Source organism: Providencia sp. 2024EL-00732 (assembly GCF_044006275.1).
GTDB lineage: Bacteria > Pseudomonadota > Gammaproteobacteria > Enterobacterales > Enterobacteriaceae > Providencia > Providencia huashanensis.
In genome coordinates this window covers 1-57671 of record NZ_JBIPDG010000018.1, presented here as the reverse complement: position 1 = coordinate 57671, position 57671 = coordinate 1, and the positions used below count along the sequence as shown (strand labels likewise).

At 40.2% G+C, this 57671-nt stretch carries 48 protein-coding genes (1 of these 48 running past the window's edge); 17 read left to right on the top strand and 31 right to left on the bottom strand.

Annotation, left to right across the window (positions count from 1 at the left end; all coding sequences use genetic code 11):
• Positions 1 to 339: the 5' end (the start) of a phosphoserine phosphatase gene (gene serB / locus ACHB7C_RS19435; protein ID WP_042847010.1), read on the bottom strand. The gene continues 639 nt to the left of window position 1, outside the view; the window shows 339 of its 978 coding nt (coding positions 1-339); it begins with the start codon at positions 337 to 339; its stop codon lies beyond the left edge, outside the window.
• A gap of 245 nt (positions 340 to 584) precedes the next feature.
• On the opposite strand from serB, the gene ACHB7C_RS19430 reads away from it, so the two are divergent.
• Positions 585 to 1340, top strand: coding sequence for an AhpA/YtjB family protein (locus ACHB7C_RS19430; protein WP_042847011.1), 756 nt, complete (start codon positions 585 to 587; stop codon positions 1338 to 1340).
• Between the two features lie 9 nt (positions 1341 to 1349).
• On the opposite strand, the gene ACHB7C_RS19425 is transcribed toward ACHB7C_RS19430, so the two are convergent.
• Positions 1350 to 2132, bottom strand: coding sequence for a TonB family protein (locus tag ACHB7C_RS19425; protein ID WP_395348251.1), 783 nt, complete (start codon positions 2130 to 2132; stop codon positions 1350 to 1352).
• A gap of 200 nt (positions 2133 to 2332) precedes the next feature.
• Between ACHB7C_RS19425 and ACHB7C_RS19420 the strand changes: the two genes are divergently transcribed.
• The 5 genes from ACHB7C_RS19420 to ACHB7C_RS19400 all read left to right on the top strand — a co-directional run bounded on the left by ACHB7C_RS19420 (position 2333) and on the right by ACHB7C_RS19400 (position 11293).
• Complete coding sequence (locus ACHB7C_RS19420; RefSeq protein ID WP_048608459.1) at positions 2333 to 2869, top strand: RNA polymerase sigma factor; 537 nt, start codon at positions 2333 to 2335, stop codon at positions 2867 to 2869.
• Positions 2869 to 3855: a FecR family protein gene (locus ACHB7C_RS19415; protein ID WP_395348249.1), complete on the top strand. Its 987-nt coding sequence runs from the start codon at positions 2869 to 2871 to the stop codon at positions 3853 to 3855. The genes ACHB7C_RS19420 and ACHB7C_RS19415 overlap by 1 nt, the downstream gene beginning before the upstream one ends.
• Positions 3856 to 3973: 118 nt before the next feature.
• A complete protein-coding gene (locus tag ACHB7C_RS19410; protein ID WP_395348247.1) occupies positions 3974 to 6745 on the top strand; it encodes a secretin and TonB N-terminal domain-containing protein in 2772 nt (923 codons plus the stop codon).
• A gap of 71 nt (positions 6746 to 6816) precedes the next feature.
• Complete coding sequence (locus tag ACHB7C_RS19405; RefSeq protein ID WP_129466882.1) at positions 6817 to 8523, top strand: ABC transporter ATP-binding protein/permease; 1707 nt, start codon at positions 6817 to 6819, stop codon at positions 8521 to 8523.
• Positions 8513 to 11293, top strand: coding sequence for a pitrilysin family protein (locus ACHB7C_RS19400; protein ID WP_221078704.1), 2781 nt, complete (start codon positions 8513 to 8515; stop codon positions 11291 to 11293). Before ACHB7C_RS19405 ends, ACHB7C_RS19400 begins: the two co-directional genes overlap by 11 nt.
• Positions 11294 to 11364: 71 nt before the next feature.
• On the opposite strand, the gene ACHB7C_RS19395 is transcribed toward ACHB7C_RS19400, so the two are convergent.
• On the bottom strand, positions 11365 to 12381 hold the full coding sequence (locus tag ACHB7C_RS19395; RefSeq protein ID WP_349483845.1) for a hypothetical protein: 1017 nt from the start codon (positions 12379 to 12381) through the stop codon (positions 11365 to 11367).
• A 205-nt stretch (positions 12382 to 12586) separates the two neighbouring features.
• Here ACHB7C_RS19395 and ACHB7C_RS19390 point away from each other — a divergent pair, with 205 nt between their 5' ends.
• Positions 12587 to 13081 (top strand): GNAT family N-acetyltransferase, encoded by a 495-nt coding sequence (locus ACHB7C_RS19390; RefSeq protein ID WP_166686103.1) that lies wholly within the window; start codon positions 12587 to 12589, stop codon positions 13079 to 13081.
• 58 nt (positions 13082 to 13139) lie between these two features.
• Here the strand turns inward: ACHB7C_RS19390 and deoD are convergent, their stop codons facing one another.
• The 10 genes from deoD to ACHB7C_RS19340 all read right to left on the bottom strand — a co-directional run bounded on the left by deoD (position 13140) and on the right by ACHB7C_RS19340 (position 25395).
• Positions 13140 to 13856, bottom strand: coding sequence for a purine-nucleoside phosphorylase (deoD, locus tag ACHB7C_RS19385; protein ID WP_004914779.1), 717 nt, complete (start codon positions 13854 to 13856; stop codon positions 13140 to 13142).
• A 551-nt stretch (positions 13857 to 14407) separates the two neighbouring features.
• Positions 14408 to 15631, bottom strand: a complete 1224-nt coding sequence (deoB, locus tag ACHB7C_RS19380; protein WP_272678378.1) for a phosphopentomutase — start codon at positions 15629 to 15631, stop codon at positions 14408 to 14410.
• Positions 15632 to 15684: 53 nt separating this feature from the next.
• Positions 15685 to 17007 (bottom strand): thymidine phosphorylase, encoded by a 1323-nt coding sequence (deoA, locus tag ACHB7C_RS19375; protein WP_071547692.1) that lies wholly within the window; start codon positions 17005 to 17007, stop codon positions 15685 to 15687.
• A 48-nt stretch (positions 17008 to 17055) separates the two neighbouring features.
• Positions 17056 to 17835, bottom strand: coding sequence for a deoxyribose-phosphate aldolase (deoC, locus tag ACHB7C_RS19370; protein WP_048608471.1), 780 nt, complete (start codon positions 17833 to 17835; stop codon positions 17056 to 17058).
• A 488-nt stretch (positions 17836 to 18323) separates the two neighbouring features.
• Positions 18324 to 19607 carry a NupC/NupG family nucleoside CNT transporter gene (locus tag ACHB7C_RS19365; RefSeq protein ID WP_173424848.1) on the bottom strand — a complete coding sequence of 428 codons (1284 nt, stop codon included), beginning with the start codon at positions 19605 to 19607 and terminating at the stop codon, positions 18324 to 18326.
• Positions 19608 to 19911: 304 nt separating this feature from the next.
• On the bottom strand, positions 19912 to 20697 hold the full coding sequence (locus ACHB7C_RS19360; RefSeq protein ID WP_129466885.1) for a TatD family hydrolase: 786 nt from the start codon (positions 20695 to 20697) through the stop codon (positions 19912 to 19914).
• Complete coding sequence (locus tag ACHB7C_RS19355; RefSeq protein ID WP_129466886.1) at positions 20690 to 21772, bottom strand: patatin family protein; 1083 nt, start codon at positions 21770 to 21772, stop codon at positions 20690 to 20692. The genes ACHB7C_RS19360 and ACHB7C_RS19355 overlap by 8 nt, the downstream gene beginning before the upstream one ends.
• Positions 21773 to 21922: 150 nt before the next feature.
• Positions 21923 to 22333, bottom strand: a complete 411-nt coding sequence (locus ACHB7C_RS19350; RefSeq protein ID WP_042849062.1) for a BON domain-containing protein — start codon at positions 22331 to 22333, stop codon at positions 21923 to 21925.
• A gap of 195 nt (positions 22334 to 22528) precedes the next feature.
• Positions 22529 to 24118, bottom strand: coding sequence for a peptide chain release factor 3 (gene prfC / locus ACHB7C_RS19345; protein ID WP_042849063.1), 1590 nt, complete (start codon positions 24116 to 24118; stop codon positions 22529 to 22531).
• 212 nt (positions 24119 to 24330) lie between these two features.
• Positions 24331 to 25395 carry a tartrate dehydrogenase gene (locus ACHB7C_RS19340; protein ID WP_042849064.1) on the bottom strand — a complete coding sequence of 355 codons (1065 nt, stop codon included), beginning with the start codon at positions 25393 to 25395 and terminating at the stop codon, positions 24331 to 24333.
• A gap of 102 nt (positions 25396 to 25497) precedes the next feature.
• Here ACHB7C_RS19340 and ACHB7C_RS19335 point away from each other — a divergent pair, with 102 nt between their 5' ends.
• The gene (locus ACHB7C_RS19335; RefSeq protein WP_042849065.1) at positions 25498 to 26415 is read left to right on the top strand and encodes a LysR substrate-binding domain-containing protein; all 918 of its coding nucleotides are present in this window, start codon (positions 25498 to 25500) and stop codon (positions 26413 to 26415) included.
• Between the two features lie 34 nt (positions 26416 to 26449).
• Positions 26450 to 27355: a helix-turn-helix transcriptional regulator gene (locus ACHB7C_RS19330; protein WP_042849066.1), complete on the top strand. Its 906-nt coding sequence runs from the start codon at positions 26450 to 26452 to the stop codon at positions 27353 to 27355.
• Between the two features lie 43 nt (positions 27356 to 27398).
• Here ACHB7C_RS19330 and ACHB7C_RS19325 read toward each other — a convergent pair whose 3' ends face one another.
• Genes ACHB7C_RS19325 through ACHB7C_RS19315 form a run of 3 tightly spaced genes read right to left on the bottom strand, consistent with a single transcriptional unit; the run spans position 27399 to position 30983 of the window.
• Positions 27399 to 28352 carry a PDR/VanB family oxidoreductase gene (locus ACHB7C_RS19325; protein ID WP_166686038.1) on the bottom strand — a complete coding sequence of 318 codons (954 nt, stop codon included), beginning with the start codon at positions 28350 to 28352 and terminating at the stop codon, positions 27399 to 27401.
• 15 nt (positions 28353 to 28367) lie between these two features.
• Positions 28368 to 29816, bottom strand: coding sequence for an NAD-dependent succinate-semialdehyde dehydrogenase (locus tag ACHB7C_RS19320; RefSeq protein ID WP_042849068.1), 1449 nt, complete (start codon positions 29814 to 29816; stop codon positions 28368 to 28370).
• Between the two features lie 39 nt (positions 29817 to 29855).
• Positions 29856 to 30983 carry an aromatic ring-hydroxylating dioxygenase subunit alpha gene (locus ACHB7C_RS19315; protein WP_042849069.1) on the bottom strand — a complete coding sequence of 376 codons (1128 nt, stop codon included), beginning with the start codon at positions 30981 to 30983 and terminating at the stop codon, positions 29856 to 29858.
• Between the two features lie 318 nt (positions 30984 to 31301).
• Between ACHB7C_RS19315 and ACHB7C_RS19310 the strand changes: the two genes are divergently transcribed.
• Entirely contained in the window at positions 31302 to 32861 is a 1560-nt protein-coding gene (locus ACHB7C_RS19310; RefSeq protein WP_395348240.1) for a BCCT family transporter, read from the top strand.
• Positions 32862 to 32936: 75 nt separating this feature from the next.
• On the opposite strand, the gene rimI is transcribed toward ACHB7C_RS19310, so the two are convergent.
• Both rimI and ACHB7C_RS19300 read right to left on the bottom strand, forming a co-directional pair.
• On the bottom strand, positions 32937 to 33389 hold the full coding sequence (gene rimI / locus ACHB7C_RS19305; protein ID WP_042849070.1) for a ribosomal protein S18-alanine N-acetyltransferase: 453 nt from the start codon (positions 33387 to 33389) through the stop codon (positions 32937 to 32939).
• On the bottom strand, positions 33358 to 33768 hold the full coding sequence (locus ACHB7C_RS19300) for a DNA polymerase III subunit psi (protein WP_042849071.1): 411 nt from the start codon (positions 33766 to 33768) through the stop codon (positions 33358 to 33360). The genes rimI and ACHB7C_RS19300 overlap by 32 nt, the downstream gene beginning before the upstream one ends.
• Before the next feature lie 132 nt (positions 33769 to 33900).
• On the opposite strand from ACHB7C_RS19300, the gene rsmC reads away from it, so the two are divergent.
• A complete protein-coding gene (gene rsmC, locus ACHB7C_RS19295; protein WP_048608598.1) occupies positions 33901 to 34914 on the top strand; it encodes a 16S rRNA (guanine(1207)-N(2))-methyltransferase RsmC in 1014 nt (337 codons plus the stop codon).
• A 337-nt stretch (positions 34915 to 35251) separates the two neighbouring features.
• Here the strand turns inward: rsmC and ACHB7C_RS19290 are convergent, their stop codons facing one another.
• From ACHB7C_RS19290 to ACHB7C_RS19265, 6 genes are all read right to left on the bottom strand, one after another.
• Positions 35252 to 35506 carry a DUF1435 family protein gene (locus ACHB7C_RS19290; RefSeq protein WP_042849073.1) on the bottom strand — a complete coding sequence of 85 codons (255 nt, stop codon included), beginning with the start codon at positions 35504 to 35506 and terminating at the stop codon, positions 35252 to 35254.
• Between the two features lie 127 nt (positions 35507 to 35633).
• The gene (locus tag ACHB7C_RS19285) at positions 35634 to 36164 is read right to left on the bottom strand and encodes a GNAT family N-acetyltransferase (protein ID WP_042849074.1); all 531 of its coding nucleotides are present in this window, start codon (positions 36162 to 36164) and stop codon (positions 35634 to 35636) included.
• A 206-nt stretch (positions 36165 to 36370) separates the two neighbouring features.
• Positions 36371 to 37810: an alkaline phosphatase gene (gene phoA, locus ACHB7C_RS19280; RefSeq protein ID WP_042849075.1), complete on the bottom strand. Its 1440-nt coding sequence runs from the start codon at positions 37808 to 37810 to the stop codon at positions 36371 to 36373.
• 179 nt (positions 37811 to 37989) lie between these two features.
• A complete protein-coding gene (locus tag ACHB7C_RS19275) occupies positions 37990 to 39558 on the bottom strand; it encodes an alpha/beta hydrolase-fold protein (RefSeq protein ID WP_395348236.1) in 1569 nt (522 codons plus the stop codon).
• A 61-nt stretch (positions 39559 to 39619) separates the two neighbouring features.
• Complete coding sequence (locus tag ACHB7C_RS19270; protein ID WP_042849077.1) at positions 39620 to 40237, bottom strand: DUF3156 family protein; 618 nt, start codon at positions 40235 to 40237, stop codon at positions 39620 to 39622.
• On the bottom strand, positions 40212 to 41702 hold the full coding sequence (locus tag ACHB7C_RS19265) for an APC family permease (RefSeq protein ID WP_042849078.1): 1491 nt from the start codon (positions 41700 to 41702) through the stop codon (positions 40212 to 40214). The genes ACHB7C_RS19270 and ACHB7C_RS19265 overlap by 26 nt, the downstream gene beginning before the upstream one ends.
• 397 nt (positions 41703 to 42099) lie before the next feature.
• On the opposite strand from ACHB7C_RS19265, the gene ACHB7C_RS19260 reads away from it, so the two are divergent.
• Positions 42100 to 42768: a LuxR C-terminal-related transcriptional regulator gene (locus ACHB7C_RS19260; protein WP_094301196.1), complete on the top strand. Its 669-nt coding sequence runs from the start codon at positions 42100 to 42102 to the stop codon at positions 42766 to 42768.
• A 2-nt stretch (positions 42769 to 42770) separates the two neighbouring features.
• On the opposite strand, the gene ACHB7C_RS19255 is transcribed toward ACHB7C_RS19260, so the two are convergent.
• The 5 genes from ACHB7C_RS19255 to ACHB7C_RS19235 all read right to left on the bottom strand — a co-directional run bounded on the left by ACHB7C_RS19255 (position 42771) and on the right by ACHB7C_RS19235 (position 47950).
• The gene (locus ACHB7C_RS19255) at positions 42771 to 43514 is read right to left on the bottom strand and encodes an SDR family oxidoreductase (protein ID WP_042849080.1); all 744 of its coding nucleotides are present in this window, start codon (positions 43512 to 43514) and stop codon (positions 42771 to 42773) included.
• A gap of 125 nt (positions 43515 to 43639) precedes the next feature.
• Entirely contained in the window at positions 43640 to 45133 is a 1494-nt protein-coding gene (locus ACHB7C_RS19250) for an aldehyde dehydrogenase family protein (protein WP_042849081.1), read from the bottom strand.
• A gap of 28 nt (positions 45134 to 45161) precedes the next feature.
• Positions 45162 to 45530, bottom strand: a complete 369-nt coding sequence (locus ACHB7C_RS19245) for a cupin domain-containing protein (protein WP_042849082.1) — start codon at positions 45528 to 45530, stop codon at positions 45162 to 45164.
• Positions 45531 to 45579: 49 nt separating this feature from the next.
• Positions 45580 to 46884 (bottom strand): FAD-binding oxidoreductase, encoded by a 1305-nt coding sequence (locus ACHB7C_RS19240; RefSeq protein ID WP_042849083.1) that lies wholly within the window; start codon positions 46882 to 46884, stop codon positions 45580 to 45582.
• A gap of 319 nt (positions 46885 to 47203) precedes the next feature.
• A complete protein-coding gene (locus ACHB7C_RS19235) occupies positions 47204 to 47950 on the bottom strand; it encodes a helix-turn-helix transcriptional regulator (protein ID WP_042849084.1) in 747 nt (248 codons plus the stop codon).
• A 254-nt stretch (positions 47951 to 48204) separates the two neighbouring features.
• Here ACHB7C_RS19235 and ACHB7C_RS19230 point away from each other — a divergent pair, with 254 nt between their 5' ends.
• Positions 48205 to 49149, top strand: a complete 945-nt coding sequence (locus tag ACHB7C_RS19230; RefSeq protein ID WP_042849085.1) for a nucleoside hydrolase — start codon at positions 48205 to 48207, stop codon at positions 49147 to 49149.
• Positions 49150 to 49190: 41 nt separating this feature from the next.
• On the opposite strand, the gene ACHB7C_RS19225 is transcribed toward ACHB7C_RS19230, so the two are convergent.
• Positions 49191 to 50177, bottom strand: a complete 987-nt coding sequence (locus ACHB7C_RS19225; protein ID WP_042849087.1) for a glycosyltransferase — start codon at positions 50175 to 50177, stop codon at positions 49191 to 49193.
• Positions 50178 to 50470: 293 nt separating this feature from the next.
• Here ACHB7C_RS19225 and ACHB7C_RS19220 point away from each other — a divergent pair, with 293 nt between their 5' ends.
• The 4 genes from ACHB7C_RS19220 (at position 50471) to idi (ending at position 54893) form a co-directional block, all read left to right on the top strand.
• Positions 50471 to 51382 carry a DUF808 domain-containing protein gene (locus ACHB7C_RS19220; RefSeq protein ID WP_042849088.1) on the top strand — a complete coding sequence of 304 codons (912 nt, stop codon included), beginning with the start codon at positions 50471 to 50473 and terminating at the stop codon, positions 51380 to 51382.
• 384 nt (positions 51383 to 51766) lie between these two features.
• Positions 51767 to 53527, top strand: a complete 1761-nt coding sequence (gene narX, locus ACHB7C_RS19215) for a nitrate/nitrite two-component system sensor histidine kinase NarX (RefSeq protein WP_048608607.1) — start codon at positions 51767 to 51769, stop codon at positions 53525 to 53527.
• Between the two features lie 19 nt (positions 53528 to 53546).
• Positions 53547 to 54203 carry a two-component system response regulator NarL gene (gene narL, locus ACHB7C_RS19210; protein ID WP_042849091.1) on the top strand — a complete coding sequence of 219 codons (657 nt, stop codon included), beginning with the start codon at positions 53547 to 53549 and terminating at the stop codon, positions 54201 to 54203.
• A 168-nt stretch (positions 54204 to 54371) separates the two neighbouring features.
• Complete coding sequence (idi, locus tag ACHB7C_RS19205) at positions 54372 to 54893, top strand: isopentenyl-diphosphate Delta-isomerase (RefSeq protein ID WP_071547687.1); 522 nt, start codon at positions 54372 to 54374, stop codon at positions 54891 to 54893.
• Between the two features lie 15 nt (positions 54894 to 54908).
• On the opposite strand, the gene ACHB7C_RS19200 is transcribed toward idi, so the two are convergent.
• On the bottom strand, positions 54909 to 56459 hold the full coding sequence (locus ACHB7C_RS19200; protein ID WP_166686035.1) for an aromatic amino acid ammonia-lyase: 1551 nt from the start codon (positions 56457 to 56459) through the stop codon (positions 54909 to 54911).
• Positions 56460 to 57671: the final 1212 nt, after the last annotated feature.

Here is a 57671-nt window from a genome sequence, read left to right as displayed (position 1 = left end):
CAGACCTGGTGAACGCAAACGTGGAATTTGCCCTAGCGGTACCACATCTAATAAACATTCATCAGCGAGCTTTTTAATCCTAGGGGTAATACTCCCAGCGATTCTGACAACTTGGTAATCATCAATACGCCATGATGACACAATCACAATCGCGATCCCTAATCGCTGTTGGAAATTACTGATCCTAGCTTTATCTAATCCACGGCCATATAGTAGCCACCCACTGTCACCTGCACGGTAATCCAGAGGCATCACTTCTTCACCACTCAAAGAAAGTGGCAAACCGGGCCATTTTTGGATCTCGTCGGGTAAATAACAATAGGTCAAACTCGTTGACATGAAAATTAGCTCCTGTAATCGATGTAATCTTTATTTTAATGATGAGTTGCGAGTAGCCGAACGAAGCCACTATACTTAACGCCAACGCCTTAGTTTTTGCGCCGATTAACTATGTATACTATTTAAATCTTATATACCGCTGCAATTTATACCTTAAATCACTCATTTTAGGTAGTGAAGTGCCGCTAACAATACGATAACCTGAAGTATGACGGATATACTGACAAAGAGCATCAACTAACCAAATGAAACAAACTTTTAGGCTACATAAAACAGTCATTATTGTTATCTGCATTGCGCTGGTAACCTTACTTATGCATGGTGTTTCATATTTGGGTAATAGCCAAAACCAAAACCGAATTGAACAGTTTAAACAATTGACCTACGTGCTCGCAGAACAAGTCGCTTTCAGCTTATCCGATTATATTGTCCCCGGCAGCAAAGATTTTAATTTAGACCGAATTAATGCCAATTTAAATAACATTGCAAAAGATAAGTATATTTTAGATGCCAGCATCTACACTGCCAATGGCGTTCTTGTGACACAAGTCGGCGAACCTGCCACCGTAAAAGAACGGCTAGCTATCGATGGCAATTCATCACTACAAAACTTTCAATATCAATTAGTTGTACCAATCCAAGGGGCAAAAGAGCCAAAGGGCTATTTGCGTTTAACTATCGATACCGAGTTACTTTCTGCTGAAATTCAGCAAGCAGATAACAGTACGAATGTATTAAGGATTTTTATTCTGTTCGCTTTATGTATCGGTTTTGTTTTAGCCAATACATTATTGCGTTTAAAGAAAAAGAAAGGCCACAAACAGCCACCGCCATTAGTGGTAAATACTGAAGATAACCCTGAAGAAAACGAACCTGATGACCTTACTAGCAAAACAACAATAAAACCTAAACCAGCCCGTCTGAGACGAAAAAAAGAACCTAGGCCTTACCGTCCAAAGCGGCCTGCCCCCAAAAGCAAGCCTCCTCAGGCCGATAAATAACTGTTAATTTTAAATCGAAGTAGTATCAAACACGATTGGTGCAACAAATTCGACTCGCCCATCCACCAACAGTGTTTCTGGTGGCATAGGGAAAGGTGCTGCACGTGAAATTGTGGCTAAGGCTTCTTTGTCCAATATTTTAGTTCCCGATGAATTAAATAAACTGGCAGTAATAACCTCACCTTTACTGTCCACAACCACTTTTACCTGAGAAACCCCAGTTGAACGGAAACGCAGGGCCGCACGTGGGTAACGTTTTGACTTTGCAATACGCTGATGGACTTCACTCTGCCAGCCTTGGTGACCGCTTAGTGCAGCAGAGGCATTACTGGAAAAATTTGCCCGACTACTCGCTTCACTCCCCGACGCGGGAGCAGAGGTTACTGTGGACTCTTGATCTGCAGTAGGAACCTCTTCAAGCACTTTTTTCTCTTGTACTGTTTTCTTTTTCGGTGGGCGCTTTTTCTCACTAACTTTGGTTAACGTCCCATTATCTACGATGGCAGTTTCTGATAATTTTTCCGTTTTTTCAACTACCTCTGGCAAAACTTCTTCATGCGTTGTGACTTGCTGCTTTGGCGCATGGTTAACCTCAGGCTCAGCCTGCTGCTCTAACTGGTATACCCCGAGTTGTAGTGAAATTGCAGGTGGCAATACCCCTGTTTTCGGGATTGAAGTAGTAAACCATCCGATGAAAATGACTGCCAGTGTTCCATGGAAAAGACAACTTAAAAACAAACCGCCCAGTGGACGGAAAATCGGGCGCTCGAACTTGCCCGTCATACTGCTCATATTCTGCCTCACGACTTTATTTTTTGTTAATTATAGGCATAATACAAACAAAAATGATATTCATTATTATTAGTAAAAACACAGTCTGAAAAATAACCCATTGATTTAATTACAAAAGTAATCTGAGCAGATTATTAATCAGCACAATTCATCGGTCCCCACTCCTTGTTTGTGCATTTTATGATATTAACACCAGCAAAATGACTATTGATAAATCCCTTGCCCGCAAAATTAGCGGAGCATATCAGTCAACATATAGCCAGCTTGTGCGCTTTTTCCGCAATCGGCTAGATAACAGCAATGATGCTGATGATTTATCACAGGATGTGTTTACACTATGGCTTAATCGCAAAGAAAAAACACCAGTAAAAGAGAGCCGAGCTTACCTGTTTAAAATTGCTAATCATGTTTTAATTGATCACTGGCGACGCAACCAACGTCAAACGACATCAGAAACCCCCATTGATGAAGTCATACATGAATTCAATCTTGAACAAAGGCAAGCTGATCCCAGTGAAATTCTGGAACATCAGCAACGTATCCAGCTGTTAAGTGACGCTCTCGAAACATTACCCCCTCGCCGACGAGAAGCTTTTTTACTTTATCGTTTTGATGGGTTATCTCAAAGTGAGATTGCTGAGCGAATGGAAATTTCAATCAGTATGGTGGAAAAACATATTGCGGCAGCACTAGTTCATTGTAAAAAACACCTTGATAATCAGGGCAATAACCCGTAATGACACATAATTCTTTGCAAACATCAGATGATGCAAACCGTATTGATGAGGAAGCGGCGCTGTGGTTTACTCGCATGCACAGCCAACGCATCAGCGCACTTGAAACCGAGCAATTTAAGCAATGGCTCGCGGCTTCGTCTGAACATGCCAAAGCTTATGATGCGATTGCCGCTGTTTGGCGGGAGTTTGACATGCTCCCCCGCCCTGACAGTGTCGAATTTACAGAGAAAAAACGCCCTTTTTTTCGCCTTTGGCGCCCTTTGGGGAATACCTTAGCGGCTGTTTTTATTGCTGCTGTTCTATTCTTACCCTACAGCCACCTGCCTTCAATGTTACTTAATAACATGACTTTAGTCGCTACAGACTCCCCTAAAGAAGTCACATTACCAGATGGCTCCCAGTTATTTCTTAACCGTAATACCCGTATTCATGTGGCCTACGAAACCCCAGTCCGTAATATTTCACTTGAAAAGGGAAACGTTTATTTTAAAGTAAAATCAAACCCTTACCGACCATTTATTATCCAAGCGGATAAAAGACGCATTCAAGTCGTTGGCACTGAATTTGAAGTCAATAAAGTCGCACAGCAAGTTTCAGTGAATGTTAGCCAAGGCATTGTCAGCTTTGAAAATACTGACAATGGCCAGCCTATTTTTTTACTGGCGGGGGATAGCGCCGTTAGCCCTACGCCAAATAGCCAAATTACGCGCCAACATATTGACGCGTTAGAAGTGGCCCGCTGGCGTTTTGGTGAATTAGTATTTGTCGATAAACCGCTATCTGAGGTACTTGATGAATTAAGTGGCTATTCGTCAGCCCATGTCGAGCTTTCGCCAGCAAGTTTAGCCAAGAGTAAAATCTCTGGTCGTATTAATTTGCGCCACCCTGAACAGTTCTTTCAAGCTCTCCCATCATTATTACCCGTACAAGTCGTGTATCAAGATAAAAATAACATATTGATTATTCAGAATAAAAAAAACAAATGAAAAATATTTTCATTTGCAGGTGAGGATAATTCTCATTTCACCCTCTTCTTAAGTAGTCATTCTTTTAATGACGCATTTTTCGCACACTTTTTGTGCAGCTTAAGAATAAGGGATATCTATGTCAATTCAGTTTACTCAAAGCCGGTTAAGGCCGCTCGCTCTTGCTGTCGCAGTGAGTAGTGCCATTGTTTGTCAATCAGCTTCTGCGCAAGAACTTACCTTCTCTTTGCCAGAGCAACCCCTTGCTAAGTCTGTTGCTGAAATTAGCCGCCAAGGGCAAATCCAGTTGCTATATGATAAGAGCCAACTTAATGGCCTACGAGCACCTGCATTATCGGGCAACTACTCCGCACAAACCGCATTACAAAAAATACTTATCGGTAGCGGCTTAGAACTTGTCAATGAAAATGGTGTTTTTGTTATCCACCAGCAGAATTTAAACCAAGGCACATTGGTTTTACCGGAAACCCAAGTGTCTGGTGTGATACAAAACCACCCTGCGACCGATGTTATGTCAGCACCGCAATATGTGACTTCTGAAGAAATTAGCCAAAAAAATACGGGCGATGGCAATATCACCGATTTAATGAAGACTAATCCAGCAGTGCAATTTGCCAACAATGACAGTAATTCAATGAACCAAGGGGAAATCAAACCTTCCCGTATCTCAATCCACGGCTCAAGCAGCTACCAAAACGCCTATCGCCTTGATGGAGTAAGCTTTAACAACGATTTTGACCCCGCGGACAATGGTCTTGGTGAAACCTCAACCCGTTTGAGCAGTAGCGACCAAGGGATCTACATCGATAGCCGTCTTATCGACAGTATGACGGTGTATGACAATAACATTCCTGTCGAATTTGGTGGATTTACGGGGGGAACGGTAGAAGTAAATAGCCGCCGCTGGCAAGGGGAAAATAGCGCTCACGCGTATTATCGCTTAACCCGCTCCGGTTGGAACAACCTTTTCCACGATTCCACTCAAGGTATTGATACATCAAAAAATGACACATCCAATCCTGCTCGTTTCCAAAATCGCTATGATAAAAGTGACTTTGGTGGCTGGTTTGAAGCGGGTGTAACCGATAATTCAGGTATCGTATTTTCTGCCTCTCGCCGTAGTTCTACTATTCCAATGACTGTCGTTGGTGGTGAAGCTTATGTGCTTGAAAATAACCAAATCGTACCTTTTGACGGTTTTTACGGTAAAAAAAACCAGCGCCGTATCTCTGATAACTACTTTTTAAAATATTCGATAGATTTATCAGAGAAGAGTTCATTAGATTTGTCTGCCAATTATGCTAATTACGATAGCCGCCTCTTTTCATCAACGATTGCCAATTCAGGATATGACTCAACCCATGATGGGCTTGGCTTCACTGCTGTGTACAAACAAAAATTTGACCTCGGCCAGCTTGAAGTTACCGCAAGTACACAAGACCTGAAAGATGATCGTAAAAATGATCAAAAATACTCTCTAACAATACGTGCATTCGATGACAACTGGAACATGGTTGAACAAAACAGTGGCGGTTTAGGAGACTTGGAATCAAAACAAAAAACTCACGGCTTAAAAACCGTGATGCGCTTTGATCCTAAAGAAGATGCTTTAGGTTTAACTCATACTTCCACTTTAGGGGCTGAGGCGAATTATACCAAAGGGACTTATGTCCGAGATCGTGATTATTTCCGTTATACCTATACCGGAGAGATTGGGCTAGACAACATGTACTCAGGGTACCTTAGCAACATAACGCGTTTCCGCCAAGGCTCATATTCTGCAGATTATACCAACTATGCCATTTTTCTTGATGACAGTATTCAATATGGCAAATTAACGCTACGTCCTGGAGTTCGTCTCGATCGTGATGATTTTGTAAACCGTACCAATATTGCTCCTCGTTTAAGTGGGATCTACGATGTCTTTGGGGATGGCAAAACCCAAATTATTGCGGGGGCTAACCGTTATTATGGCCGCTCAATGCTGACTTATGCGCTATATGGTGCACAGAATGACGGTATGCAAAACTGTATGGCATATAGCGAATCAATGGCTTGTTCTCTAAATCCAAACAAAAATGATTGGGATAACCAAAAAGATTATGAGGGGCTGGAGTCATTAAAAACACCGTATAACGATGAACTTACTCTTGCATTACAACAAGATATTTTATCCACCACATGGCGTTTACAATATGTGCATCGTGAAGGTTATGATGAAGTCAGGAACCGTACCAAGTATGACAATCCCCGAGATCCAAATACACGCAGTATCCGTACTTTTGATAATGGCGGTCGCAGCTCACACGACACCGTAACCCTTTCCGTTAATAATAGCCAACCTTGGGAATGGGCTGATGCGTCTCATGTTATGACAGCGTCTTTCACATGGCAGCAAACAGAAAGTAATACGCCAAAAGATGCGGGTTACAGCTCATATGACCCTAGCAATCGCGTTAACCTCGATAAAGTCTCTTACAACGGCAAAATTATCGATGCATCAAAATTACCGTCTACCAGTTTTAACTCACCAATTAAACTTAATCTAGAGATGACCAGTGTTTGGGATGACTACGACGTCACTTGGTACAACCGGCTGCAATGGTGGGGATCTCGCTCTCAAGCCGTTCGCTATGACAATGCGTACGATTTTGACCCTGAATATGGTCAAGTTCGTAAATACACCAAACAACACTTCGCAAGTAAATACACATGGGATACTCGTCTAGGCTGGAAACCTGACTTCGCTTACGGTTTTGGCATTTCAGTTGAAGTCAACAACGTATTGAATAATAGAAATATATCAGATCGTTTTACATACGATAACCGTGTCATTAAAGCCTATGAGCCGGGTCGTCAATTCTGGTTACAAGTGAATTATGATTTTTAAGTCATAGCTGCAATGTGAGCAATTAACACAATATTAATCATTAAATTAAAACAACAAATGAATAAAACGTCATGAAGACACTGAAACAATTTTTCTATTTAGTTAAACCTTTTTGGGGGCAGCGTGCTGCCCTTTTGTGCTGGATACTCCTGTTTGCCTCACTTGGGCTCACACTGTCCTCAGTTTGGTTCAACGTCAAAATGAATATGTGGAATGGGGACTTTTATAACGCCCTACAAAAACTCGACGGCCAAGCGCTGTATGGTTTATTGCAATACTTCGTGATCTTAGTCAGTGGGCTAATTTTTGTCGTCGTGATGGGTAACTACCTAAAGCAAATGTTAATTATCCGTTGGCGCAAAGGCATGACCGAGCAAGTACTTAGCCGTTGGTTGTCACCGAACAGTAAACACTACCTACTAAGACTAACATCCCAAGAGCCCGATAACCCAGACCAACGTATCGCCGAAGATATTCGTTTACTGATTGAATCAACATTAAATTTAGTGGTGACATTCCTCCACTCAATGTTAACGCTGATTTCATTTGCTGCGATTCTTTGGACATTGTCTGGCAGCCTATCGTTTAATTTTGCCGATAGCGACTGGACCCTACCCGGCTATATGTTCTGGGCATGTATTATTTATACCCTAATTGGTATCGCGCTTACTCAATGGATTGGTTTTCCACTACGCCGTTTACATATGGATAAACAACGCCGTGAAGCCGATTACCGTAGTGCATTAATTAATTGTCGCCAACATGGCGATGCCATCGCAGGGCAACGTGGTGAGACCCAAGATAGAAAAGAACTGATGGGGCGCTTTGGTGAAATTATTAGTAACTGGAACCGCCTGATCCGCTGCGAACGAAACTTATCTTTCTACACTGTTGGTTACCAACAAGTCACCGCTTTAGCACCTGTATTACTCGCTCTTCCTAAATTCCTTGCGGGTGAAATTATGTTGGGTGGCTTAATGCAGCTACGCCAAGCGTTTACCAGTGTTGCCACTTCACTCGGTTGGTTTATTTTTGCCTATAAAGAAATCGCAGCATGGCAGGCAACAGTCTCCCGTTTATATAATTTTGTTGTTTTATTGGAAAACGATAACAAGGCTATAGTGACTCTCGACGAAAAATCGCCACCACTGCAGGCTAAATTATCAGTTTCTACCGCAGACAACCGCTGCTTAATTAATTCTGTGAATATAACTGCCAAGCAAGGCGAATTAACCTTGATTAGTGGCCGTTCCGGTATTGGTAAATCGACTTTATTACGTACACTTAGCGGACATTGGCCATTTTTTAACGGTACCATTACCCGAACAGAGCAAGTTATGTGGGTTCCACAGCGCCTTTATCTGCCCATAAGTCGTTTGGATAACCTACTGGCTTACCCTAAAACGACATCTCAATTCAGTCAGCAAGATTTTCAATATGCGTTAACTTTAGTTGGCTTAGAAAAACTGCATCATCAACTAGCACTCGAAACCGATTGGAATAACCGTTTATCTGGTGGGGAACAACAGCGGATTATGTTTGCGCGTTTATTGCTCAACCGACCAAAACTACTTTTATTAGATGAAACAACCTCGGCCCTTGATGACAACAGTGCTTTAGAGCTAATCGCCCTATTAAAAGCAGAGTTGCATGACAGTGCCATTGTCTTAGTAAGCCATCAAAGCTTTGTTGCTCAGTTTGCAGAACAACAACTGCATCTCACCGAACCTGTGAGTAAAGACCTTTTGAATACAGGAACACCTGAATATGCTTCATAAAATAGCCCTCACCATAATAGCCAGCCTAACGGTTATCGGTTGTGTATCCACCAACCCAACTTCAAACAACCGCTTACCAGTGCGCAATGACCTTCAGCACTATCAGCTTGAGAATGGACTGCAAGTTTACCTTCTACAACGTAATCAACCGGGCGTTGAGCTGCGTTTATTAGTCGGCAGTGGCTCATTACAAGAAAATGAACAGCAGCTTGGCCTTGCGCACTTTACTGAACATATGGCCTTTAAAGGCACCAAACACTTCCCGGGCACGACCGGTTTCAAGCAGCTTGAGCACCAAGGGTTAAAACTTGGTAGTCATGTTAATGCGATCACCAGTTTAAATTCCACGCTATATAAATTATCACTACCAGAAGCCTCGACAGCACAAGTTGCCATTGGCTTACAAGTAATGGCAGATTGGGCGTCAAATATGACATTTGACCAAGATGCTTTTGAAAAAGAACGTCCAGTGATTATCGAAGAATGGCGTTTACGTCAAGGAATGGGCTATCGCATCAACGATAGTTTAGAAAAATTACGTTACCACGGTAGCCGTTACGCTGAACGCAACCCCATTGGTTCATTAGATATCGTACGCAATGCCCCGATTGAGCAAGCGAAAAACTATTATCAAACATGGTATCAACCTCAACGAATGTCGCTATTAATTATTGGTGATTTTAATAGTTCATCAATACGCAATCAGGTTGATAATTTATTTGCACTCCCTAAACCCGAAAAAGTGGCAGAAGATAACCCACAATGGAAACAATTCGCCCATTCAACCAATATGTTAGTGCAAGGGGTGTTTGATAAAGAGCAAGGGGCGCGTTATGTGCAATTTGCGTTACAAAAGGATGTCAGCGCACCGCTAAATACGCGCTTAGGACAATCCGAAGATTTACTAGATAACCTCTGGTTAGCCATTTTAAATCAACGCTTTTCCGTCATAGTCGATAATGGCATCTTGCCCTCCATTAGTATCAATGAGCAAGGGTCGATGCTGGATAACCGACGCCTTCAACAGTTGATGATTATTCATCCAAAGGGTAACGATTACATCGGGGCAACCCAACTGTTATTCACTGAATTGCAGCGCTTAGCCACAGAGCCTGTAACTCCTGAAGAACTGGAAACGGCCAAACAAGCCATGCTGAAAAAATTCAGCCTGCAAGCGGCTTCAGAGCAACGTTATAGCAATGAATATATAGCAGGGCAACTGACAACGGCACTTGAATACGACATGCCAATGTGGAATAAACGCCAGCAGTTAGATAACAGCTACCAGTTGATAAAATCTGTCAAACCGCAGGACTTACAACAACATGTCGCTAAGTTCCTACAAACTGCCTCCCCGCGTTTAGCATTAATTGGCCCCGATACTGATGCCACGACAATGGACAAATCGGCATTTAATCAGCAATGGGTTAAAATACGCCAAAGCACACCAGGACCATTTACGTTGCGCTCCAAAGCGATTCAATTACAGCTACCTCAAGTTCCCAAAGGTGATATTGTTGAGCAATCTAAGCTGCCCGTTGAAAAAACAGAACATTGGACATTAAGCAATGGCATTCAGGTAATTGTTAAGGCAGATAAAAACCTGAAAGATGATATTCAGTTTAATTTGCAGCTTCCGGGAGGGCGTTCTTTAGAAACGGCTCAAACTTCGGGGTTAACTGATTGGGCGTTGAAGCTGCCAGAAAGCAGTGGCTACGGTAACTACAGTGCTCGTGATTTGGCTTTATTTGCTAAACAAAACCAAATTTCTCTGCGCCCTTATAGTGAATTACTGACTCACGGTTTTCGTGGTAAAGCGCCAGCTGATAACTTAGAAACCGCATTGCAATTGTTGCATTTAAAATTAACCGCACCGCAATTTAGCGGTGAGAAATTAGAACAACAAAAACAATCCTTAATATTGAACCTATCCAAAACCCCCGTAGAACGTACTTTCCTCGATAATATTAATCAAGAAAGCTATCACCACGGCGAACTATTAGTCATCAAACCACAAGGAAGCTGGCAACAATTTACGGCGCAACAGTTGCAAAAAACCAACCGCCAACTAGTGACCTCTACAGCAGATATGACGTTGGTTATCTCAGGGGCCATAAACAGTCGTGACCTCAAACCAATATTAGAAAAGTGGTTAGCGTCTCTCCCTGCGAGCGACCAAAAACTAAAATCTCGTGACCAAGGCATCATGCCAAAAATGGCCAGTTTTAATAAAACTTATCCCATCAGTAGTAGTGATAAAAGCATGGTCAGCATTCAATTCGCCTCACCTGCGATGTGGTCACAGCAAGACCAACTTGCAATACAACTGATTGATACGATTGTTAGTCAGCGTTTACGTGGTGAGTTAAGAGAAAAAGCCAGTGGTATCTATGCGCTCGGTTTTTCACAAATGTTAGCGAAAAAACCACAGCCTTATTACCTTGCTCGCTTGAATTTCACCACCTCTCCAGAACGTGCTGAGGAAATGACGCAAATTGCCCAAAAAACGATTGGGCAAATTCGTCAAACCGGTGTGAGTGAAAAAGAGTTAACCGAAGCAAAAAATATTTGGCTGACAGAAAATGCACAAGTCACTGATAGTTCAAGTTATTGGACCGAAGCTCTGGCACAGATTGCCGCTGATGATGGGCAATACCAGCGTTTAAACCAACAGCAAAGTATTATTCATCAACTCACGGTTAAGGATATTAATCGTTTATCTCATCAATATTTAGGGCAGAATTCAAAAGTGTTTATGATGACGCCTTAATTCAGTCATTAAGGTTAGAAAGCCAACAATATATTGTTGGCTTTTTTATCCAGCACTATCATTATTGCTATTCAAAAACAAAAGATTTTTTTTACCTCTAAATAAGCTTTTTTTATTTTTTTTATGAGAAAAAATAATTTACATTCAATAGTATTTAATAATCGCTCCCGTAAGCTTTTAGGTTTCTTCTTGAGATCATCGAATATACGGACAGGCTTGACTATTGCAGTCTTTATTTTTATATAATCACCAAGATTACTCTCAATTCTATTCAGCGTTGCCTGCGGTAAGATCTCAAATGCATATTCGTATAACTCATTTAGTTTCTTAATAAATACTTCTGGTTTCTCTTCTCTCTTCAAACTCAAAACATTCTCTCTAAAGTGAATAAATAGCTTATCGGGAACATCTTTTATTCTACTCATTTCAGAAATTTTTTTAGTTAATTTATTATATAACTGATTAGCAACATCAATCGGTTCTGGTATTTTTATAGTTTCTTTTGGTAGCGGAGGAAGAGGTTTTAAATAAATACATTGTGTATTTTTAGCTATCTCCATTGGTTCTTTTAAATAGCTAACAATGAATTCATTTGTAACATATTCTTTATCTATAAAAAGCTCATAAAAGTCATAAATTTTAATAACAACGTCATCCGAAGATTTCGTTTTTTTCATTTCTCTAATTATTTCTTTAATGAGATCAATGCTTTTATTGTCTACTTTATTATTTTTCAATAAGCTATAGAAATTTTCTTCTATTTCATTTGGAATGGTAATCGCTTCCATCAATGGCGGCCATTCCGTCCTCTTAATGACTCTTATTCTATATTCATTTCTTTCAAGTCCAACTTGAGTTAGATTATTACCTTTCAATACACCGTGAAGAGGAGGCTCTGCATATTTAATATCATCAATATTATTTTTATTCTTTTCTCTTAGATTTATGGGCGATAATGTTGGAGTCTGTTTAATATTTTTAATTTGTTTAGTAACATATTTTTTAACTTTTTTTGGAGCACTCTTTATGTGAACTTTTTTCATTGTTAAACTAGTGAAAAAATTTTTTTTACTCATTGATTCAAGCATGATAATTCCTCTGAATAAATTACTGAACGCTATATAGCCAAAATCGTATATCTATTTATTATGTTGTGATATCAGATAGCGATTTTGTTTATTTTTAGTCACTCAATTTGTAATGCCTTTCATGACGTTGATGACTATCGATTGACAGATTATCGTTTTAATGTGATTAATATTCTTATAATAAATAACGATAAAGAGATTCTATATGAATAATGTAACCATCCGCAGAGCAACACTGGACGATGTCCCTGCAATCACCCAAATGCACGCTGACTATTCGGCATATGCCAACACATTGCAACTTCCTTATCCAAGCGAAAAAATATGGGAAGCCCGGCTAGGCACGAGTGATCCGTTGATAACACAATTTGTTGCCACTATTGATAAGGAAGTTGTAGGTTTGCTAGTCATTAGTCAGCCTAACCAAGTGCGCCGTCGCCATGTCGCCACTTTCGGTATTACCGTCAGTGAAGCTCACCAAGGCAAAGGTATTGGCTCACAACTGATGCAAGTGATGGTGGATTATTGCGATAACTGGTTGAATGTGCGCCGTATTGAGTTAGAAGTATTTGCGGCAAATGGCAGTGGTGTTGGGCTATATGAAAAGTTTGGCTTTGAACTCGAAGGCCGCATGAGAGACTATGCGTTTCGTGATGGGCAATATGTCGATGCCGTGATGATGAGTAGAATCAAAAAATAGCGATAAAAAATGCCACACAATAGGTGGCATTTTAGTGCATAATGAAAACATCTAACGACTATTTATCGCCTAATAGCACTGAATCTAATGCAATTTCAATCATCTCATTGAACGTAGTTTGACGCTCTTCTGACGTGGTTTGTTCACCCGTTTTGATGTGGTCAGAAACGGTACAAATCGTTAATGCGCGCGCACCAAACTCAGCCGCCACACCATAGATACCTGCAGCTTCCATTTCAACCCCCAGAATGCCGTACTTTTCCATCACTTTAAACATATCAGGGTCTGGTGAATAGAACAGATCCGCAGAGAACAAATTACCAACGCGCACATTCACGTTTCTTGCTTTTGCTGCTTCAACCGCATTGTGGACTAAGTCATAGTCTGCAATCGCTGCAAAATCATTTTCTTTAAAACGTTGGCGGTTAACACGCGAATCCGTACAAGCGCCCATACCTATTACAACATCACGCAGTTTTACATCATCCATCACTGCGCCACATGAGCCCACACGAATAATCACTTTTACACCGAAATCGGTGATCAGCTCTTTTGCATAGATAGAGCATGAAGGGATCCCCATGCCGTGACCCATAACAGAGATTTTGCGACCTTTATAAGTCCCTGTAAAACCTAACATGCCACGCACATTATTGACTTGGCGAACATCCTGAAGGAAAGTTTCAGCGATGTATTTTGCACGTAATGGGTCGCCTGGCATCAAAACGACATCAGCGAAATCACCCATTTCTGCATTAATATGTGGAGTTGCCATGATTATTTCCCTTTAAACGATTAAATATTGTTAAATTAATAAGGTGGTCTCCCACCTTATTATTAAAAAAGATGACAGCAAAGCCTTGCCCATTACCTTTAATTCCCCGCCATTACCCTAAATAATTTGAGTTGTAGCAAGGCGGCAAGCTAAACCATCCCTATGAGCATACACAAGTATGTGATTAGGGTGTTTTTGTACAGCCAACGAACTACAGCTAAAAGCATGACGACAAAACTCGCCCATCGCCCTTTAATTGCTCGAAATTACCCTAAATAATTTGAGTTGTAGCAAGGCGGCAAACAAAACCATCCCTATGAGCATACACAAGTATGTGATTAGGGTGGTTTTGTACAGCCAACGAACTACAGCTAAAAGCATGACGACAAAACTCGCCCATCGCCCTTTAATTGCTCGAAATTACCCTAAATAATTTGAGTTGTAGCAAGGCGGCAAACAAAACCATCCCTATGAGCATACACAAGTATGTGATTAGGGTGGTTTTGTGCAGCCAACACCGCTACAGCTCAAAGTATGACGGGTAATGGGTATTAGAGCATTGGCTTACCATACTCCATCGGAGACAAATCAAAGTATTTTGCAACTGTTTGCCCTATGTCCGCGAACGTTTCACGGTGGCCTAATGAGCCTGGTTTAACTTTCGGGCCATAAATCAGCACTGGGATATGCTCACGTGTATGGTCAGTACCTGGCCAGGTTGGGTCACAACCATGGTCTGCGGTTAAAATCAGAATGTCGTCTTCTTTAACCAGTTTCATTAACTCAGGTAAACGACGGTCAAATAGTTCTAATGCAGCGGCGTAACCTGCTACATCACGGCGATGGCCATATGCGGAGTCAAAATCAACAAAGTTGGTGAATACAATAGTGTTATCACCCGCCAGCTTCATTTCTTCAACGGTCGCATCGAACAGTGCATCAATACCTGTTGCTTTGATTTTCTTAGTGATACCAACGTGCGCATAAATATCGGCAATTTTACCAATAGAAACGACTTCACCTTGTTTTTCATCAACTAATTTTTTTAATACTGTTGGAGCTGGTGGCTCAACTGCTAGGTCATGACGGTTACCAGTACGTGTGAAGTTACCTGCTTTATCGCCAACGAATGGGCGAGCGATAACACGACCTATATTGTAACCACCTTTAGTTAGCTCTTCGCGAGCAATTTCGCACAGCTCATACAGTTTGTCTAAGCCATAGGTTTCTTCGTGACAAGCAATTTGGAATACAGAGTCTGCTGAAGTATAGAAAATCGGTTTCCCCGTTTTCATATGTTCTTCACCCAGTTGGTCAAGGATGACCGTACCTGATGAGTGGCAGTTACCCAAATAACCCGGTAAGTTGGCTTTTTTAACTAAGATATCCAGCAATTCTTGTGGAAAACTATTTTCTTCATCAGAGAAATATCCCCAATCGAAAAGCACAGGCACACCTGCTATTTCCCAGTGACCTGATGGCGTATCTTTACCTGAAGAAATTTCGCTTGCATAACCGTATGCACCAATAATTTCTGCATTAGGATCTAACCCCGCAGGGAATGAACCGCTTGATTCTTCTCCTGCTTTACCTAAACCTAATTTAGTTAAGTTAGGTAAATGAAGAGGGCCTTTACGACCAATATCTGCTTCACCACGAGCACATGCATCTGCAATGTGGCCCAATGTGTTTGAACCTTCATCACCGAATTTATGCGCATCATGCGCTGCACCAATCCCAAAGGAATCTAAAACCATAATAAATGTGCGTTTCATATTTTTTCTCCCGCGGTACATTCAAGTCAACATACCACTATAATCTCTGTTTATTACTCGCTGATTTGGCGATATACCATCGGTGTTTCTTGTGGAGCTTTATCTCCAATCACCATTGCATCCCGCACTTCTTTCGCAGCGTCTTCCCATGCTTTTTCACTGTTCGCATGGATAATAGCTAATGGCGTTTGTGTATCTACTTTAGAACCTAACGCCGCGATATCACTCAAACCAACACTGTAGTCAATTGGGTCTGACGCTTTACGGCGTCCCCCACCTAACGTCACGACTGACATACCTAATGCACGGGTATCCATATGTGTGACAATACCGTCTTTTGGTGCATAGACCGCTTTGCTTAATACTGCGGTTGGTAGGTATTTATTGTAATTTTCAACAAAATCAACTGGCCCTTTTTGAGCCGCAACCATGCGCCCAAAGACTTCAGCTGCTTTGCCGTTATCCAATACCGCTTGTAACTTCTGGCGTGCTTCATCACGATTAGCCGCTAATGATCCAGACACTAACATTTCAACACACAGTGCCATAGTCACTTCATACAAACGTGGGTTACGGTATTCACCTGTTAAAAATTGTACGGCTTCACGCACTTCAACCGCATTACCTGCACTTGATGCCAATACTTCATTCATATCAGTCAATAGCGCGGTTGTTTTGCAACCAGCGCCATTTGCGACTTTAACGATCGATTCTGCAAGTTGCTCGGATTTTTCATAAGTCGGCATAAATGCTCCGGAACCAACTTTGACGTCCATAACAAGAGCATCAAGGCCTTCCGCCAGCTTTTTACCTAAAATTGATGCGGTGATCAGCGGAATTGAATCAACTGTTGCCGTAATATCACGGGTGGCATAGAAGCGTTTATCTGCAGGTGCTAATGAGTTTGTTTGGCCAATAATGGCAACACCTACGTCTTTGATAATGTCACGAAAACGGGAATCATCAGGGAAAATATCGAAATTTGGAATTGCTTCGAGTTTATCTAATGTACCACCAGTATGACCTAAACCACGGCCTGAAATCATCGGAACATAACCACCACACGCTGCAACCATAGGGCCAAGCATCAGTGAAGTCACGTCGCCTACTCCACCAGTCGAATGTTTATCGACTAATGGGCCATTCAGGTTAAGTGATTTCCAATTAAGAACTGTCCCTGAGTCACGCATTGCCAATGTCAGAGCAACGCGTTCAGGCATCGTCATATCATTAAAATAGATAGTCATTGCTAATGCCGCAATTTGACCTTCTGATACTGAATTATCACGAACACCATTGATAAAGAAACGAATTTCTTCTTCACTTAGTGGTTTACCATCGCGTTTTTTACGAATAATTTCTTGTGCCAGAAACACGATATACTCCTTTAAAGTCGAATTTATCGGTTAACAATATTGCGAAAATTAATAATTGCTGCTTGATTTTTTAACGTCAAAACCTAGCGTATTTAATAAATTTGCTAATAAGCTTGATGCGCCAAAACGGAAATGGCGGCTATCAGCCCAATCGTCACCTAAAATTCTTCCTGCTAATGCTAAGTAATCTGCTGCTTCTTCTGCAGTACGAACGCCACCAGCCGGTTTAAAACCAACCGTTTTGGCTACGCCCATATCGTGGATCACTTGCATCATGATTTCTGCACTTTCTAATGTTGCATTAACAGGCACTTTACCTGTTGATGTTTTAATAAAATCAGCGCCAGCTTTAATTGAAATTTCAGAAGCTTTGCGGATCAATGCCGCCTCTTTTAATTCACCGGTTTCAATAATCACTTTCAGCAACACATTTGCCGCAGCACAAGCCTCTTTACAGGCTTTCACTAAATCAAAACCAATTTTTTCATTCCCCGCGATCAGCGCACGATATGGGAAAACCACGTCAACTTCATCTGCACCATAAGCAATCGCCGCTTTAGTTTCAGCTAATGCGATTTCGATGTCATCATTACCATGAGGGAAGTTCGTTACTGTCGCGATACGGACGTCTGGAGTACCTTGTTCACGTAATGTTTTACGTGCAATAGGGATAAAGCGAGGATAAATACAGATTGCAGCTGTATTACCTGCTGGGCTTTTCGCCTGATGGCATAATGCGATCACTTTTGCATCAGTATCGTCATCATTTAAAGTGGTTAAATCCATCAGGGTCAGCGCGCGTTGTGCGGCTGCTTTTAAATCAGTCATATAACTCTCCAACGTTGTTAATTCTTCAGAACGACACGTTCTTTGTTGGCGAGCGGGCTTGGTTCCTTAAAGATGCTAGTCGGATACTTTCCGAACTGAGCAGCTGAGATCCTTCTCACCGCATCATGCCCTAGAGTAACTTTACTCTGAGAACTAGCAGTTCCATAGCAGCTTACTAATGATAGTAGACCATGGAATAGCGTTATTTTATGTGCTACAAATCACATTAATCGACTGAATGTTACATTATTAAAATAATAAATGTGATACAGATTACAATTATACCTAATCTGACGGCCATTTTATTCTCTCAAATGGCTTTTCGATACATGCTTTATCATTAATTTACTACGTTAAGAGTAGTTGAAAATTTTCGATTGATATAAAAATTCACAAAAGAATATAACGCATCAAATTAAAAACGGAAGGACAAGAGCCCTTCCGTTATATTTGTTTAAGAGAGCCAGCTTTTGCCCCTCGAAACAACATCAAGCAACTGCCGCTGCACCTAAAGTCAGGAAGAAGCCTGCAATTGTTGCACTCATTAAGTTAGACAGTGTACCTGCCATAACCGCTTTCATGCCTAAGCGTGCGACATCACCGCGGCGACTTGGCGCCATTCCGCCCAAACCACCTAATAAGATAGCGACAGATGATAAGTTAGCAAACCCACACAGCGCAAAAGAAATAATCGCTTTTGTATGGTCAGATAACACTTGTTTACCCGCGGCTAAAACCTCAGCATCTGCCTTCATGTACTCACCAAAGTTCATGAATGCAACAAACTCATTCACAACAATTTTTTGGCCAATGAAAGACCCTGCGACTGTCGCTTCGCTCCATGGCACCCCAATGAGAAATGCAATCGGTGCGAACAACCAACCGAGTAATAGCTCCAGTGATAATTGAGGATAATCAAACCAGCCACCAATTCCACCTAAAATACCATTAATTAACGCGATCAACGCGATAAAAGCCAATAACATTGCACCCACGTTCAGCGCAAGTTGCATCCCTGATGAAGCCCCTGAAGCGGCTGCATCAATAATGTTAGCAGGACGCTCGTCTTCAGCAACTAAATCCGTCGCATCAACTCTGTCTTTAACATCTTCTGTTTCTGGTACCATCAGCTTGGCAAATAATAGCCCACCCGGCGCTGCCATAAAGGATGCAGCTATCAGGTATTCCATTGGGACGCCCATTTGAGCATAACCCGCCAATACTGACCCTGCAACAGATGCCAAACCACCACACATGATGGCGAATAGCTCAGATGTTGTCATTGTTGCGATATATGGACGTACCACCAGTGGCGCTTCTGTTTGACCAACAAAAATATTCGCTGTGGCTGATAACGATTCTGTTCTGGAGGTTCCTAAGACTTTTTGCAGACCACCGCCTAATACCTTAATCACTAACTGCATGATGCCTAAGTAATAAAGAACCGCAATCAGTGATGAGAAAAAGACGATGATAGGCAGCACGCGAAAAGCAAAAATAAAGCCGCCGCCACCAAATAATTCAAACATTTTATCGGAAACAAGGCCCCCAAAGATGAAACTCATCCCATCTTGACCATAACCAATAACTTTAGAAACAGCGTCAGACATTCCTTGGAGCACACTACGCCCCGCGGGAACATAAAGGACAAATGCGCCAATAACAAGTTGGATTAAAAATGCACCACCGACTGTGCGGAGTCGAATAGCCCGGCGATTGCTAGAAAATAGGACGGCTATCGCGATAAGCACCGCCATTCCTATAATACTCATAATGAGCTGCATGGAAGGATCCCTGTTCACTTGATTTTAAATTGATATATAAGGAAACGTGTACGTCACCTTGTCTCTTAGTTTGATGATTATACCTAGTCATCATGAATAACCCGCAATACTCATCACAAATACGTGGTGCAATAAACAATAAAAATTCAAATAATGTGACAAAAATCACAAACAAGACTCGGTTTAGTCTGGAAAGGCACTAAACATCTCATCAACCAAAGCAAAATATGAATGGAGCAAAATAGATAGGTAGCAAGCTTACATAAATATTATTTATCGTTTATTTGCGGTTTTACTCCGTTAGATTAAATAACGACAAACTATTGTTGTAAAGTTGTTGGGCAATTTCTGCGGGGGATTCGTGGCGAAGTTCACATAATGCACGAAAAACCCATTGAATACGTTCTGGCCGATTTGGCTCGCCTTGAAAACCTGACACTGGCATGTCCGGTGCATCCGTTTCTAGCAGTAACGAGGAAAGGGGTAAATTAGATATCACATTACGTGTTTTATTGGCTCTTTCATAAGTAATCGTCCCACCAACACCAATATAATAGCCAAGTTTAACAAAAGCTTGTGCTTGAGATAAGCTCCCTGCAAAGCCATGAATAACACCACGAGCAGGGACATCCATACGGCGCAATATCGCCGCTAGCTGATCGTGGCTTTTTCGTGAATGCAAAATAACAGGTAAATCGAATTGTTTTGCCAGCCTTAATTGTGCAGAAAGTATTTTTTGTTGATGCTCGAACTGTGGATTTTGCATGTAAAGGTCTAACCCTATCTCCCCTATCGCCACACAGTTTTTATCTTTTTTATTAAGGTAATCGACTAAAATATCAATGTGTTGATCTTGATACTGGCTTAAGTACAACGGGTGAAAGCCCATCGCGGCATACAACGATGAGTGCTGCTGTGCGAGTTGCCACACGCGTGCAAAATTATCGACACTGACAGTTGGAATAATAATCTTACTCACCCCATTTTGCTTAGCAAGCGCTAAACTGTCAGTAAATGCATCACTGAAAGGTGGGAAATCAAAATGGCAATGGGTGTCAATAAACCGCAGATTATCCATCTAGCTTCTCACTAGCTTGCATCCCTTTTAGGGGCTGTACAGCCATTGTAGGGACTAAATCTCGATGTTCTTCTGGCTCGATTTGTATATCAATCGGGTTTAATTCTATTTTTTGCTCTAAGGTACGGCTAAATCTACGCCTATTTTCAATAAACGCATCCCCAAGTGCCGCCATAAAATAGCGGCCGCATCGTCTACCCGTATGATAATCTTGGTTCAATGAAGAAACTTTACTTCCCAGCGCACTGCTCTTGAGTGGAACCGGTGGGTAAATTTCAAAGATCTGTACATCCTTAGGTGGATTTTCAATAAATTCCTGCGTCTTACGGTAGCTTTTAAGGTGAATTTTTAACATTGCAGCCATGCGCTGCAAGCCATTACTATCCCCCTCTAACCAGCGAGTCATTCTTTTCACCCATTCAGGCGTAAAATACATTTGTGATGGCACTGTACGGATCACAACAATCGTCTCAGCACCACGATGATAAGCCTCTTCAACAGGAACCGCCGCGCTGATCCCACCATCGAGGTACAAAGTCCCACCAAGCTCAACACCTGTTCGATAAAAACCAGGAATAGCGCTCGAAGCACGGATAATATCTAACCAAGAATCTGCTGTAGGTTGTAAGAACTCAGCCATAAAGTCATCGCTGCGGCTTGTCCCCATATAGAACTCGCGCCCTGATGCAAGTAATTCAAGCCCTGCTTGCATCCGCAATGGTAATTCTTTTGCCGTTGTTTCAACTAACCAGTCAAGGTCAATAAGGTGCCCCCCACGAATAAACCGTAGTGGGTTAAAGAAAGCAGAATTGGTGGTATAGCGAGTAATCACTCGTCGTGCATAACCTGCTTGGCCGCAGATATAAGCAGAAAGATTTTGTGCCCCAGCAGAGGTACCAATCATTAAGTCAAAAGGATTAAAATCGGAAATTAAAAACTCGTCCAGTACGCCCGCAGTAAAAATCCCTCGTTGCCCACCACCTTCACATATCAGTGCGGTTTTCCCCGAGTTAATGTTGTCTAAAAATGCGAGGGGCTCAATAGTGCCCAATGTCACTGCGACGTGTTTCCCCATACTACCCCTTAATCCGTTATTTCTTGTATTTTTGACTAAAGGCTCTCAAGCCACCTAAAAATAGAATGAGCCTTCTAACGAAAGCCCATTCTAACGGATCTGTATAATAAATATTCAGCAATTTGCGCTATTGATACATTTATTTACCAATCAGTTGGCAAGCACCAGACCATTTTGGACTGATTTCACCCCATTAACTTGTGATGCCACCAGTACAATTTTGTCAATTTGATCCGTCGAGGTGACAAAACCTGATAAATAAACCACTCCATTAACGGTTTTCACTGATACATTATTACTCGAAATACCTTTCGTACCGAGTAGTTTTCCTTTCACATCAGCGGTGATCGCAGAGTCATCAATATACTCACCCGTATTTTTTGCACCGCTCGAAATTGCATTTCCTGTATCTTTACCCGCCATTTCAACGGTTTTTGACGCGCTGTCCCACGTTTCTGAAGCTTGTTTTTTCAAAGCGCTATCTGATGATGAGCTACAAGCCGTGAGCGCCCAGCTCAACCCAATAACCCCCAAACAGCTTAATAGCGTTGCTTTTTTCATAAAAAACCTTCCTTTCACTGTGATGGACTAACTAATAATATAGCCTAAGTAAAAAAACGTTAAAAATAAAGAGAAAGAAGACAAAGACAGAATATTCTTGATGCAAATGCGATAAAAAACAGAAAAATAGGCTTTAAAAGAAGGTCGAAAGAAGATCCCCCGCTACAAAACTAGTAGCGGGAGAGAAAAAACGTATTAGTGTTCGCGTGTTTTACGGAACCTAACATCAGGGTAGCGTTCACTAGTGAGATTTAAGTTCACCATTGTTGGCGCAATATAAGATAGGTTATCACCGCCATCAAGTGCTAAATTTTGCTCATTTTTACGTTTAAATTCTTCGAATTTTTTCGCATCGTCACACTCAACCCAACGAGCTGTAGAAACGTTTACGGCTTCGTAAATAGCTTCTACGTTATACTCGCTTTTCAGACGTGCCACTACCACATCAAACTGCAACACACCGACCGCGCCAACAATTAAGTCATTATTGGTTAACGGACGGAAAACTTGTACCGCACCTTCTTCCGAAAGTTGAACAAGGCCTTTTAACAGTTGCTTTTGTTTTAATGGGTCACGTAAACGAATACGGCGGAACAATTCAGGTGCAAAGTTAGGGATACCCGTAAACTTCAACTCTTCACCTTGTGTAAAGGTATCACCGATTTGGATAGTCCCATGATTATGTAAGCCGATAATATCCCCCGCATAAGCATTCTCAACTTGAGAGCGGTCACCAGCCATAAAGGTTAAGGCATCAGAAATTACCACATCCTTTTTAATACGCACTTGACGTAGTTTCATGCCTTTTTCATAAGTACCTGAAACAATACGCATAAATGCAACACGGTCACGGTGTTTCGGGTCCATATTAGCTTGGATTTTGAACACAAAGCCCGTAAATTTTTCTTCTGTTGCTTTCACTTCACGCAAATCTGTTTTACGCGCTTGTGGTTGTGGAGCCCATTCGACTAGCCCGTCTAACATATGGTCAACACCAAAGTTACCTAAAGCCGTACCAAAAAATACCGGGGTTAACTCACCTTGCAAAAATGCTTCATGGTCAAATTCATGGGATGCGCCTTGAACAAGCTCAAGTTCATCACGTAATTGGGCTGCCAGTTCGTCTCCCACAGCAGCATCCAATTCAGGGTTATTTAACCCTTTAATAATGCGAATTTCTTGAATTGTATGGCCTTGACCTGTTTGGTATAGGATGGTTTCATCACGCAGTAAGTGGTAAACACCTTTGAATAATTTACCGCAACCTATAGGCCATGTGATTGGGCAACAGGCAATTTTCAGCTCGTTTTCCACTTCATCCATTAATTCCATTGGGTCGCGAATATCACGGTCCAATTTATTCATGAATGTTAAGATTGGCGTATCACGTAAGCGAGTAACTTCCATCAGTTTACGTGTCCGGTCTTCAACCCCTTTACCTGAGTCAATAACCATCAAGCAGCAGTCAACCGCAGTCAACGTCCGGTAAGTGTCTTCCGAGAAATCTTCATGCCCTGGGGTATCAAGTAGGTTAACAAGGCAATCGTTATAAGGAAATTGCATGACAGAGGTAGTAATCGAAATACCACGCTGCTTTTCCATTTCCATCCAGTCGGATTTAGCGTGCTGGTTAGAACCCCGGCCTTTTACCGTACCAGCCCGTTGAATAGCATGCCCGAACAATAACACTTTTTCAGTGATTGTGGTTTTACCCGCATCGGGGTGGGATATGATAGCAAACGTTCTACGTGTGCTAACTTCATGGAGAAAGTTCTGATCTGTCATTTAACCGTTCTTTTCGTTTATATACAGATTTGTATAGGCATTCGAAGAGGCTTGATTTGGCTCTAAGCGCAGCAAATCCGTTTTGTTAATCAAAATTGGTGGATATTTTCGCAGATCTTGGGGGTATTAACAATCAAAGCATCGAGGTACACGTAAAACAGTACCTCGACCCTGTAGCAAATTAGCTAAATGATAACAATATAAACCACTGGTTAAAGCGCCACTAAGTGAGCAATTTCCTCTCCAAGTGCTTGTGTACTGGCATCCCCACCCATATCACGAGTTAAGTTCCGGCGCTGTTTAATCGCGGTTTCCACTGCGCTCATAATAGTATCGTGGATATCTTGGCAGCCTAAATGCTGCATCATCATGGCTGCGGCCCAAATAGTACCGATTGGGTTTGCAATATTTTGCCCTGCAATATCTGGCGCAGAGCCATGAACTGGCTCAAACATTGATGGAAATTCTTTTTCAGGGTTAATATTTGCAGATGGTGCAATCGCAATCGTGCCAGTACAAGCAGGCCCTAAATCAGACAAAATATCACCAAATAAGTTTGACCCAACAATCACATCATAAAACTCAGGCATTCGAACTAAGTTGGCAGCAAAAATATCGATATGGAATTGGTCGACTTTAATTTCTGGGTATTGTTTTGCCATTTCAGCTACCCGACTGTCCCAATAAGGCATTGAATGAAACAAACCATTCGATTTAGTCGCGGAACTTAAATGTTTTTTGTCGCGCGATTGTGCTAAGTCAAACGCATATTTTAAAATACGGTCGGTACCTTTACGGGTGAAGATACTTTGCTGCAACACCATTTCTTCATCAGTACCTTCATATTGAATACCACCAATAGCCGAATACTCACCCTCCACGTTTTCACGCACCACATAAAAATCAATATCTCCGGGGTTTTTATCCGCAAGTGGGCACTTGATGCCATCAAACAAACGTACGGGGCGAAGATTCACATACTGGTTAAATGCGCGACGAATTGGCAGTAATAACCCCCACAAAGAAATATGATCAGGCACCCCAGGGAAACCAACCGCCCCTAAAAAAATAGCATCAAATTTTTTCAATTGTTCTAAGCCATCTTCAGGCATCATACGCCCCGTACGATGGTAAGTTTCACATGACCAATCAAAATACGTAAAGTTAAGCTTTATATTATGTTTACTCGCTGCCGCTTCTAAAACTTTTATCCCCTCAGGGATCACTTCTGTACCGATGCCATCACCTGGGATTACTGCGATATTAAATTGTGACATAGTGAAAACCTCTGATAAATGAATTGGGTATGTTTGTTCTCCAGTTTATGGCTTGCTGTGATAAAGTATAGGCATGAAGTGTAATCCTTAGGTTTACAAACTATGAACAAGCTCCCAGCATTAGAGGATATCCGCGTTTTTGTGACTGTTGCGCGCCTAATGAGTTTTTCTCAAGCAGCTCAGCAACTGTTGGTTTCCCCTGCTTATATCTCTAAACGAATTAAATTGCTCGAAGAAAATTTAGGGCAAATATTATTTTTTAGGACTGCTCGTTCAATTAAACTCACCCATGAAGGGCAGATAATTTTACGCAGTAGTGAAGCGATGTTAGCAGAACTTGAACATATGCAAGAGCAGCTTAATGCATGTCGAGAAGAGATCCGTGGCTCGCTTCGCATTAGTTGTAGCACCGGGTTTGGTAGTACATACATTAACCCGTTCATCCTCACATTACGGGAAAGTTACCCTTTACTAGGGATTGACCTTACACTGACAGATAAATCCGTCGATATTATCAATGAAAATATTGATGTTGATATTTGTATCGGAGGCGCCATTTCCGAGCAATTCATTGCTAGACGTATCGCCCATAACCAGCGGGTTTTATGCGCATCACCAAGCTATTTGGCTAAATATGGCTACCCTAAATATCCGCAACAGCTTGAGCAAAAACACTTGTGCATTGCTATCAAGGAACGCAACCAAGCTCCAGCTGTTTGGAAACTTGAGCAGCAACAAGAAAGTATGACAGTCACACCGAACAGTAAGCTGACCGTCAATAATGGTGAAGTGGCCAAACAATGGTGTTTAAGTGGCGAAGGCATACTGCTGCGCTCCCTATGGAGCGTGCTTCCCGAATTGCAATCTGGTCAATTGATACGTGTTTTACCACAATGGCACCAAACAGCAGATGTTTATGCTGTTTATTCGAGAAGTATCCGAACTAGTGCTAATCTTAGAGTGTTTATTGAAAATTTAGAGCAATTCCTCACCAACAATTTACACCATGAACGCACTTAATTAAGTTTTATTAGCAAAAGGTGGATATGCATTGATGATAGAAGCAGAGACATTCAAAGAACGTTTATTAAAACTGCTAAAACAGAAAAAAATGAGCCAATTAAAAGCAGCTGAAGCCCTTGGTGTCTCAAGAACCGCGGTCAATAAATGGACAAAAGGTGGCATGATAGATGAAGATAACCTTGAAAAACTCGCCACACTATTGGATGTCGACAAAATTTGGTTGAAATACGGTGAATACACCAATAGCCTAATTACTGTCACCAATGCAGGGGTCATGCGTAATATAAATGAAGTCCACCTCCAAGAATCTGCGGATATCGTCACATGGGAATGGGACTTAATGAGCGGAGAGCTCAATTACTCTGATAACGTTGAAGCCGTTTATGGCATCAAAATCACCAGTAATGAAGATTTCTGGGCATTAATGGATCACCACTCTAAAGAAAAACTGGTTAATGGTTATTCCAAAATCATCCGCGAAGGTGGAGCCCATGAAATGGATTTCAAAATTAACTGGGAAGGTGAATACCGCTGGATAACATCTCGTGCCACAGGTGTTCGGGGTTCAAATGGAAAAGTAACTAAATTAGTCGGGATTAGCTTAGACAATACTGAACGTAAAAATAATGAATTACGCTTACGTAAAATCAAATGCTACTTTGATGTTTTACTTTCTCATTTCAATCATCTTGTTGTTTTCACAGACAAAGCGGGTGAAATTTTAGCCAGTAATTTAAACAGCCTCTCATCTGAAATAGACTACCTCGACCTACAACGCTTATTGTATCAATTAGTCATTAGTCATAAATCATGGCTAGATGAAGTACTCGATACTGGCCGAGGGCAGGTTGTTTTTCAAGATAAACAAATTACAGCTTATCAACATGTTAATGATGAACAGCAGATATTTTTAATGTTTGAGTTAAAAGATATCTGAGTGGTTAATCATTGCCCCATTGGGTAATCATGGGGCAACCCGGTTATAGGTCAAGCACTAGCCGCTTAGTTTTGGCGCGAGACACACACAGCATCATGGTTTTTTGCTGCGCTTTTTCATCATCATCAAGGTATAGGTCTCGGTGGTCTGCCTCCCCTTCTAATATTGCCGTTTCACAAGTACCACAGACTCCATTACGGCATAAACATTCCACATTAATGCGCTTATCTGCTTCGATTGCCTGTAATATAGACATATCTTCACCAACAACTAAGCTAATCCCTGAACGCTGAAAATGCACTTCAAATGACTCACCTTCACTCGCGACTTCGCCAAAATTTTCAAAGTGAATCTGTGACTCGCCAAGATGTTTTTGACCTTCTTCAATCACATTATTAATTAATGATTCCGGACCACATACATAAACATGACTATGACTTGGTTGGCTTTTGATTAACTGCTCAACTGACATTCGCTGCCCTTGGCTGCTATCGTATACATGCAATCGGTCGCCAATACGCTCTTGTAAATGTTCGACAAAAGCCGCCGTTTTGCGGTCACGAAAACAGTAATGGAGTTCAAAATCCATATTGCCGTGCTCTAACTCATATAAATAAGAAAGAAATGGCGTAATACCGATCCCTCCAGCTATCAAAACATGCTTACACTTGCTGTTTTTCTCAAGCGAGAAAAAATTCTGGGCAGGGGATAAATATAAACTATCCCCTAAAGATAACTGCTCATGCATAAAAGCTGAGCCACCTTTTGAATTTTCATCACGCAGAACAGAAATGCAATAACTCCCACAGTGTTGCGGATCACTAATGAGTGAATACGCACGCTGTAAGCCAGCCTCTCCCCCCATATGAACGGTAACATGGCTCCCCGCACTAAAGGGCATAAAAGTACCGTCCTGTGCAACGAATTCGAACATTTTGATGTTTGGGCTAACCTGCTCTATTCGGCTAACATTTACCGCGATTTTTGCTTGGTTCATCACTGTTCTCCTTCCTTATCCAATATCGATACACAAGTACTTAATGCTTAAATAATCCTCAATGCCATAACGAGAGCCTTCTTTCCCTAAACCAGATTGTTTCACACCGCCGAATGGCGCAACCTCATTAGAAATCAAACCAGTATTGATGCCGACCATACCACTTTGCAGCTTTTCTGCGACACGATATACCCGATTCACATCCCGAGAGAAAAAGTACGCCGCTAGCCCATAAATAGTATTATTTGCCCGAGAAATTACTTCACTCTCATCATTAAAGCGGATCAATGTGGCAATAGGACCAAAAATTTCTTCATGAACAATGTCCATTGAATCATCAACATCTACCAATACTTTTGGATTAAAAAAGTTGGCTTGTTCTTTGATTTCATTACCTAATGTTAATAATTTAGCACCTTTCGCTAATGCATCTTGCAATAATGCATTCATTCCTTCTATTGCCTTAGATGTAATCATTGGCCCAATATCGGTACCCGCAGCAAGCCCATTTCCGACGGTTAATTTGGCCACTTCTGCGACAAACTTGGTTTTAAATTCGTCAAAAATAGCAGTATGAATATAGAAACGGTTAACACAAACACAGGTTTGCCCACCATTACGGAACTTAGCTTGAATAGCGGCAGTTACTGCTTTATCAATGTCTGCATCCTCAAAGACGATAAAAGGCGCATTACCACCGAGTTCTAACGACGTTTTCTTTATAGTCGATGCACACTGTTCTGATAATATTCGGCCTACTTGTGTCGAACCTGTAAACGAAAACTTACTGATAAGCTCATGTTTTGTCAGTCTTTCGCCTAAAATACGCGATTCCCCCGTCACAACATTAAAAACCCCTGCTGGAATACCCGCCTCATCGGCCAATTGAGCTAATGCAAGAGCCGTAAAAGGTGTTTCTGTCGCTGGTTTGATGATAATGCTACACCCTGCCGCAAGAGCCGGTGCCGCTTTACGGGTGATCATCGCAGCGGGGAAATTCCATGGTGTAATGGCACTACACACCCCGATAGGTTGCTTAATTGTCGAAATCCGGTTACTCCCAACAGTCTGAGGGATAGTCTCCCCATAAACACGTTTACCTTCCTCTGCAAACCATTCTATAAATGAAGCGGCGTAGCGAATTTCACCTTTAGCTTCATGTAATGGCTTACCCTGTTCTAAGGTCATTAAGCGACCGAGATCATCAACATTGGCTTCGATAAGCTCAAACCAACGTCGTAAAATGATAGAACGAGCCTTGGCGGTAAGCTGCTGCCAACCTTCCATCGCCATGTGAGCTTGCTCAATAGCCTCATCCACTTGTCTTGCCGACAAGCTGGGAATTTCTCCCAGCACAGATTGGTCAACAGGATTAGTCACAGGGATTTTCTGACCTGAATCAACCCATTGCCCATTGATATAACATGTCTGACGAAATAGCGCTGGGTTAGTTAACTTATGCATTTGTGACTTCTCCTCGTTCATTTATGTTCAATAACGTAATTACTCGCTATGCGCACCAGCTAAAATCTTATGGAAATGAGCCACACCGTGTTCACTAATACCACTGCGTTGCCTATCTACCATAATTCTGCCTTGCCCACGGTAACCGCGAGATCTCAAGCCTTTTTGAACACTTTCAACGAGACGTAAATCTTCAGGACGAAAAACGGTACGATACCATTCGACTAAATTTTTCTGGTACTCCGTCAACTCTTCATTAAGGAAGTAAATATCATAATGCTGCAATGTTTCTCCGGCATTGACAGGGAACTCATAGATAACCGTCATAAAATCCCCTCCTGGCGGCATATTGAACATTGTGCTTGGCCAAATCCAAAAACCAAAGAAACGAGGATCTAATACAGATTCATCAAACTGATATGAAGACTCTGAAGGTTTAGCTTTACCGATTTGTACGGTCCAGTTATCCAATAATTGATGTTCATATACGCTAACATCCACTGAACTCGCGAAACTAACATGGTTAGTCGGGCAGTGATAACATTCAATATAATTATCAACGATAGTTTTCCAATTAGCTGGGGTACGGCTGACAAAACGTGCTGCCAATTTTAAATCACCAATCACAGCACAGGCTTCTTGCATTTTTTCTGCTAAACCAGGTAATTGCTGTTCAATTGGTTGAGGTTCTTCAGTTGTCATATTGACATAAATAAACCCTGCATGTTCAGTCACATGGAAAGAGCTTAATGACATGGCATCTGATTCAAAATTATTCACATTCTCACAATTGGTCGCATGTGCTAATTGACCATCCAGCTTGAATGCCCATGCATGATAAGGGCAAGTAATCACATTCTTAACTTTGCCACTTTCACCACTGATTAATTGGTGACCACGATGTGGACATACGTTATAAAAACCACGTAAAACATCATCACGACCACGAACGATCACGAGGCTTTCACCAATAAGTTCACGAGTGATATACGAGTTTTTTTCTTTTACTTCACTGATATGGGCAACACAAACCCATGAATTAGCAAATATTTTTTCTTTTTCATACTCAAAAATATCATCAGAAGTGTAATAACGTGCAGGGATCGTCCATGCGTTATCAATATCAAGGTGATCATTGATCGAAATGACTTTGGTTGCATTGCTCATAATTGCCCTCACTTTGTAAACTTATAGTTAACATATTTTTTATGGATGTTAATCCAGATCTCAATAATGATCAAACAAAATATTGACTAAAATTTATTCATGCATTATTTCATCAATAAAAACAATATAATAGGCAATATATATTTACCGATTCTGTTAATGACAAGTTAATTATTTGTTGACTACGCAATCTTTGCATGGCTATTCTCTGTAAACCAACAGTAGCTATTAACGAAAAACAACCTTACAAACACAATAGGAATTCCCTGCAAGCCAACTCTCATACAAAAAAAATAAGTGAGCAACCGGAGAAGAGGTATGATGAATCATAAGAAGTCTATATTTTACGTGTCGTTAGCCTTTAGTTTGGCGCTAATTAGTTTTGGCGCCTTTATCCCTGACAAACTGGAAGCATTTTCACACTCAGCTTTAAGTTTTATCTACAACAACCTAGGTTGGTTTATCTTAGGTTCCGTTTTTACCTTTTTTGCCTTTTGTATGTTCCTTGGTTTTTCTAAATTTGGGCACATTCGTCTAGGCGATGATGATGACAAGCCGGAATACAGCACCGTCACTTGGATTGCGATGCTATTTAGCGCATCAATTGGCATTAGCTTAATGTTTTGGGGGGTAGCGGAACCCGTCTCCTATTATATTAGTCCACCAATTGGCCAAGGCTCTACAGAGCAATCAGCCAAAGCGGCGATGCAATATGTCTACCTACACTGGGGGGTATCAGCTTGGGCTTGTTATGCACTCGTCGGCGTTGCATTAGGTTACTTTCAATTTAGAAAGAAACTCCCTGCATCAATGAGCTCAGTATTTTACCCATTACTTGGTGATCGTATTTACGGCTCGATTGGTAAATGGATCAACGTGTTAGTGATGCTTTCCATCGTTATCGGTATCGCAACATCACTCGGTTTTGGTACACTACAAGTTAACAGTGGAATGAACTATTTGTGGGGGTTACCAATTAGTATTTATGTACAAATTGGTTTAATTGCCATTATCACCGTCGTATATATCGCTTCCACTATTTCAGGGCTGCAGGGGGCAATTAAGCATCTATCCAACCTAAATATCGTACTTGCTATAGGGTTGATGGCATTTATCTTTATCTCTGGTCCAACACAAACGATTTTAAAAGTGTTATTCCAAGGCATTGGTGATTACGTACAAAACTTTGTCAGTATGTCTTTTCGCACCGAGCCGTACAACGATGGAACTTGGATTGCGAACTGGACACTCTTTTACTTCGGTTGGTGGATTGCATGGGCACCATTAGTCGGTAGCTTTGTAGCGCGTATCTCAAAAGGCAGAACGATTAAAGAATTTATGATTGGTGCCGTATTCATTCCTGTATTAAGTGCATTCGCTTGGTTCGCCGTGATGGGTGGATCTGCAATCCATCTTATTCAAAACCTAGGACAAACAGCACTGGCTGACGCAGTAAAAACCGATGTTACTTCTGCGTTATTTAAATTTTTAGATTATTTTCCAGCCTCAACCTTTATTAGTATGATAGCTATTGTTCTGGTGTTGATTTTCTTTGTTACCTCAGCAAACTCAGCGGTTTTCGTACTCGGTATGGTAAGTGAAAATGGGAACCCAAACCCATCTCATGTGACGAAAACAATTTGGGGTGTGATCATTGCAGCGATTGCAATAGTACTCATCATGACTGGGGGGTTATCCGGCTTACAATCAGCCCTTGTTGCGATGGCTGTTCCATTATCTATCATGATGCTAATCATGTGTTATTCCACCTATAAAGGCCTGAACGAAGAAGTGAATGCACAAGCAGCAGCAAAAATACAACAGAAAGAAGATATTAAGCTGATGAATAAAACCATTCTTTCGGAAACAGAAAAATAAGAACCTAAATGACAAAACCCCAGCACGAGTCTCGTGCTGGGGTTTTTAATTCCACATTTAAAATGATAACCGTATTTATTCGTCATTCAATAATGTTAGAGCGAGGACAAGTGCATCCTCTCGGCCTTTTTTCGCCGGGTAATAATCTTTCCGTACTGTTACTTGATGAAAGCCAAGCTTATCATACAGATGTAATGCTGATGCATTCGATTCCCTAACCTCTAGCCACAAGGTTAAGATACCTTTTTTAACTAAATCGCTGATCAGTTGCTCGAGTAATAAACGACCATACCCCTGCCCTTGATAGTCAGGATGGACAGCAATATTGAATAAAGTGGCTTCATCCAACACACACTGAGTTATTGCATACCCAACAACTTGATTATTAATAGAAATCTTAATGTTATGATACTTTTCCCCTTGATTCCCATAAAAAACACGCTCAGTCCATGGGAAGTCATGACTTAACTTCTCAATTAAGAAAGCAGTTGCGAGATCAGATTGCTTTAGTGTTGATATTTTCATCATATTGATAAATTTGTTTCCATAGTGCCTGTTTAGCGCTGTGACTTGACATCAGCTCAGACAAAACAGGTGAAATAAACGTGATTTTTGAACCTTCGGGGTGGGTTTCGCCACCTAATACCCAACAAGGCGTTATTATTGGTGTTGGGAGTAAACCTAACTGCTCTGAATTAACACAAACAACATCATCAGAGACAATATTCATTGATAGAAAAATATCTTTTAGCAGTTGGCTATTTAAATCGAGGTTCTCATCAGTAATAATAATAAGCTTAGTCGACGCTGGGATCCTTACACCACGTTCACCACGTAACACAGCTGGATTTCTCACCATCCATTGAGTGATCCCCATTTGTTCTAAAAGCCTGTCACGTCGTGTCATTTATTTTTCCAGTCGCAATTGTACAACCACATCTTATCAAAGGGGATTAATAGCGCCAACAGAGCAATGCTATTTCTCCCATTTCTGGTAATGTGTTATCGGTTATCTATTATTTTAGGAGATTGACAGAATATGTCATTACTGACACCTGCCAGCGAAGTTATACAGCGCCATCTCGAACACTTTACAGATCGTCATGTCATTTTGGCCGGTGACATTCAGGATGAACTTGCAGCAACCTTAGAAGCAGCAAGCGTTCGTGTCATTACGAACCAGTATCACCACTGGCAACGTTTACAACCGTTAATGGGGGAAATGGCGTTATACTCTGCGACAACCCCAGCTGAATTTATTCAGCCCTGTAATACACTCATCTATTTTTGGCAAAAAAACAAGCAAGAAGCTTGTTTTCAGCTTGATGATCTTTGTACCCACCTCGCTACTGGTAGCCAAATATTTATCGTAGGGGAGAACCGTAGCGGGGTAAAAAGTGCCGAGTCTATAATGGAAGGCATCGCTAGCTTGCAAAAAATTGACTCTGCACGCCGCTGTGGTTTGTATTATGGCGAACTAGAGCAACCGACCCAGTTTGATATTTCTCGCTGGTGGCGTCATTATCAAATTGATAATGTTAGAATTAATGCATTACCAGGCGTATTTAGCCATATGGAACTCGATATCGGTAGTGATTTATTATTATCTACACTTACAGAGCCTATGAGCGGTGACCTATTAGACTTAGCTTGCGGTAATGGCGTATTGGCGGCCGTTATTGGTTCCCAAAACCCAGAAATAAAACTTACATTAAGTGATGTTAGTGCCTCTGCATTAGATTCCGCAGCTTCTACACTTGAAGCTAATCAGCTAACAGGCAAAGTGGTTGCAAGTGACGCTTATTCAGATATTCATGATAAGTTTGACTGGATTATTTCTAATCCACCTTTCCATGATGGGCTAAATACTAGCTACCGTGCAGTTGAAAATATGATTTACCAAGCTCCTAAATTCCTGAAAAAGGGCGGGCGCTTGCGCATAGTCGCCAATGCTTTTTTACCTTACCCTGATTTACTGGATAAAGCATTCGGTAGCCATGAGGTGCTAGCTAAAACAGGGAAATTTAAAGTTTATCAAGCGATTAAGCGCTAACTGTATCAGTGAAATTAACACGCCGATAAATTCACCCAAACTAGAAGTGGCCAGTCATTATTGACTGGCTATTTTTTACCAAAAAACGGCGACCAAAAGCTACACCGAATTAGTGTAACCAGACAAACTTAGTGAGTTGCGAGGGTGACGGAATTGCTAGACGCGCTAGCTTCAGGTGTTAGTATTCTATAGACGTATGGGGGGCTAATCCCCCCTTTCACACCACTGATGCAGTCAGTGTTTTTCACTTCAAATTGACTTGAAAGCACTTTCTACCGTGCGCTCACTTTCCCTCTATTATTTTTCCTAATGCATTCACTCATTATTTAACCCAATACTACCTTTGTAATACAAATGCAGCCAGAAAACACACGAGTGAAACAACGGCTGGGATAATCAATAAACGCCGAGAACCACGGTTAAACAACATACCTGCAGTCGCGATCATCATAATGATCATGGTGATTTTGAGGTTATCTAACCCCATATTGCTGAGTACATAGGTAATGCTCAGCAATATCACGGCGAAAACACCCCATAAACCAGCCCCTATGCGCCGTAAGCCAGTTGTTTTTGATATGCTAGTTGGCATAATGACCTCAACAATCTCAAATGATAATGATTATCAATCATATCTGATTTTGTGTGAATTTCAATATTTATTGTTCAATTTGACGACAAAATCAATAGCCAACAAACATATTCATTAACAAAACACTCTAATCAAACCAATATACAAAGTGAATATCTTCCGGCTCTAAAGCAAATAATTCTGGGTCAGGTTTTTCAATCAAAGTACAGCCAAGATATTGGTAGAAATGTACTGTATTTTCTGATGGTGTCGCCGATATATACAGCCCTTTAGCGTTTTTTTGAATGGCTAGGTCAACACACTGCTGAAATAGCAGCCCAGCCAAACCTTCACCACGATGTGGGTGACTAACATGTAAAAAAGACAACTGCAGCAAATTTTTTTGCTCACCACGCCATGTATTGTCTAAACTCGCAGCTGCAATCAGTTTCCCTTGTTCAAACACCCCTATAAAAATGGCCCCTTGGTCATAACTTTCCAACAAATGTGGAGTGTAAGCTTCAGGTTCACCTTCAGGCCAACCTTTCATATCAAAGCGCTGCTTTGATAGCACCAATTTCCCATCTTGATGTAAATATAGGTGCTCAATTAATTCAGTGCGATCAATAGACCAAACCGCTGGAATTTCATCTCGCTGTAGTTTCCGTACTTCTCTCATAAATTGGTTCTCATCATGCTGCGCTTATAAATAAGCTCTCGTTTTGATTATTAAAAAATAATAAATCAAGATAACCAATAAATAAATAAGTTCAAATATTTCATAAAGCTATTAAGGAATGGTTGAATAAAGGGGAGAGGAAAGAAGGCCGTTAAAAAAATTCTCCGCAACATCCTGTCGCGGAGAATTTATATTACAGGGTTGGTTTATTGCTTCAATCCCATTGCATCACGCATGGTAAAGAACAAATCGGTTTGGTCAGTCAGACCCATTACGTTTGCCGCATGTGGGCCATAGGCAGCTACACGTAACTGAGCGCCAGTGTGCTCCTGTGAGTCATCTTCTTCAGAGTTCCCGTAGTTAACCACCATCACAGAGCCATCTTTAGTAATCAACGCTTGAGTTAGCCCTGTTGATTTAGTGCCTTCCGGTATGATTTGGCTCGAATGTGAGTGATCCGCAGTCACGATAACCAAAGTATCACCATGTTGTTTAGCAAAATCTAAACCAACTTGAACGGCTTCATCGAGAGCCACGGTCTCACCAATTTGGCCACACGGATTTGCTTTGTGATCTTGTTTATCTATGGATGCGCTCTCAACTTGCAAGAAGAAACCATTCGGGTTGACTTCTAATAAATCAATCGCTTTTTTAGTCATTTGCGCTAACGTTGGCGCATTTGGATCTAATTTAGAATTAGGTTTACATTCAAGTGGTGCATTATTGATGTTGCCATAATGAACGGCTTTAGGCCCTTCCCACGCGACTGCCATATTGCCATCATGGAATAAACCTAAAACAGGTTTATCTTGATTCGCAACAGTGACGTTGTTCAACGCATTTGCATCACGCACAATGTTGTAACCACGTTCAATAGCCTGTTGTTCTAACGTTTTACCTTTATAGTCCCCAGCTTTTGCTTCTTGTTTGAAGCTCTTCGCACCACCGCCAAGGGTCACATCTGCGCGAGTGATCAATAACTGCTCTGAAATCGAGCCACGCCCGCCATTTTCTAAGGCATTAGCCGCACATTTTTCTGATGTTTCTTCAGGTCCATAACATTTACGTGCACTGACATGGGCGAACTGCGCGGCTGGAGTTGCATCCTGAATCTCAGAGGTTGTCACGTTGCCCGTAGCTTTTCCATTACGTTTCGCAATTTCAATTAACGTTTCGTGGTCATTACCAAATACATCGATTCCCAATGCACCATTATATGTTTTCACACCCGATGACCATGCAGTTGCGGAAGCCGCCGAGTCAGTCACATAATCAGGTTTCTGCGTTTTTTTATCTAATGCATAGTGAGTATATTGCCCTGTGATAGGTAAGGCATCGATGCCTTTAAAAAAGCCAGCTGCACCTTCTGCATAGTTACGTGCGACGGTAATTTCAGAATCCCCCATACCATCACCGATAAATAAAATCACATTTTTGGCTTGACCATTGTGAAGCGCCGCTTTCATGATGTCAGTTTGTTCAGTCGCTAAACGACGTGCTCCGCCAAATTTAGTGATATCGCCTTGGGCCGCACGGTTTTCTGAAACCGCATCATTTTTATCTGCGGCATAAGCAGGGATTGTACTTCCTAAAATCAATGTACTTACTGTGACAGCTAAAAAAGATTTCATAAAATTACCAGTCATAACAGTTTCCTTGCCGATCAATAATGAAAAATGAATAAGTATGTTTTAAATAATGATAGGCATGCTAAAGGAGCTAGATGACAGTTGAATGACGCTTTTATGGCGAAATGAATACGGTTGTCATAAAAATGAAAAAGCAGCTCATTACAAGCTGCTTTAAGCACTAATCCGGTTATTGCTTACCACTGTGATGAGAGTTTCTTTGTGCCCTCATACAGTGTTTCACACCAAGAAATGTAATCATGGCCGCTGGGTAATTCTATTGCATCAACTTGGTAGCCTTTATGCTTTAATACGTCAAACAAGTGATAATGATTTTGAATAATTCCGCCCCAACTGCCTCTTTGTTCAAATAAACCCGCCTCAAGGAAAAATCGAATGGGTTGCTTCGGCATGGTTTCAATTTCCCGGATCAGCCATTCAGGGTCTTCCCCCTTTGGTGACCACCAATAAGACCCTGACATGCTTAACACATTGCCGAATACCTCCGGATGCTGTAAGGCATTCCAAGTTGCCCCAAGCCCTCCATAACTAGACCCCGCAATAATAGTGTGTTTAGCGTCCGCTTGGATTCCCTTTTTTACCAGTAACGGCATTAACTCATCCGCCAGCAATTGAGGGAAGTCATGATTAGGAGGCAGCTCTTCCCCACGACGTTCCGAACTGATGCTATCGACAAACACGATATCCATAGCTGGCAAATCACCGTTATTCATCCATTTATCAAAAAACTTCACCATTTGATAATTTTGTTGGTAAATCTGACCATCTAACAACACTAACAGCGCAGGGTGTTTCATCGGCATATTTGCGCGATATACCGTAATTTTTCGTTCATTATTCAAAACACGGCTAGAAAGTGTAAAAGTTTCCAAACTTCCTTGAACTTGCGAGTGCTTTATTAATGGGAAATTACATTGGCGTATTTGTGGCGCTAGTGACAATAAGGAGAAGCGGTCGTATTTATCTTCAGCTAAAGATGGAATAACGTTGGGGTTATACGGGTCAGCTTGTGCTGTCACTAATATTGCCTTACGCTGTGCGAAACCACCTTCAGGAACCATTGGGATATCAGGGGCAATTTTATATTGTGACAATGTCTTATCAGGGATAATAAAAGAGCGGTACCAAATATCAGTTCCCGCCAAATGCGCCATTCTTTCATGATTCCCCGATGGCGCTCCTAAAATATACACATTGGATTTCGCCCCCCGCCATAAAAAAGTTGCTCGCTTTTGCGAACCAGCGAGATCCTCAATCAGTGGAGTTCCTTCTATCGCAACAGCTTGCCAGAAAGCGGCTGAGTCCCCATCGCTATAATACTCATCCAATAGGCTTTGCAACTTAGGGCTTACAGGCTCTCCCTCTTTTTTGATATCTAACGGCTGATAAGGTTTGACATCAAATTGCAGACGCCAAGGCTTCCCCGGCTCACCTTTCAAAGAAAGATAATAAACCCCATTTGTAGGGACTAAATAATCCGCAGAATGAGGTTCTTGCGCCGAACCATATTCTTGTAGAGTACGTATGGGCTGTTGCTTAGCGTCTAGTAATGTGACCTTGGAAACCCCCTCTCCACGTTGCTTGATAAAATTTTGCTGTGATGCTTCAAAAAATAAACAGCTATCCCCCTTACTGTTATGCACCCCTTCGGCAGTAGAAAGCTCCGCTAATCGAATACAGTCTGAAGAGGTTGCGATGGCTGCTGAAGAAAACAAAATACACCCTAAAAGTGGCAAAGATTTCACATCTCATTCCAATGAATCAATTGATAATAATAATTATTACTATCAAAGAACTTATTCAAACTCAACGGATAATCCGTTTTTTTTCCATCAGTTGGCTAATTAACTGTAATGCGCTCAATAAACGATGACGTTGCTTGCTCTCCAGCCTCAGATAACGTCGTGTTGCAGGAATACGACTGACCATCTCTGATGCAGTAAAAGGTTCAATCTCACAACGCCACTGACCATGATTAAGCTCTATTTGGCATCGGTTAAAATCCAACTCTTCTAATGTTTGCCGAATAATGGGATATTCATTCAACCAGCCAATAACCTTAGCCCCATCTATTTGTTTAGATACAAAATGGATATGTTTTTTCCTTACACTTCCTCGCGTTTTTACTTCAATTTTTGCATTAATATCCTGATGACAAATACCAGAAACGGCAAAACGGCTATATACAATAAAAGCAAGAAACAGCTTTCTTGGGCGTTCAGTGACTTCAATCGTTAATTCAGGTTGTAATTGAATAAGGAGCGCTCCCGGTGCCCGCCATTCACACGGATAAGGAAGCATATCTCGCTCAATACGATTAAGTGTTAGCCCAGTTTGATAGCCCACTGGTAAACGTTTTTTGGTTAATCTGCTGCCTAGCCGCTGCCATAGCGAATATTTAGGCGAGGTTGCGTAATGGCTCAAGTTGGCCTCCCTCAATTTCTTCATCTCGGAATGAGTTTGATAGGACTGACTCTACACTTAGCGGTTTGAATGGGTTAACTTTTTGCACAAAAACCGTCCAAATTAAGGCATAACCAGCAGTTAAACCTAACATTATTGCAAAAGGAATATATACATCAGACTTACTCATACCCGGTGGAGTGATATAAACAATGGCTAAAATAATGCCCACACTCGAAATAATCTGTGGCAGAGGGAAGAATGGTGAACGATAAGCGCGGTGTAAATCAGGGCGACGGATACGCAATAGCACCACGGAAATAGTTACCAATAAATAAGCAACTCCCCAAGAGCACACAGCGGCTAATACTAAAGGAATGATGCGGTCAAGATCGCCTTGGATAGCAAAGGCGTGTAAACAAGGGATCATCACAGCAACTAAAATACCAAATACTGGTGTTTTAAAGCGTGGGTGTAAGTAAGCAAAGATGCGAGGTAATGCACCATCAAGTGCCATCCCGTAAAGAATACGCGGTACTGCGGCCATTAAAGTATTGATTGTGGCTCCACCAGCAAGTAAAAGTGCCACACCAATCCAATATTTACCAAACTCACCCATCACTAATTCCGCAAATGCTGGAATAGCCATTGGTGTTTCCAATAAACGGGTTCCCGTTTGTGGGTCAACCACCACATTTTCCACTTGGTTCGCTAATGCGGCTCCAAATAGCACCATACACAGAGCGACACAGAACAACCCTGTTGTCATTGCCCGCGGAATAACTTTGGCTGAGTTTTTAATCTCAGGCGCCATTGGTGTCACTAACTCACACCCTACAAACATGAACATGGCCATTCCAATAAAACTCAGTACTAATGTTGGGTCTGTATTCAATGGCTGACCAAACCAACCATCCGTCTGTACATGAAATGGTAATAACAAGCCGCTTATGCTGAAGATCACTAATGTAGACCACATAGCAAACGTCAGCACAACTTCCACCTTACCAAAAGCTTCGATCCCAAAAGCGTTTAAAATACCAAAAGTAACAACAAGCCCAACACCAACCATCCACGAGGAATTACTGGTTTCTAAAACCGTATTTAAATGCTCAAAATTAACCAACGCCATAATTCCAGAAAGAATTGTTTCGGCCGTTCCAGCAAAGACATGCACTATTAAATAGGCAGAAAGCGCCCCAGTAATTGCCCAGAAGCGCCCCATTCCACAAGAAATATAATCATATACCGAACCTGATGTTGGTAGGATTGCAGCAGCTTCAGAAAATGTTGTTAGCTGAGCTTGCATCATAATAAAACTCAACAACACCGCTAAAGCAAAAGTATCACCGCCAATGCCGAATCCACTAATAACCGTTAAGATAACAGGACTAGCCATAATCAAACCGGCAGAACTTGCCAATGTTGTAGGAAAGCCAACTTTCCCATTCTCTAGATGTGACGACAATTTTGAGGATAAATTCATTTTTCTTCCCTCTCGCTCCATACACAGTCATGAATGTGAATTTTTTGTAAAAATATAGTGACTGAATTGCCACTATAAAAATAAGCACAAACGACTCGCTATCGTTCTAAAGGACGATACCCAGAGAGAGGGGGGAACCCAAAAACAGCGCAAAAAGTACCAACAACTGAATCAAAAAATAGATAATTAATTAGATATCAATGCATAACAAAAAAACGCTTTGTTAATATATTAATAATAAGTTCACTAAAGATACCCAAAAGCAATAGAGCATTATTGGATGGGTTTTAACGATTTTTAAATACTGCAAGCAACCTCACGTTATTAACATGTTTACTTTATGTTAATATCAATAAGGCGCATGATAATAATTCGATTGGCTACGGAAGGTAATATGATGAGCTCTTTATTATTTAGCCCTCACCAACAAACATTGATTGATTGCTGCCTAAATACGATTGCTCATATTATTCCTATATCAGCATCCGTGTATTATCTGGTTAATGACCACTGGCAACCCGATAACTATATACTTTATGGGGTTCCCGCAAAAATGCACCAAGATTATCTTGCCTGTTTTTATCAGCTAGATCCTTTACACCCGAATAACTTTCGTAGCAGTGACTTACGCTTAGTGAGAATGGGGGCGGAGGCACGTCAGCAAAATCAGGCATTCTTCCATGACTTTATGCAACCAAATAATATGACGGATATGGCTGAAATCTTTATTCGGCGGAAAAATAAGATTATTGCTGGAATTTCAATCATGCGAGATAGCCCTTTTAGCCAACAAGAAATCATGCGGTTAAATGCAATTTTACCTGTTGCAGAGCTAATGACATTTGATGTGCTGCCTGATTCCTTAGTTTCTTATACTCCTAAAGAACAAGAAATTATCCACTTAGTACGAGAAGGTGCAAGCAACAAACGTATTGCATTATTATTAGGTGTATCTCTGTCTACGGTAAAAACGCATTTGCGGAATATTTTTACCAAAGCACAAGTCACCAACCGGACAGAACTTGTTTCATCAGGGTTCATTATTCGCCAAGAAAAGCATTTTTAGCCCTAACGGCCACCAGCCGCATCAATTATTGTCCCTGTGACATAGGATGAAGCATCACTCAGTAACCAAGTGATAATCTCCGCAATTTCCCTAGGCTCTCCACCTCTTTTCATCGGTAACTGTGCCGCAATGCGATCCACTCGACCTTCCTCACCACCATCCTTATGCATCTGTGTATAGATATAGCCAGGGCGTACACCATTCACACGAATACCTAGCTCAGCCAGTTCTAATGACAACCCTTTCGTAATAGAGTCCACAGCACCTTTAGAAGCCGCATAATCAATATACTCCCCCGCAGCCCCTAACCGAGCCGCAGCTGAGGAAACATTAACAATGGCTTTATTTTGAAATTGATTAAAGAAACGGGCATGCTTAATGAATTCTCTGCAACAAATCAGTAGCCCAGTTACGTTAGTCGCCAGCACCTTATTAATACGTTCCGCTGACAACCCCTCAGTAGTCGATTGTTGAAATAAAACACCGGCATTATTGACTAAAAAATGAAGGTCACCGTACTGTTGCCTGATAGTGTCGAATAGCTTAACAACATCACTTTCATCACTAATATCACATTGAAATGCATCAGCCATACCACCCGAGGCTTGGATTTCCCTAACAAGATTTTCTGCGGACTGTTGGTCACTTTTATAATTGACCAACACATGCATACCTAGGCTTGCTAACTGGATGGCGGTAGCACGGCCAATCCCCCTGCTCCCCCCTGTAATCAACACTTTTTGCATTAGGTTATCTACCAGTAATGATAATTAACCTATCTTAACCATAACTTGCACTCTATGCGCAATAAAATACAAAAAACCCGGCTTAATCGCCGGGAAATATTGATTAATTTCATGTTAGCTAAATACTAATAACGCACCATGACAGATTTTAACTCGGTGTAATACTCGATAAAGGCACTACCAAACTCACGCCCAACCCCTGATGACTTAATTCCACCAAAAGGCACTGCTGGGTCAAGGAAGGTATGCATATTCACCCAAACAGTCCCCGCTTCAATTTGTGAAATCATGCGCATCGCTTTACTTAGGTCATTAGTCCATAAGCTAGCCGCTAAACCAAATGGAGTACTATTCATTAACTCAATAAGTTCATCTTCATTGTCATAACTGAGGAATGTCCCTACAGGGCCAAATGTTTCTTCCTTCATCAACGCATCATCTGGGCTATTTGCACGAATAATGGTTGGCGGTACAAAATAACCTGTACCAGCAATAGGCTGGCCGCCATAAATAATTTCATTACCCTCTTGGCGTGCTTTTTCAAATAAAGCGAGAATTTTTTCATAATGCGCTTTATTTGCGAGTGGCCCCATTTCTGTTGTTTCATCTAACGGCGCCCCCACTTTCATCACAGACAAGCGGGCTTTTAACTCAGTTAATACGGGTTCCATTAACTTAGATGGAATATAGAAACGCTCCGCGGCTGCACAAATTTGCCCCTGATTCAGATATCCAGCCTCAATGATGCCATTGACTATTTTTTCAACGGGTAAATCCGCTAAGAATGCAGCGCCATTTTTACCACCTAACTCAAGCGTAACACGGGTTAATTTTCCTTCCATTGCGGTACGCCCTACCGCTAGCCCCGTTGGTACAGAACCCGTAAATGTCACTTTGGAACATAGAGGATGATGGATCAGTGCAGGCCCAACTTCACGACCTCCACCATTAATGATGTTAATAACCCCGTCTGGGATACCTGCTTCTTTTGCTAGCTCAACTACCCTTAACATCGTTAAAGGGGTAAATTCACTCGGCTTTAACACAATGGTACAACCGCAAGTTAATGCAGCGGCTAATTTCCAAATAGAAATCATTATGGAAAAATTCCAAGGAATAATACCTGCTACTACCCCAACAGGCTCCCGCTGTGTAAATGCCGTGTATTTTTCACCATTAAATGAAGGCAATGAAACATTGAGAGTCTCACCACTGATTTTCGTTGCCCAACCAGCAAAATAACGTAAAAATTGTGCGGACGAACCCACTTCAAGAAAACGAGAAAGCTGAATTGTTTTCCCTGAACAAAGGGTTTCTAGCTGAGCCAGTTCTTCAAGATGTTTCTCAAACAAATCAGCAAGGCGGTTTAAGCAATTCCCTCTCTCCATCGGTGTTGTATTTGCCCAAGCCCCTTTGAATGCAGCGTGAGCAGCTTCCATTGCTGCATCAACGTCTGCTAATGTGCCTTCTTTCACTTTCGCAATGACTTGCTCAGTGGCTGGATTAACGACATTAAAAAAAGTATCGCCCATGCCAGAAACCGGCAACCCGTTGATAAAATGGCCATGTTGACGTTTCAGAAATTCACTGACCTCTGGTAATAGGGTTAACTCACTCATCGTTATCACTCCACTTAATAGGAATTAATTAGGCATTGACACAAGCTAGGTAATGTTTGACAAAACGCGGGGCATCAATTTCCCACAAAACTTCTGTCCCTTTCGCTGCAAACCATGTATCACCCTTATGATATTCAACCGTTACACCCGTTTTCACATCGGTTAATTTGACTGAACCTTCGTGAACGGTCGCCATTTCATCAAATGGGTATACCATTTTGAACTTACCTTTTGTACAAGCGAAAATTCCACATGTCAGATTATCAGTGGGTTCGCCATGTATCATCGCAACACTCGCTTGAGGATCGCCCTCGACAACTACAGACCCTAAGTTTGTAACACTACCTACATTCAGTAATTCCGGCAGTGGTTTATTCAATAATAATGGACTAATCATGATTTTTACCTTTAATCAATTTTAATAAAATAGATGGACTGATAACGAACTAGCGCCTCCCCTGCCAATAACCCGATGTTTGATGCATAATTTTGGCAAGTGAAACAATGACATTACGCATGCTATCTTTACCAATAATGTTGGCATGAGGAATAGAGCTCATTAAGTCATAACGATGCGAACCTTCCACCATCCCCTCAGCAAGAACTTTACAGACAATTTGGCTAGGCGTGACACCGAAACCGGAATACCCTTGAGCATAAAACACATTTTTATGCTGTGGTAATGTACCAATTTGGGGAAATAAATTTGCACTACAGGCCATTGGCCCCCCCCAAGCAAGTTCGATTTTGACATCTTTGAGGTAAGGAAAGACTTTTAACATTAAATTCCGGTTCCATGCTTTAAGATCAGATGGAATGTACTCAAGGAAATGCGTCGAACTGCCAAATAATAAACGGTTTTCATTCGTCACACGGTAGTAATCAATTACAGGGCGAATGTCACTATATGCGCCTCGGATTGGGCTGATCTGTTCAATTAGCTCGTCCGGCAATTCTTCCGTCATTAATTGATATGCGTAAGTATTAATCGTTTTAGGGTAAATTGTTGGTTCAAGACCATTTAAGAACGAATCGCAAGCCCATAACATTTTTTGGGCTTTAACCGTGCCCATCGCCGTTCTTACCGTGATGGTATTTCCATACTCAACATTTAATACTTGGCTATTTTCAAAAATTTTAGCGCCATAAATTTCACTTATTGCTTTTGCTTCACCCAATAGCAAATTCAATGAATGAACATGCCCACCCCCCATGTGTTTGATACCACAGGTATAAGCATCAGAACCGATAATCTGTTTCAGTTCTGTACCACTATAGAATTCAATTTCCTCATCGGGATCAACGGATTTAAAATCCTTTAGCCAACCACGTAAGGTTTTTTCTTGGCGCTTGTTGCTACCTAAATAAGCGTAACCGCGGCAGAAATCAGCATCGATATCATATTTAGCGATACGCTCACGCATGATCCCAGCCCCCATGTTACTGAGCTTAAAGATCGTTTCTAACCCTTCAGGGCCAACATATTTTTTAATTGCATCAATATCATGGCCAATACCTGCCATAACTTGGCCGCCATTACGCCCAGAACCACCATAGCCTAGGTGACGCCCCTCCAAGATAGCAATATTGGTAATACCTTTTTCACACAACTCGAGTGCCGTGTGGACCCCTGAAAAGCCACCACCAATAATGACAACATCCACATCAAGATCTTCTTTTAATGTAGGAAAGCGTAAGTCATATTTCTTAGTTGCAGCATAATAAGTTAGTGATTCTACTTGGTTATTCATAACGGATACCCTGTTTAGTATCTTTCGATAACCTGATTATCTTAACCTTGCATTAACAATTACATAGCCCTTTAGGGACATTCGAAACATAAAGTTAACATTTGTGACGTGAGTAGAATATTTATATAAAAATAAAATTTAGTAAAGTTTATTTTTTTAATTAAAATTCAATTAATTAGATAATTATTGCCATATTAATAATATAACAATTTATGAGTTGAAATACTTAAAAGTATTCTAATAAATATTAGATAAAACTAACACCATGATAAATAAACTAAATAATTCTAATATTTTGAGGTAAGGAAATTCACCCTACCTATTGAATTGGCCTATTCATAAATAAGTTAAATAATTCAGCTTGCGAATTAATATCTAATTTCTGGTAAATATTCTTACGATGATTTTTGACTGTCCCTAAACTGATAAAAAGCGACTGTGCAATCTGTGGGGAGCCTTTACCAGCAAGGATCAGTTCAACAACCTCACATTCTCTTGGGGTTAACCCAAACCGCGTTTGCATATCCGCATTTCGGTAATGATGAGAAACTGCATGAGGAGAGACTTCTTTATGAAGCCTAGCCATACTACGAATAATATCGCAAGCATCTTTAAGTGGGGCTTGTGTATGCTTTCCTGAGAAGAAAGGTCTATCTTCGTTACCAAAAAAGATCCCTAGTTGCCTACCTGTTGAGATCTCTAACAATAAACCCGCTTCATCACACCAACCCGTTTTACGATAGAAATTAAGATAATAATCAGTGTGATAAAAACCTTTAGGTGCCAATTCTTTTAGCGTGAGTACCGTCGAAGCGCCCCCTTTCTGGATTTCTTGATAGAATGGGTCCATTAAATAAGCACCTCGCTGATAGATCCTATTAACACTATCACTATTGCGACGTTCGACTTTAGATAGAAATCGAGGAGGTGCACCTTTCTCAAAAGAATATACAATCGCATTATCAAATGTGATGAATGAAGATAACCATGATAATAAATTAGGGTAAAACTGGTTAGTTGCAACAGAATCAATTACATCTGGCAATTTATTGAGATAATTATCCATGCTCCCTCCTAGTTTATTAACTTATTAATAAAGTGTATTTATACTCCAAGCTAAAGGATATAAGAAACACATAATCTTTATAAACTCAACATGATTGTTATTAATATGTTAATTATGTCACTATGATATTAGTAACATTAATGAATAGTTTCATTACATTAGTATTCATTAAAATGAAGCTTAAATCACAAAATAATAAATAAATCCTTATATTATGTTAATCAAAAGTAAATAACATAATGAAAGGAGCAAAAATGCAGAAATACAAAATTATTTTAGATTGTGATCCTGGACATGATGATGCTATGGCTATCTTTTTGGCGTTAGGTAACCCAAATATAGATTTACTCGCTGTCACGACTGTCGTTGGAAACCAAACTCTAGACAAAGTGACTCACAACGCACGCGCAATTATGGAATTCGTTGGTGCAAATAATATCCCTATAGCTGCTGGCTGCCCTCGTCCCTTAGTAAGGACAATACAAACTGCCCCTGAAGTTCATGGAAGCACAGGGCTTGATGGGACACACCTTCCAGAGCCAACACAGCCAATTGACCAACGCCATGCTGTCGATTTGATCATCGATACAATCAAATCTCATCCCCCTAAAACAATTACTCTCGTTCCTATTGGTGGATTAACAAATATTGCTTTGGCCGTCAGAAAAGCACCTGAAATTGTAGAGTTAGTAAAAGAAGTCGTTTTGATGGGGGGAGGCTACCATACCGGTAATCGCTCTGCTGTAGCTGAATTTAATATCATCATAGACCCTGAAGCCGCCCATATTGTATTTAATGAAAAATGGCCGATTACCATGGTTGGATTAGACCTCACCCACCAGGCTAGGCCAAATGATCTAATTATGGAACAAATTGCTCGTTTGAATACACCAATTAGCCAATTTGTTGTGGAATCCCTAAATTACTACACAACAGGTTATCGCCAACGTAATGGTTATAGCGACCATGCACCTGTCCATGACCTTTGTGCCGTCGCTTATGTTATTAACCCATCGATAATGGAAACAGTTAAAGCGCCAATTGATATCGAGTTACAAGGTACTTTAACTACAGGGATGACTGTCACTGATTTTCGTATGCCGGCCAAAGCCGAATGCCATACACAAGTTGCCACAAAGCTCGATAACCCAAAACTATGGGAAATGTTTATAAATTCCCTTAAGCAATTAGGTAAATAAATAATGAAAAGGTAGCCTCTGTCAGCTACCTTTTCAAAAGATTATGATTTAAGGATTTCTTTTAATTTGGTATAGCGCCTAATTAAACGCCACTTAAGTTTTACTGTCGTCGCATGTTCCCATACTACTTGCCAGTAACCTTTATCAAAAAACTGCTGCACCATCTCTTTTTGTGTTTCAGGTGACTTAATTGCCAGTAAGGCTTGGATCACCCCTAAGCCTTCCTTACCAACCTGCCATAAGCAAGCTGGTGCTTGTTTGACTTGCTCAGGATAGCGCCGATAAATATCTAGCAACATATCAATGATTTTCAAATAAGTGTTTATCTTACGAACTGAGCGTTCATCACCCGTCAATGAGTGAGAAACTGATTGGTTATGGATCAAATAACGATAATACTGTTCATTAATAAATTGCACACGTTTTGCTACTAACAAAACTTCAGTCGTCCAAGGAATATCTTGATGATGCAACTTAGGCTCAAAGAAAAAATCATGTTGGCGTAACATCTCTAAACGGTATAAGTTCAACCAAGTCACATGTAAAAACTTACGTGAGCTTAACCCTTTTTCAAGCCATTCAGGACCAGATATCACCCCCGTAGAGGGTACTTTGTTTGGTGGGAAAATAGCCTTCGGTGCGTCACCATTGGTATAAACATATGTCCCATTACAGGTTGCAACGTCTAGGTCTCCAGATAATGCGATTTCTAATAGACGTCCATACATTTTAGGGTTAATTTCATCGTCTATATCAGGAAATGTAATATATTTCCCCGTTGCTTCAGCCATTCCAGTATTACGAGCAACCGAAACACCTTGATTTTCCTGAGATAATACTTTGAAACAAGCAAACTTATCTGCATAAGCATTGATAACGCTTTCACTATCATCCTTAGAGCCATCATTAACAACAATAAGCTCCCAGTTCTCTAATTTTTGCGCTATTAAACTTTCAAAAAACTGAGGTAGAAATTTTTCACCATTATAAACGGCAACAACAATGCTCAAAACTGGCTGAGAAGACATGTATTAACCTTATACCAATCTACTTAAAATTATTTATAACCCAAAGTGGTTAAGTCAGACCGAAAGACCAACTATAAATGTGTTACTTCACTAAAATTAATTAGTTAGAAACACAAAAAACGCATTGGTTCCATTGTCATAAAAATTTAATAATTCAATGCGCGGCATTTTTAACTGTAATGGTATTATTAAATTTTATAGATTATGGTTAATACCAAGTGAACTAATTATCGCTAAACCAACCTAATAAACATTAACTACACCTTAAAAAAGAAAATAATGAGGATATTATTTTGGCTGGAAGCAGTTTACTCACATTACTTGATGATATTGCCGCAGTGTTAGACGATGTTTCCGTCATGACTAAAATGGCAGCTAAAAAAACATCTGGCGTTTTGGGTGATGACCTCGCTTTAAATGCTCAGCAAGTCACAGGAGTACGGGCTGATAGAGAACTTCCTGTTGTTTGGTCAGTTGCTAAAGGCTCGTTTATTAATAAATTGATACTTGTCCCTTTAGCACTACTAATTAGTGCCTTTTTACCTTGGGCTATTACACCATTACTTATGCTTGGTGGGGCTTACCTATGTTTTGAAGGTGCAGAGAAAATTGCACATAAGTTATTGCACCCCGAAACAAAAACAGCCGCTACTATGCAAAAACAATTATCTCCTGAAATGCTTAGCGAGTTTGAAAGTAAAAAAATCAAAGGTGCTATCCGTACTGACTTTGTACTATCTGCTGAAATCATTGCAATAACATTAGGGATTGTTTCTTCAACGACCTTTATGAATCAAGTTATTGTGCTTTCTATTATTGCGATTGTAATGACAATAGGTGTTTATGGGCTAGTCGCAGGTATTGTTAAATTAGATGACTTAGGGTTTTACTTGCAGAAGAAAGCATCTACAGCATTAAAAAAATGTGGCAATGCTTTAATTTATATCACACCATATCTAATGAAAACCTTATCTATTGTAGGCACAGCCGCAATGTTCATGGTTGGTGGTGGTATTTTGACACATGGTATTAGTTACATTTCAGAATGGATCGATGAAATTGCTTTTACCGCAATTTTGACCCCTATTATTGGCAGTACAATGCAGTTTGTCTTACCTACCATTATTAATTTATTTTTTGGTTTAATCGTAGGTTTACTTCTAGTTGCAATAATCAATTTATTCAAAAAACTTAAAAAAAGTTAACCTCAAAAATAAGATAGCACAGACGGTTGAGTGCTATCTTTCTCTCCATTGTTTACCATTGTTATTTTTTCGCTATAAATTTAATTACACATTGCGTTACAAACATAAGCAAACTGATCTAAATCAAAAGAAATTCATCTTTAATTTACGTTATAATACGTAGATGTGTATTTTAGAATATAACAAAAAAATAGATTAACCATTAAATATCAATTAGTTGAAATTATCAGTATATATATTAAAGCTTAATTTTTTGCTTTAGCGCTCACACCACCGAAAAAATATACCACCAAAGTAGTATATTTAATATTATGCTCTTTATGAACAATACTAGGTGTTCAAGCTTTTTAATTTACTATGAGCTTTATTTTTGAGGAAGGAAAAATGCCGACTCTGTATCGTCGCTTTTCAATTATTAACCAAGTAATCGGCCTGATGCTACTTATTGCGATCTTGGGGATTATTGGAATGACGATTTCAAATCGTATGATTATTAGCGTCCAAGGCAATGCCCATGCAATAAATAAATCAGGCTCCTTAAGAATGCAAAGCTACAGGTTACTTTCCTTAGTACCATTAAATACTCAAAATCAACGTTATCTAGGCATATTAGAAAATGATTTAGTAAGCCCAGAACTAACACAAGTAGTAAAAGTCGAAAATTTAACCCCCCAATTTAATGAACTTCATAATTATTGGCTACATACACTGAAACCAGCGCTAATGGCTGCTGAGTCACCAAATGATGCAAGATACGAAGTAATATCATTCGTTAATAAGCTTGATGAACTAGTCCATAATATTGATGAAAAAACAGAAAGAAAAATTGCTTATGTCGCAATGACCCAGCTCGTTTTTATTAGTTTAGTTTTTTTGTTATTAATGGGAACAATGTGGCACCTAAGACGGAAAATTTATTACCCATGGGTAAAATTATTGTCAATGGTGACTGCTATTGGCCAAAAAGATTTTAGTCAGCGCTACCCTAAAAATCACCAACAAGATGAGTTAAACGCTTTGGGTGAAACACTTAACCAAATGTCCGATGAGTTGGCTCAAAGTTACCATCAATTAGAGGAAAGGGTTGCAGAAAAAACAGCGGACCTGATGACAAAAAATCGCGTTTTATCTTATTTATATCAATCAAACCAAATCTTACATTCTTCGGAGCCTCTGTATTCACGCTTACAAAAAGTGCTGATTGAGCTCAAAAATATTACCCTATTAAAAAATCTCAGCTTACGGTTATACGAAGAAAGTAATGATGCCTATTTTCATGAAATATGTTGTGATTCAATAGGGCTATCTGAATTAGATAATCATGTTACAAAACAACCCTCCCCGATAATAAAAAAAGCAATAACTATGCAGTGGGATTTGTCTGACAACATGCACCGATATGGTGTCATCATCGGTGAAATTGAAGATACAGAAGTCCTTTCAGATGAACAAAGCAATCTAGTTTCTGTATTGGCCAAGCAAATTTCAGGCATGTTAGCAATGGAGCATCAAATAGAGCAACAACAACAGCTATTGATAATGGATGAGCGCTCAGCCATTGCTCGTGAGCTTCATGACTCTATAGCTCAATCATTATCCTGCTTAAAAATGCAAATTAGCTATTTGCAATTGCAACCTGAACCATTACCAGAAAGGCCTCAACAGTTGTTAACTGAAATGCGCAGTGAGATTAATACCGCGTATAGTCAGTTAAGAGAGTTATTAACCACCTTTAGGCTTAAATTAACTGAGCCTGGGCTCTTACCCTCTCTAGAGAGTACAATCAGCGAATTCAGTGAACGAATGGGCTATTCAATAGGATTAAATTATAACCTACCAGCGAAAAGTATTTCGCCACACCAATCAATCCATATTATACAAATAATCCGAGAAGCCCTTAGTAATATCCTAAAACATGCAAATGCTAAGCGGGCTGAAGTATCATTAAGTCAACATGCGGGTATCGCTAGCATTACTATTACTGATGATGGCACAGGAATCTCATCTAATGCTGATAAACTTAACCATTATGGGCTAATTATTATGAGGGAAAGGGCACTGAGTCTTAAGGGTGAGTGTTCTATTATTTCTAGAGAGCAAGGGGGAACTCAAGTTAAAGTGACTTTCCCTTTACCTGACGCTTAAAACACCGGAAAAATCATCTATGGAGAATACAAATATAATGAATGAAAAATCAACCATCCTACTTATTGATGATCATCCGATGCTAAGAAATGGGGTCAAACAACTGATTAGTTTAGAACCTTCATTACAAGTCATCGGAGAGGCAGGAGATGGGAAAACAGGTATCCAAATCGCAGCAGAACAAGACCCTGATTTAATTCTTCTCGATCTGAATATGCCGGGTATGAATGGCTTTGAAACTCTAGATGAGCTAAGAAAAAGGGAACTTTCTGGAAGAATTATCCTTTTTACCGTCTCTAACTATAGTGATGACCTAGTCAACGCGTTAAAAAGAGGAGCTGATGGTTATCTACTTAAAGATATGGAACCAGAAGAGCTTATTGTGGCTCTTAAAGAGGCTGCCAGTGGAAAATTAGTTGTCAGCCCAACGCTAGCTTCAGTACTTGCTGAATCATTAAGGGATAATACAACACAAGATGAAAACCATATTGCATCCTTAACACCAAGAGAAGCGGACATCTTAGAACTCATTTCACAAGGGTTGTCCAATAAAATGATAGCTCGCAAACTAGATATTGCAGAAAGTACAGTAAAAGTTCACGTTAAACATTTGCTTAAAAAATTAAACTTGAAATCTAGGGTTGAAGCTGCTGTTTGGGTATTACAACAAAAATAATCCTCACGACAACCCTATCGCAGCTATATAAATAATAAAATAGCTGCGAGTTAAAAAAAAATAAGACTAAGAATTAAACTAAAATAAGAGATAAATAGCTCTAATTTGCAAACTTTTATTTTTAGTTATAATAAACTATACGTATAGTTTTTAATGGAAATAATAAAAATGGAAGATCAGTTAATTTTAGTTAATGAAAATGATGAACCAATAGGTGTAATGCCTAAATTACTCGCACATCAACTCGGTCGCTTACATCGCGCCTTCTCTATTTTCATTTTTAATGACCAAAATGAATTGCTTATCCAGCAAAGAGCGCTTCATAAGTATCACTCTGCTGGCCAATGGGCTAATTCATGCTGTAGTCATCCAAAACCACATGAAGATACCCTACAAGCCGCACAACGACGACTTAATGAAGAATTAGGGTTCATCACGCCTTTAACTCATGTTGGTTCATTCACTTACCATGCTGAAGTGAGTGGAGGATTAATAGAACATGAATATGACCACCTATATGTTGGCCACTATAATAAAGTGATCTATCCCAATATTGAAGAAGTCGCATCCATCCGCTGGGTTAGTATTTCTAAACTTATTTATGAAATTAATCAACAACCGGAGATTTTTACTCCGTGGTTTAAAAAAATACTGACTAAATACCCATCATTAAATTTCAATTTAGCTTAATTAACTGCCCGATGATTATATTTCATAATTTAAGATATAATCATGTATCAGTGTTAATTCTTTTGAAAGTGATTTATCTTCACCATTTAAATCAATACATTCACTTATCATATGATAAATACTATCTGTTTTTGAAGATAATAAATAAGAGGGATCTTTCTCTTTTCTTAAATTAATTGCTTGTACCACACATAAAAATACAATCGAAGCTAATTCATATCCATACATTAATTGATTTTTTAATTTTTCAGCAACAAATTGTGCATTCGTCGCAGTATCCTCAACACCACCTGCGACAGAGAAGTAATCTAATGAAGCTGGCATTGCTAGATATTTAATTCTCATTGCTAAAGTAACTGCGGGCTTTTCAATGGCACCAAGTGCATGAAATGCAGTTCTATTACCTAAAAACCGAGTTAGCTGTGTAAAATAAGGGTCATTAAGTTTTACTATCTGCTGTACACTTGCTAGTGCATTATGAGCAATCGCTAAACTTAATTTTTCGATAGATAAAACCCAAGGTAGTGTTTCAAAATTTCCACTTGGAAGCACTGCCTGATGACAATCATTTTCAGCCAAATTATTATTTACATGTTTAGTGAGCACGCATGGATTATCATTTGATCCATTTACTTGAATGAGGAGCTGTTCTTTAGCTTGTTCATAGCTTAAACGCAACTCTGCTAGCCGATATACCCCACAACGATAGCTTAGAGGGTCTTGTAAATGACGTTCATCGTCGTAACATTCCAACGAAGAACCAACTAATAGGCTTCTAAGTTTTTCTCCCATTGCAATAACTTCAGGGTATGCACAAGCATCCAAAACCTGCTGATTTAAAGGTGAGAGATTACCATTTAAGGCTTGAAGATTTAAACAATACAATAACTCACTTATATTTATGTAATGTGCTGTTTTTAATAACGCAGCTGCTGCTATAGCAACAGAATAAGCGTTTGAACATAATAAAGAGAGTGAATCTTTTGCCCAAGGTTCTATGGGGGTAATGCCCGCAAGTTGAAGTGCCTTTGAAGAAGACATTGTTTTACCTTGGTAAATTACCTCTCCCTCACCTAATAATGTAAGCCCTATATGACTCAATATAGTGATATCCCCCTCACCAATAGAACCCATGCTTGGGATAAAAGGAATGATATCTCTGTTAAGTAATTCGACATAGCTATTAATTATTCTAGGTTGAATTCCACTATAACCATTAAGTAACATGTTAATGTGAATTCCCATGATCCCTCTAATTAAACAGCTATCTATTGGCTTACCTATACCCACAGAATGTGCACGTATTAGTTTTTTATTAAATATCGTTGATTTTTCAATTAGCTCTTCAGTAAACCTACCATTTAATTTTATATATTCCGTATCTTTATTTAAGCCAACACCTACTGTTAGACCATATATCCTTACTCCTTTCTCGGCCTCTAATATTAATAGGTTATGGCTTTCTTCTAATTTTTCCACTACCATATAATCCACAGCAATATCTTCACCATTCATAATTAATTCTATATCATGAAGTTTTAAGTTTTTTCCATTCAGCAAAACCATATACCCTCTCTAAAAAAAGAAAAAATAAACAATTTACAACTGTCTTTTTACTTATTTATAGTAAAAACTAAAACTCATTATTTTTAAACTTTAACTATCAAACATTATTAATTAGGGAAGAATAATAATTATAATGGTATAGTTTTATTATGTTTAATAGCAAATTTTATTAAATATAGAGGACAATAAGTAATGCCAGACCATTCGTTTTAAATCAATCAATTTTATATTTTAATACATCGTAAAATATGATTTATTGGCATCTATATAATTGAATGATAAGGGATACAATAAAAACTAGCGCAATAATAATTTAATAATAAAAGTTAATTTCTAAGTTGATTATTATTTAGCTAAGCTTAAAATTATCATAATTACAGTGATTAATTATTAAGCTAATTTTTGATTAGCTTACCGCTTTCTATTTTTTCTGTTTTCAATCATAAGAAGTAACGGGCTAAGTAAACAAAATGAGCACCTGTTAGCCACTATCAATTTCGCCTAAGATACAAAAAAATTAATTACTGAGCTGACTACTAATTAGCCCATCATTTCGAACCATATCTGCCATTTATCTGTATTTTCTATATAGATGTCATTTTGCCAAAGCCAGTAATAAGGGCTTATGCATGACTATAACCAATACGATGATAAGAAACCGAATAAAAAGCACGAGCACAATAAGCAAGGTGATCACACAAGTTAGTTGCTAAGTGAATTATTGACTAGCAACAACAAGATGTATCATAAATACTGAGGGTGATTTTAGATGAGAAAAGGAACTACGATAAGGGTTAAAATGATAAAAATGAAGTAGACGTACTCGTAAGTTACTGAGTGGATTATTGGTCCTCGATGACAATAAGTGCCATAAATACAAAGCACATTCACTAAGCTAATGATTAATCACGAGGAGTCACGAGCCGAGTCAACAAAGAGAACCTCCACTCGTGTCATCATCCCTTTCACCGAAGTGACTTAATTGCTGAAAACGAGATGAGCAGGAAAAGAATATCTCTGTACTAATGAGGGGTTAACCTAGTCCTCTGCTAATCAGACTGTTAATTTAGAAGCTAGACATAAGCAGTTAGAAGTTAGAAGTTAGCCTACAGGATAATAAAATATGCAGTGGTCTCAATGCCTCATTCCCCTAGGCAGAGCCCTCACAATCAGAGTCGCCCTGAGACTGAACACCTCACTCTTCGCTCCACA

Coding starts and splice junctions, on each gene's coding strand:
- ACHB7C_RS19430 (WP_042847011.1), top strand. CDS start 585: ATGAAACAAACTTTTAGGCTACATAAAACAGTCATTATTGTTATCTGC.
- ACHB7C_RS19425 (WP_395348251.1), bottom strand. CDS start 2,132: ATGAGCAGTATGACGGGCAAGTTCGAGCGCCCGATTTTCCGTCCACTG.
- ACHB7C_RS19420 (WP_048608459.1), top strand. CDS start 2,333: ATGACTATTGATAAATCCCTTGCCCGCAAAATTAGCGGAGCATATCAG.
- ACHB7C_RS19415 (WP_395348249.1), top strand. CDS start 2,869: ATGACACATAATTCTTTGCAAACATCAGATGATGCAAACCGTATTGAT.
- ACHB7C_RS19410 (WP_395348247.1), top strand. CDS start 3,974: ATGTCAATTCAGTTTACTCAAAGCCGGTTAAGGCCGCTCGCTCTTGCT.
- ACHB7C_RS19405 (WP_129466882.1), top strand. CDS start 6,817: ATGAAGACACTGAAACAATTTTTCTATTTAGTTAAACCTTTTTGGGGG.
- ACHB7C_RS19400 (WP_221078704.1), top strand. CDS start 8,513: ATGCTTCATAAAATAGCCCTCACCATAATAGCCAGCCTAACGGTTATC.
- ACHB7C_RS19395 (WP_349483845.1), bottom strand. CDS start 12,381: ATGCTTGAATCAATGAGTAAAAAAAATTTTTTCACTAGTTTAACAATG.
- ACHB7C_RS19390 (WP_166686103.1), top strand. CDS start 12,587: ATGAATAATGTAACCATCCGCAGAGCAACACTGGACGATGTCCCTGCA.
- deoD (WP_004914779.1), bottom strand. CDS start 13,856: ATGGCAACTCCACATATTAATGCAGAAATGGGTGATTTCGCTGATGTC.
- deoB (WP_272678378.1), bottom strand. CDS start 15,631: ATGAAACGCACATTTATTATGGTTTTAGATTCCTTTGGGATTGGTGCA.
- deoC (WP_048608471.1), bottom strand. CDS start 17,835: ATGACTGATTTAAAAGCAGCCGCACAACGCGCGCTGACCCTGATGGAT.
- ACHB7C_RS19365 (WP_173424848.1), bottom strand. CDS start 19,607: ATGAGTATTATAGGAATGGCGGTGCTTATCGCGATAGCCGTCCTATTT.
- ACHB7C_RS19360 (WP_129466885.1), bottom strand. CDS start 20,697: ATGGATAATCTGCGGTTTATTGACACCCATTGCCATTTTGATTTCCCA.
- ACHB7C_RS19355 (WP_129466886.1), bottom strand. CDS start 21,772: ATGGGGAAACACGTCGCAGTGACATTGGGCACTATTGAGCCCCTCGCA.
- ACHB7C_RS19350 (WP_042849062.1), bottom strand. CDS start 22,333: ATGAAAAAAGCAACGCTATTAAGCTGTTTGGGGGTTATTGGGTTGAGC.
- prfC (WP_042849063.1), bottom strand. CDS start 24,118: ATGACAGATCAGAACTTTCTCCATGAAGTTAGCACACGTAGAACGTTT.
- ACHB7C_RS19340 (WP_042849064.1), bottom strand. CDS start 25,395: ATGTCACAATTTAATATCGCAGTAATCCCAGGTGATGGCATCGGTACA.
- ACHB7C_RS19335 (WP_042849065.1), top strand. CDS start 25,498: ATGAACAAGCTCCCAGCATTAGAGGATATCCGCGTTTTTGTGACTGTT.
- ACHB7C_RS19330 (WP_042849066.1), top strand. CDS start 26,450: ATGATAGAAGCAGAGACATTCAAAGAACGTTTATTAAAACTGCTAAAA.
- ACHB7C_RS19325 (WP_166686038.1), bottom strand. CDS start 28,352: ATGAACCAAGCAAAAATCGCGGTAAATGTTAGCCGAATAGAGCAGGTT.
- ACHB7C_RS19320 (WP_042849068.1), bottom strand. CDS start 29,816: ATGCATAAGTTAACTAACCCAGCGCTATTTCGTCAGACATGTTATATC.
- ACHB7C_RS19315 (WP_042849069.1), bottom strand. CDS start 30,983: ATGAGCAATGCAACCAAAGTCATTTCGATCAATGATCACCTTGATATT.
- ACHB7C_RS19310 (WP_395348240.1), top strand. CDS start 31,302: ATGATGAATCATAAGAAGTCTATATTTTACGTGTCGTTAGCCTTTAGT.
- rimI (WP_042849070.1), bottom strand. CDS start 33,389: ATGATGAAAATATCAACACTAAAGCAATCTGATCTCGCAACTGCTTTC.
- ACHB7C_RS19300 (WP_042849071.1), bottom strand. CDS start 33,768: ATGACACGACGTGACAGGCTTTTAGAACAAATGGGGATCACTCAATGG.
- rsmC (WP_048608598.1), top strand. CDS start 33,901: ATGTCATTACTGACACCTGCCAGCGAAGTTATACAGCGCCATCTCGAA.
- ACHB7C_RS19290 (WP_042849073.1), bottom strand. CDS start 35,506: ATGCCAACTAGCATATCAAAAACAACTGGCTTACGGCGCATAGGGGCT.
- ACHB7C_RS19285 (WP_042849074.1), bottom strand. CDS start 36,164: ATGAGAGAAGTACGGAAACTACAGCGAGATGAAATTCCAGCGGTTTGG.
- phoA (WP_042849075.1), bottom strand. CDS start 37,810: ATGACTGGTAATTTTATGAAATCTTTTTTAGCTGTCACAGTAAGTACA.
- ACHB7C_RS19265 (WP_042849078.1), bottom strand. CDS start 41,702: ATGAATTTATCCTCAAAATTGTCGTCACATCTAGAGAATGGGAAAGTT.
- ACHB7C_RS19260 (WP_094301196.1), top strand. CDS start 42,100: ATGAGCTCTTTATTATTTAGCCCTCACCAACAAACATTGATTGATTGC.
- ACHB7C_RS19255 (WP_042849080.1), bottom strand. CDS start 43,514: ATGCAAAAAGTGTTGATTACAGGGGGGAGCAGGGGGATTGGCCGTGCT.
- ACHB7C_RS19250 (WP_042849081.1), bottom strand. CDS start 45,133: ATGAGTGAGTTAACCCTATTACCAGAGGTCAGTGAATTTCTGAAACGT.
- ACHB7C_RS19245 (WP_042849082.1), bottom strand. CDS start 45,530: ATGATTAGTCCATTATTATTGAATAAACCACTGCCGGAATTACTGAAT.
- ACHB7C_RS19240 (WP_042849083.1), bottom strand. CDS start 46,884: ATGAATAACCAAGTAGAATCACTAACTTATTATGCTGCAACTAAGAAA.
- ACHB7C_RS19235 (WP_042849084.1), bottom strand. CDS start 47,950: ATGGATAATTATCTCAATAAATTGCCAGATGTAATTGATTCTGTTGCA.
- ACHB7C_RS19230 (WP_042849085.1), top strand. CDS start 48,205: ATGCAGAAATACAAAATTATTTTAGATTGTGATCCTGGACATGATGAT.
- ACHB7C_RS19225 (WP_042849087.1), bottom strand. CDS start 50,177: ATGTCTTCTCAGCCAGTTTTGAGCATTGTTGTTGCCGTTTATAATGGT.
- narX (WP_048608607.1), top strand. CDS start 51,767: ATGCCGACTCTGTATCGTCGCTTTTCAATTATTAACCAAGTAATCGGC.
- narL (WP_042849091.1), top strand. CDS start 53,547: ATGGAGAATACAAATATAATGAATGAAAAATCAACCATCCTACTTATT.
- idi (WP_071547687.1), top strand. CDS start 54,372: ATGGAAGATCAGTTAATTTTAGTTAATGAAAATGATGAACCAATAGGT.
- ACHB7C_RS19200 (WP_166686035.1), bottom strand. CDS start 56,459: ATGGTTTTGCTGAATGGAAAAAACTTAAAACTTCATGATATAGAATTA.